Origin of the sequence: Pseudarthrobacter sp. NPDC058119, assembly GCF_042884655.1 — a bacterium.
Classification (GTDB): Bacteria; Actinomycetota; Actinomycetes; order Actinomycetales; family Micrococcaceae; genus Arthrobacter.
This window is the reverse complement of the sequence record NZ_JBHVTN010000006.1, coordinates 1-55,763: the sequence shown is the minus strand read 5'-3', so window position 1 is coordinate 55,763 and position 55,763 is coordinate 1. Positions and strand designations below refer to the sequence as shown.

The following is a 55,763-nucleotide window of genomic DNA, read 5'->3' as shown; positions in this document are numbered from 1 at the left end:
CGTAACCGGGCCAACAGGGCAGCCGGTGCAGGCCCCCATTGCGTTCGACGGCGTGACAGCCGTGGTCGAAGTGGCCAACACCTGCGGAATCTCACGCCTGCCGGCGGGCACCCTTGATGCGGTCAACTCCTCCAGCCGCGGCTTCGGCGAGGCCATCCGCTTCGCACTCAACCTGGCCCCGGCCCGGATCGTGCTGGCGCTGGGCGGCAGCGCCAGCACCGACGCAGGGATGGGGATGCTGTCCGCCCTGGGCTACGCCTTCCTCGACCATGACGGCCGCGAACTGGACGGGACAGGCGGCGCCCTCCACAGGATCCACGCCGTTCAGGGCACCCCCATCCCCGGCCTGGCAGGCACGGAACTCATCGTTGCCAGCGATGTCGCCAATCCACTGGCCGGTCCCGCTGGGGCGGCGGCAGTCTTCGGGCCGCAAAAAGGTGCCAGCCCCGCGGATGTTGCCACCCTCGACGCGGGCCTGGGGCACTTCGTGGACAAGATGCGGGAAGCCGGATTTGCCGCCGCACACAGGCTGGCCCGCCATGAGGGAGCCGGCAGCGCAGGCGGGATCGGCTATGCCTGCCTGCTGCTTGGCGCCCGGCAGGTCTCAGGGGCGGATTTCTTCCTGGACCTGCTGGACTTCGACGCGCGCAGGGACGGCTGCGACGTCGTGATCACGGGTGAGGGAAGCATCGACCTGCAGACCCTGGCCGGCAAACTGCCGGCCGCCGTCGCCCGGCGTTCCGGCCCCCGGCCCATCATCGCCGTCGCCGGACGCTCCCTGCTGCCCCGCGAGCGCTGGGCAGACCTGTCCCTGTCCCGGGTCTACGCCCTGGCCGACTACACCAGCCGGGATTCCGCCACGAACCCGCAACTGTCCACGGTACTTCTCCAGCAGATTGGCGCTGAGATCGCACAAAGCATCCTCTAGCCGGGCCACGTTGTCCCTTCCGCCGGCTCCGCCGGGCAGTAGCATCGGGAGAGGGAACACCGAATACTCCCTGGCCGCCTGGGTACCTGACCTTGGGCAGGGGGTCTTGGAGCATCCATGCCAGCACGGAAACGAGCAATGGAAAGAGGAGCTTATGCGGGAGCCGGGCACCAGCGAGCGTACTTCGGAAGCGGACGAGGCCGCGCAGGCCAGCGTGGAAGTGGAAGAGGACGCGGCGGAGCCGTCACCGGACCTTGAGGTCACGTTCGACGAGCAGTTCTTCGCGGCCCGCCCCAAGGCACTGCGTCCCATCGCGCGCCGCCGGCAGTTCGTGGGCAGCCGGCCGTCCTTCGAATTCGACGGGCGCAACGCGGCATACGTGGAGTGGCTGCGGAACCAGGCCATGCTCGGGGACGCGAACACGCTGGCACGCCAGCTGTCCGGCCAGGCCAGCATGTGGCAGAACTCGTACGCGCACCCCAACCCGCGGGCCGCCGTCGAACGTGCCTCCGTATGGTTCACCGCCTACCCGCTGTCTTTCATCACCCGGACCGGCCAGTCATTCCTGTCCGCCCTGGGCGACCCCGAAATGTGGAAGGCGTTCCGCGAAATCGGTATCCGCGGGATCCATACCGGGCCCGTGAAGCTCGCCGGCGGCATCAGCGGCTGGTCCCACACGCCCAGCGTGGACGGGCACTTTGACCGCATCAGCATGGCGATCGACCCCGTCTTCGGCACCGAAGAAGAGTTCCGCAGCATGTGCGAGGTGGCCGCCGAGCACGACGGCACCGTGATTGACGACATCGTCCCCGGCCACACCGGCAAGGGCGCGGACTTCCGCCTGGCCGAGATGAACTTCCGCGACTACCCGGGGATCTACCACATGGTGGACATTCCGGAAGAGGACTGGAACCTGCTCCCGGACGTCCCGGAAGGCGCAGACTCGGTCAACCTCAGCCCCGACTCGGAGCAGGCGCTGCAGAAGGCCGGCTACATTATCGGCCGGCTGCAACGCGTCATCTTCTACGAGCCCGGCGTCAAGGAAACCAACTGGAGTGCCACCCGGCCCATCGTTGACACCACCGGCAAGACCCGCCGCTGGGTGTACCTGCACTACTTCAAGGCCGGCCAGCCTTCCATCAACTGGCTTGACCCCACTTTCGCCGGGATGCGCCTGGTGGTGGGCGATGCCCTGCACTCACTGGTGGACCTGGGCACCGGCGCCCTCCGCCTCGACGCCAACGGCTTCCTGGGCGTGGAGAAGAGCGCGGAAGAGCAGCCCGGCTGGTCCGAGGGCCACCCGCTGTCCGAGGCCGCCAACCAGCTCATCGGCTCCATGATCCGCAAGGTGGGCGGGTTCTCCTTCCAGGAGCTGAACCTGACCATTGACGACATCAAGGCGACCTCGGAGTCCGGCCCCGACCTCTCCTACGACTTCATCACCCGGCCGGCGTACCACTACTCCCTGGTCACCGCCGACACCGAGTTCCTGCGGCTGACCCTCCGCCTGTCCATGGAAATCGGGGTGGACCAGGCCTCCCTGGTGCACGCTTTGCAGAACCATGACGAACTCACCTACGAGCTGCTGCACTTCGCCGCGGGCCACCGGGACGAGATTTTCGAGCTCAACGGGGAGGAACTCACCGGCGCCCAGCTGGCCGAGAACGTCCAGCAGACCCTGCGGGAGCGGCTTACCGGCGAAAACGGCCCCTACAACGCCGTGTTCACCACCAACGGCATTGCCTGCACCACGGTCAGCTTCATTATGGCTGCCCTGGGAATCAAGGACCCGGCGGCCGTCACCCCGGAGCAGGAGGCGCAGATCCGGGACGTGCACCTGCTCCTGGCCATGTACAACGCCCTGCAGCCCGGCGTCTTTGCCCTGTCCGGCTGGGACCTTACAGGAATCATGGCACTGGACCGCAGCAGCGTCGGCGAGCTCACCTCACAGGGTGATACGCGCTGGATCAACCGCGGCGCCCACGACCTCATGGGGACAAGCCCGGACGCCACCAACTCATCGGCCGGAATGCCGCGCGCCCGCAGCCTGTACGGTTCCCTGCCGGACCAGCTGCAGGACCAAGACTCCTTCGCACGGCGGCTGCAGCGGATCCTCGCCGTGCGCGAGGACAACGGGATCGCCACCGGCACCCTCCTGGACGTGCCCGAGGTCTCCAACCGCTCCGCCCTGGTGCTGGTCAACCGGCTGAAGGGCGGGGCCCTGCAGGTCACTGCCCTGAACTTCTCCGGGCAGGACATCACCGGCAGCATCCAGTCCAACGAACTGCCCTCCGGCGCCAACGTCCAGGACCTGTTCAGTGGGGAGACCGTGGGGCAGGTGGACGACCTGCACAGCTTCTTCCTGGAGCTGCCCGCCTACGGCGGAACCGCCCTGCTGTTGACCGAGGCGCCGGAACCGGAAGCGGAGGCTTAATAAACAGCCGGGCAGCGCCGGGGCACCGGCCCCGCGCTACCCGGCGATGGCGCCTGACAACGTGGCTTCAATGACGGCCGGCGAGAGAACGTACTGGGTGACCAGCTGGCTTGCCCCGAGCACGCCGGCCTGGTCTCCCGCGCGGGATACATTGATGCGCAGGTGCGAGGTGGCCAGGGGCGGCGAGCGCCGGTACACCACCTCGCGGATGCCGGCCACCACATGTTCTCCGGTCTCACCAAAGCTGCCGCCCACCACGATGACGGACGGATTGAGCAGGTTGACCACGGTGGCCAGTACCTCGCCGATATCCCGGCCTGCCTGGCGCAGGGCCTGGATGGCCTGCAGGTTGCCGTCTGCGGCCAGCCGGATTACGTCGGCGCCCCTGGCCACGTCCAGCCCCTGCTTCCGCAGGGAACGCGCGACGGCGGGACCTGACGCGAGTGCCTCCAGGCAACCGTAGTTTCCACAGGCGCAGAGGACATCCGCGCCCCGCGCCACCTGGACGTGCCCCAGGTCCCCCGCCGTGCCGTTGGCGCCGCGCTGGAGTTCCCCGCTGCTGATGATGCCGGAGCCGATGCCCGTGGCCACCTTTACGAAGAAGAAGTTGTTGTACTCGGGCCAATGGGCGGACTGCTCCCCCAGGGCCATGATGTTCACGTCGTTGTCCACCAACACGTGGACCGGCAGGGACCGCTGGACGTAACTGACCACGTCGAATCCATCCCAGCCTGGCATAATGGGTGGTTTTACCGGCTTGCCGGTGTCATGTTCCACGGGGCCGGGCAGCCCAATGCCGATTCCGGCAAGTTCCGCAGTGCTCCGGCCGGCCGAGGCCAACAGCTCCTTGCCCTGCGCCACAACCTGGTCCAGCACGGCCTCCGGGCCGTCGGCCACCTGCTGCTCCAGCCGGTGCTCGGCGAGGATCTTCCCGCCGAGGTCGGTGACGGCGACAATGACGTGCGTGGCCCCCACATCCACGGCCAGTACCAGGCGGGCGGCGGGGTTGAACGCAAAGCGCGACGGCGGCCTGCCGCCGCTGGAGAGCGCTTCCCCGGCCGGGCCCACGAGGCCGGACAGCATGAGCGCATCGATCCGGGAGGCCACCGTGGAGCGGGCCAGCCCCGTGCTCAGGGCCAGCTCCGCCCGGGTGCGGGCCCTGCCGTCGCGGAGCAGCTGGAACAGGTCCCCGGCACGCGACAGGCTGCCGACGTCGGAGTCTTTTCCGGCCTGCCTGCCCGTCGTTGAAGTCATGTCTAAGTCATAACACTGTTACTTAGCGCTGTCACCACAGCAGAAGAATGACACGAAACAAACAACTTTTGCTTGACGCGCGTCAAAAGTAGTTCTACGTTGTGATTCAGGGCACATCCGCGGTTCCGATGGCAACCATCCGCCGCGCTGATCCCTCCGGTATTCCAGAGTCCGCCTTACAAAGAGGTAATAGAACTTGTCCCATAACGAAGCGCCAGCAGAACGGCCCCTGGGCGTCGGCATCCTCGGCGCCGGGCCCGTTACCCAGGCCATCCACCTTCCGGCACTGGCCAGGCTCCGGGACATCCTGGAAGTACGGCACATCATGGACGTGGACCCGGCGGTCGCCTCGTCGGTGGCGGCGCGCGTCGGTGCCACCTCCAGCACCGGCATGGATGCCCTGCTGGGAGACCCCGGCGTGGACATCGTCGCCATTTGCAGCCCCCACCAGTTCCACGCGGACCAGGTCATCGCAGCCTGCCGGGCCGGCAAGAAGGCGGTCCTCTGCGAGAAGCCCTTCGCCATGAACGGTGAGGAGGCAGCCAGGATTGCGGACGTCAGCGCCGAAACGGGCGTGCCGATCGTGGTGGGAGCCATGCACACCTTCGATCCCGGCTGGCTGGCGGCGGAACAGAACTGGGGTGACCTTCCGGAGCGCGTGCACACCATTCGTTCCTCGATCGTCCTGCCGCCGAACGCCCGCTTCGAGGACTTTGCCACCGAAATCATCACCCGCCCCGCCGCCGGCAGCCCCGATTACTCGGACATCGAGGTCATCAAGGCCATGATGCAGGGCGGGATCATGGGCCTGGCCATCCACGACCTGCCCCTGGTGCGCCGCTTCACGCCGGACTTCGGCGACATCGAGGTGCTCCAGGCCCGTCACGTCCGGCCCTTCGGCTACGCGGTTTCGCTCCGGACCCCCACCCGCGTCATCGAACTGCGCGCAGTCATGAACAGCACCTGGAAGCCGGAATGGACCTTCGAAGCCATCAGCGACGACGCTGCCCTCCACATCGACTTCACGCCGTCCTACGTCCAGGCCGGCTCCGCGATGGCCACCTTCTCCCGAGGCGGCCAGGCCACCAGCTACGGCCCCTACGGCCATAACGGCTACGAAGGCGAGTGGCGCCACCTGGCCGAACTGGCCAGGGGGACCCGCCAGGCGCCCTCCGCCCAAAATTTGATTGATGACCTCACGTTTGCCCTGGCCATCTCGGACGCCACCGTGCAGAACGTTGCCGCCGCGGAAAAGGCAGGAGCCAACGCATGAGCGCCTACACAGTGGCAGCAACGCCCCAGGCCAGGGAAGCAGGGGCCGTAGCTTCAGCGGTCGCGTCCCTGCCGGAAACCTTCGGCCCCGCGACGCAGGACCGGGAGGCTGACGTTGCGGTGATCACCGGCGAAGCAGGCTGGACCACGGAAGCCGTCCGGGCCATCGAATCCGGCTCACGCGGCATCATGGTGGTGGATCCCGTCCCGGAGGAGACCACGCAGCTGGCTGACGCTGCCCGGGCCGCCGGTGCCGCCGTCGTCCTTGATCTCCACTGGGCCTCCAACCCTGCGCTGGTCGGCGAAAGCGGCAATCCCGATGCCCGTGACGCCGTACGCGGCGGCCTGGGCACGGCATCCCTGATGGACAGCGTGGCGACGGCGGCCCCCGGCACGGACGTCCGGCGCCTCCTGGCGCGGCACCTTGCCGCCGTGCTGGCCGTCAGCGGACCGCTGAACGGCGCCGAAGTCCTGCGCAGCAGCGCCACCGGCTACACCGTCAGCGCACACCTGGCCAACGGCGCGCCGTTCACCGCCCAGGGCCTCCTCACCGCCGCCCGCCCGGCCGGCGTCGACATCCACCTCTACACCGCCGACGGCGGAGTGGCCGTCCGGGTGCCGGAACCGGACGCCGCGTGGCCCGCCGACGTCAGGGCCACCGGGGCCCACGGCGAACTATTGCTTCCAACCCTGTACGAATCCGCCCACCGTGCGGCGTGGCGGCGGCTGAAGAACCATCTCAGCGCCGGCACCCTCCCGGCCGACCTGGCCGGCTTCGCCCGGCTGACCGACCTCTACGCAACCCTCGCTGCCACGTAACCAGCCCACCGATACGCAACCGAACAGCAGTCCAGTCCCACCTCCACTCTCAACGATGAGCAGGACCGCACCAACGGCGCACAGCGCAAGACGGTCCCGAAAGGACACACATCATGAACGCAACTCCCGAACAGCGCCGCTCCTTCTCACGGCGCGGTTTCCTGGGCCTGACGGCTGCCGCAGCCTCCGTACCCCTGCTCGCTGCCTGCGGCGGCGGCTCGGCATCGCAGGGAGGCGGCGGGGGCGGGGCCGGCAGCACCGTGAAGTTCTGGGACATGCCCTGGGCAACACCGGCCTACAACGACGCTGCCAAGGGCATCGCCGAAGGCTTCAGCGGAGCGAACGGCAGCAAGGCGTCCTACCAGATCATCCAGTGGGCCAACTTCTACCAGACCTTCTCCTCCGCCATTGCGTCCAAGACGGGCCCGGCAGTGTCCACGGGCGGCGGCTTCCAGGCATTCCAGTTCGAGCAGCAGGGCCAGATCGCCTACGCGGACAAGGTGATCGAGAAGCTGAAGGCCAATGGCCAGTTCGACGACTTCCTGCCCGGCGTGCTGGACCCGTTCAAGTCCAGCAAGGGCTACGTGGCGGTCCCGTGGCAGCTGGACATGCGCGTCTTCTGGTACCGCAAGTCGCTGTTCGAGAAGGCGAACGTCGCCCTGCCCACCGACTGGCCCTCCCTGCTGGAGGCCGGCAAGGCACTGAAGAAGATAGGCGCCTTCGGCTTCACCACCGGCGCCGGCACGGGCAACAACTACGCCAACCACTCCATGATCATGATGATGGTCAACAACGGCGGCGGCGTCTGGAACAAGGACGGCGAGCTGGACCTGCTAAACGACCGCAACGTCGAGGCCATGGAGTTCGTCCTCGAGCTGGTGTCCAACGGCATCGTCGATCCCGCCGCCGTCAGCTACACCACGGACAACATGTCCGCCCAGTGGAAGGACGGCAAGGCAGGGTACGGCCTGTTCCAGGTGAACGTCCCGCAGCGTGTCGGCGACACCTCCGGCGACCTGCTGGTGGCCGACCCCATTAAGGGCCCGCACGGGGACAAGGCCACCATCGTGTTCCCCAACAACATCATGATGTACACCAACACCCCCTCGCAGGACGCCTCGGAAGAGTTCCTGGTGTACTACCTGGGCCAGCTCAAGCAGCTGTGGCAGAAGAAGCTCATGTCCGCCCTCCCGGTCTTCAAGTCCATCACCGAGATCCCGGAGTTCGCCAACGACCCCAACAACGTCAAGATCGTCAAGGACTGGCAGCCCATCGCCAAGACCTTCGCCGCCCAGGGAAGCACCCTGAACGCCAACCTGGCCGCCCTGGACGGCGGGCAGGCACTGAACCAGTTCAGCCAGACCATCATCACCGGGAAGTCGGACGCCAAGACCGCCCTGCAGGCCTTCCAGTCCGGCCTCGAATCCGTCCTGAAGAAGTAGGACAGGGTCCCCATGTCCAGCACCACCGCACAGTCCGGCCTGTCACGGGCCCGCCGGGGACTCGCCCCCGGCGGGTCCGGGGCCGCCCCCGGAAAACGCAGGAGCAAGCTCTCCGCGCAGGCCACCAAAACGTTCTTTTGGCTCCTGCTTCCCTCCGTAGTCCTGCTTGTCCTGATCCACGGCTACCCTCTGATCTACGCGGCCGTCCAGGCCACGCATGACGGAAACCTGCTCCAGACCGGCAACTTCGTGGGCGTTGAAAACTTCGCCACCGTCCTCAGCTCGCCCGCGTTCTGGAAAGCCGCCCAGTTCACCCTGTGGTTCACCATCGTGGGCGTCTTCGGATCCTGGCTTGTAGGCCTGGGCCTCGCCCTGCTCCTGCGTACCAAGATCCCGGCCGGCAACACCTTCAAGGTGCTGCTCCTGCTGCCCTGGGTGGTGCCCATCGTGGTGTCCTCCACCGCCTGGAACTGGCTGGTGGCTACCCCGGACAGCCTGATCCCCTCCCTGTTCCGGAACCTGGGCATGGGCACACCGCTCTTCCTGGCGGACCCCACCCTGGCCTCCGTCACGGTGATGGTGTTCAAGGTCTGGGTCAGCTTCCCCTTCATGATGATGATGATCTCCGCCGCCCTGGCCTCCGTGGACAGCACCGTCTACGAAGCGGCCAGCATGGACGGGGCCAGCCGGTGGCAGCAGTTCAGCCAGATCACCCTGCCGCTGATTGCCCGCTCCACGTACATCAGCTGGATCCTGATGACCATCTTCTGCGTCAATGACTTCCCCACCATCTACCTGCTCACCGGCGGCGGCCCCGTCAGCGCCACCACCTCCCTGGTGGTCCTGGCCTACCGGACCGTGTTCCAGGACTTCGCCACCGGCCCCGGCGTGGCCATCGCCTTCCTCATGACCATGACCCTGGTGGTCATCTCGGTCATCCTGTACCGCCAGATCCGAAAGTCGAGCGTCGAATAATGAGCGCAGTCCTTCACGCCCATGCAGATTCCGGCCCCGCCCTCGGCGTCGACGCCGGCAAGCGCCGCAAGGTCCTCTCCGAAACGGGCCAGCGGGGCCGCTGGTGGCGCTTCACCGCGATCCTCATCATCACCGCGATTGTCCTGGTGCCCATCATGGTCACCGTGGTGCTCGCCTTCACGCCGGGACCCAACAGCACCGCCACCGGGCTAACGTTCGAGAACCTCAGCGGCGTCTTCTCCAAGACCCTGGCCGCCACCTGGCTGAAGAACAGCCTGGTCACCACCCTCTCCACCGTGGTGGTCTCCGTGGCCGTGGCAGCCCCGGCCGGCTATGTCCTCTCCCGCGGCCGCAGCAAGGCCGTCTCCGGGTACTCTCTGCTGCTGTTCGTCATGCAGTCCCTGCCCATCATCACCTCCGTGGTGCCGCTGTTCATCCTGTTCGCCGGCATGGGCCTGGTGGACAACCTCCTGGGCCTGACCATCATCTACGTCGGCTCCACCATGACCGTGGCCACCTGGATGATGGCCGCCTACTTCGACTCCATCCCCATCAGCCTCGAGGAAGCATCCTGGATCGACGGGTGCTCCGTGTTCGGCTCGTTCACCAAGGTAGTCCTCCGGAACTCCCTTCCCGGCGTTCTCTCCACCGCGATCTTCGCCTTCCTCCTGGCCTGGAACGACTACCTGGTAGCCATCGTGTTCCTGCGTTCGAACGAAATCTTCACCCTTCCCATGGGCGTGCAGTCTTTCTTCCAGCAGAACGCCACGGACTGGACATCCGTCATGGCCCTGGCCGTGGTCATGATGCTCCCGCCCGTCATCGTCTTCGCCACGCTGAACAAATACTTCAGCGTCGGCGGCATCGGCGGCTCGCTCGCCGGCCGTTGACCCCAGTCCACTTCGATTCACAACAGAACGCTAAGGAAACCCATGTCCTACTCACTTCAGCTCTACACCCTGCGCAACGCGATCGCGGAGGACCTGCCCGGCACCATCAAAAAGGTTGCCGAAATCGGCTACACGCAGGTTGAGCCCTACAACTTCGTGGCCACTGCCAAGGAACTCGGCGCCGCCCTGAAGGAAAACGGCCTCACCGCGCCGTCCGGCCACGCGCCCCTGATGAGCCAGGACCAGGACGAAATCTTCGCCGCCGCAAAGGAACTGGGTATCAGCACGGTGATTGACCCGTTCCTTCCGGCCGAGCACTGGCAGAAGGCCGAAGATATCCAGGCCACCGCGGAGAAACTCAATGCCGCCGCAAAGAAGGGCGCGGAGTACGGCATCCGGGTTGGCTACCACAACCACGCCTGGGAGCTGGAGTCCACCATCGAGGGACGCACCGCCCTGGAGTACTTCGAGTCCCTGCTGGATCCGGAACTGGTCCTTGAAGTGGACACGTACTGGGTGGCCGTCGGCGGCCAGGACCCGATCGATATCCTCGCCAAGCTTGGTGACCGGGTGAAGTTCATCCACATCAAGGACGGCCCCCTGAACAGGGACAACAAGGCGCAGCAGCCGGCGGGACAGGGCAAGGTCCCGGTCCTTGACGTCATCGCCGCCGCCAAGTCCCTGGAGGTGGGCGTCGTGGAGTTTGACGACTACTCCGGCGACATCTTCGACGGCATCGCCCAGAGCCTGGCCTTCCTAAACAGCAACACCGCAGCCGAAGGAGCCAACGCGTGAGCACCCCCGCAAGCACCCCGGCCCGCAGCGGCCCGGTGGGAGTCGGCGTCATCGGCGCCGGCGTCATTAGCAAGCAGTACCTGGACAACCTCACCGCGTTCCCGGACCTGAAGGTCCACGTCATCGCCGACCTCTTCGAGGATGCCGCGGAGGCCCGCGCCAAGGAGTACGGCATCGAAGAGTGGGGCGGTGTCGACAAGGCCCTGAACCACCCAGACGTCGAAATCATCGTCAACCTGACCATCCCGGCCGCGCACGTGGAGGTGGCCACCGCGGCCGTCAATGCGGGCAAGCACGTCTGGACCGAAAAGCCGTTCTCACTGGACCGCGAATCCGGGCTGGGGCTGCTCAAGACCGCCGACGCCGCCGGCATCCGCCTGGGCTGCGCGCCGGACACCTTCCTCGGTGCCGGCATCCAGACCGCCCTGCGCCTGATCCAGCGCGGCGACATCGGCACTCCCCTGACTGCCATGACCACGTTCCAGACCCCCGGCCCGGAGTCCTGGCACCCCAATCCCGCGTTCCTCTTCCAGCACGGCGCCGGCCCCCTGTTCGACATGGGCCCGTACTACCTCACCACCCTGGTCCAGGCCTTCGGCTCCATCCGCAAGGTGGCCGCCGTCGGCTCCAAGGCCAAGGACGTGCGCGTGATCGGTTCCGGACCCAAGGCCGGCGAGGAGTTCACCGTCGAGGTGCCCACCCACGTCTCGGCCATGGCGCAGTTCGAATCCGGCGCCTCCTCGCACAGCGTCTTCTCCTTCGAATCCCCCCGCACCCGGATGGGGTTCGTGGAGATCACCGGGACCGAAGCCACCCTCTCGCTGCCGGACCCCAACTACTTCACCGGCGACATCAAGCTGTGGCGTGCCGGCGATGAGGACTGGACCACCATTCCCGCCACCGGGCCGGCCAACGGCCGCGGCATGGGCGTCCTGGACATGGCCCGTTCCCTCCGCGCCGGTGTGAAGCACCGGGCCACGGGCGAGCTGGCTTACCACGTGCTGGACACGATGGTCTCCATCAGCGAGTCCGTGGATTCGGGCACGTTTGTCGACGTCGAAAGCTCAGCCCCGGCATCCGCCGCCCTCCCCGAGGACTGGGCACCGGAAACCGCAACCCTCTAATCCGGCAAGACCAGCCCCGCAAGCAGGAAGCACGCAGGAACGCATCATGACCGCACCTGAACACCCGTCCGCACCCCCGGCCGCCCGTCCGGTTTCCCGCCCATTGGGTGTGGCAGCCATCGGTTACGCCTTCATGGGCAAGGCCCATTCCAACGCGTGGCGGAACGTGGCCAGCTTCTTCGACGTCCCGGCCTTCGAGCAGAAAGTCCTGGTGGGCCGGGACGCCGGGGCCGTCGCCGAGGCTGCCGCGAAGTACGGCTGGGCCGAGTCTGCCACGGACTGGCGCACCGTGATCGAACGGGACGACATCGACATCGTGGACATCTGCGCCCCCGGCTGGATGCACGCAGAAATCGCGGTCGCCGCCCTGGCAGCGGGCAAGCACGTGCTGGTGGAAAAACCGCTGGCCAACACCCTGGCCGAGGCCGAACTCATGACCGCCGCAGCGGCCAAGGCCAGGGCCCGGGGCGTGCAGTCGATGATCGGGTTCAACTACCGCCGGGTCCCGGCCCTGGCCCTGGCGAGGGAGCTGATCGCAGAAGGCCGGCTGGGCACCGTCCGGCACGTCCGCGCGGCGTACCTGCAGGACTGGCTCGCCGACGCCGAGGCGCCCATGACCTGGCGGCTGCGGAAGGAAACCGCCGGGTCAGGCGCGCTCGGGGACATCGCCTCCCACGCCATCGACCAGGTCCTGTTCCTCCTCGGCGGCGAGGTCAACGAAGTCACCGGCAGGCTCAACACCTTCGTCAACCAGCGCCCCGGCGAGAACGGCCTGGAGGACGTCACGGTCGACGACGCCGCCTGGGCCACGCTGTCCCTCGCCTCGGGCGCCATCGCCTCAGTCGAGGTTTCCCGGGTGGCCACCGGCAGGAAGAACAGCCTCCAGATCGAGGTCTACGGAGACAAGGGCAGCCTGCTCTTCGACCTCGAAAACCTCAACGAACTGGGCTTCCTGGACGCCACCCTCCCCATCCGCGAGCAGGGCTTCCGCCGCATCCTGGTCAACGAGCCCGAACACCCCTACCTCGAAGCCTGGTGGCCGCAGGGCCACATCATCGGCTGGGAACACACCTTCACCCACCAGGCCCGCGACTTCCTCCTGGCCATCAAGGACGGAACCGCACCCTCGCCGTCGTTCGAAGAAGGACTGAACGTCCAGCACATCCTCAATGCCGTGGAGGAATCCGCAGCCAACAAAAGCACCCTCACCGTCGTCCGCCACTAAGCCATCACCGCGCCAGCCCGCCACCAGCCAAGGAGATCCATGTCCCGCCCGTTCACCCTGTTCACCGGCCAGTGGGCCGACCTGCCCTTCGAGGAAGTCGCGAAACTGGCCGCCGGCTGGGGCTACGACGGCCTCGAAATCGCCGTCTCCGGCGACCACCTGGACGCCTGGCGCTGGGACGAACCCGGCTACGTCGACTCCAAACTCGAAATCCTGGACAAGTACAACCTCAAGGTCTGGGCCATCTCCAACCACCTCAAAGGCCAGGCCGTCTGCGATGACCCCATCGACTTCCGCCACCAGGCCATCGTCGGGTCCAAGGTCTGGGGCGACGGGGACCCCGAAGGCGTCCGCCAGCGCGCCGCCGAGGAAATGAAACACACCGCCCGGCTCGCCAAAGCCCTCGGCGTGGACACCGTCGTCGGGTTCACCGGCTCCTCCATCTGGCAGTACGTCGCCATGTTCCCGCCGGTCCCGGAAAAAGTCATCGATGCCGGGTACCAGGACTTCGCCAACCGCTGGAACCCCATCCTGGACGTCTTCGACGAAAACGGCATCCGGTTCGCCCACGAAGTCCACCCGTCCGAGATCGCCTACGACTACTGGACCACCGTGCGCACCCTCGAAGCCATCGGCCACCGCGAAGCGTTCGGCCTGAACTGGGACCCGTCCCATATGATGTGGCAGGGCATCGACCCCGTCTCCTTCATTTGGGATTTCAAGGACCGGATCTACCACGTGGACTGCAAGGACACCAAGATCCGCCAGACCGGTCGCAACACCGTCATGGGCTCCCACCTGCCCTGGGGAGACCCCCGGCGGGGCTGGGACTTCGTCTCCGCCGGCCGCGGCGACGTCCCCTGGGAAGCCTCCTTCCGGGCGCTGTCCGCGATCGGCTACGACGGCCCCATCAGCATCGAATGGGAAGACGCCGGCATGGACCGCCTCCACGGCGCCCCCGAAGCCCTCGCCGCCCTCAAGAAATACGACTTCCCCGCCTCCCAAACCAGCTTCGACGCCGCTTTCAGCAGCAAGGACTGAACGGGTGCGCAGGCTGCGGCCGGGCCAGCGCTGCGAGGTGTGGACGGCCTCCGCCGCGGGAGTGCTGGACCTTGCATACGCCAGCTGGAATATGCTCCTCGAGGCACCCAATTGGACGCTGAACGGCCGGGAGCTCATCCTCAATGGGGACGGAAAGTTGTGGCGCCTGGCCTTGGCGGACGGGTCCCTCGCCGAGGTTCCGCTGACCGGCGTTCCTGCCCTGAACAACGACCATGTCCTGGCCCCGGACGGAGGAAGCATCTACGTGTCCGGGGATGACGGGCACATCTACCGTGCACCCCTGGCGGGCGGCCCGGCTGCCAGGGTGACGGCCGACGACGGGTCCTTCCACTTCCTGCACGGCGTCAGCCCGGACGGCAGCGAGCTCGCCTATGTCGGGATCGGGGAAGGGGATTTCTCGCGTCCGGGCCGCCTCATGACCATGGCGTCCCGCGGCGGCGCAAGCGCGGCCGTCGATGTGGGGCCGGGCCACTGCGACGGGCCGGAATACTCGCCCGACGGGAAATGGCTGTACCTGAACACGGAATCCTTCAGCACGGCTCCCGGCCACGCCCAGCTTGCCCGCGTCCGGCCGGACGGCAGCCAGTTCGAGCAGCTCCTGGCGAGCGGGACCGTGGACTGGTTCCCGCATCTTTCCCCGGACGGCAGCCTGGCCAGCTATGTCCGCTTCCCCGCCGGAACGGAAGGCCACCCCGCGGACGTGGCGGTCGACGTCGTCCTGGTGTCCACGGGCGACTGGGCCGCGCCGCTGCACACCTGGCCGGTGTTCGGCGGCCAAGGGACCCTCAACGTCAACAGCTGGTCGCCCGACTCCGGCCGCTTCGCCTTCGTGGCTTACCCACTGGGTGCCGGGGACTAAGGCTGCCGTCCCTTAGTGGTGAAACCCACGGACGTGGCCGCCCGCTAAGGCGCCTGGGCGGACTCCCGGTCAAGGACAACGTCGTACGCTTCCACCTGGCGGTCCGTGACCGTCGTGGGCGATTCCAGGTGCACTGCGCCAGAGGGCAGGATGCCCGCGCCGCCATACCGCTCCATCACCTGCCATTGCGCCACGACGTCCTCGCCCGCGTGCCCAGGAGGGAGACTGCTCCAGAATCGGAACCCGCCGGCGTCGACCAGCAGCTGCCTGCGGTACAGAACGCAGCCACCCAGCCACGCCACGTGGTACGGCACCCACTCGCCCGGCTCCAGGGACAGGTCGGCGCCGAGGTGGCTGAGGTTCGCAGCGTTGTGCAGCGGCCATCGGTCGAATCCAGGGCCGTCGGGGCGAATCCTCTCGGGAGTCACCGGCCCGTCCCATGCTTCGAAAGGCGCCGTCTGATCGGGCCTGCGGTCAGCCAGGAAGGACAGTCCCTGCGGCGCCATGCCTACAAAACCGCAGCCAAGCTCGTCCAGGGCCTGGCTCAGCAGGGCCAGGGCGCCCTGCTCCAGCCAGACGTCGTCGTCCAGGAAGAGGCACTGGCCGGCGGTGGACTGCTCCAGCAGGTACTGCCGGTGTTCGGCGAGCCCACGGCGCGGAAGATGGCGCAGCAGCGTGACGGGCCGGCCCTGCGCCTCGAGTACCCGCACCATGGCTGCGGCGGCCGGGTGTTCCCAGGCGGGTTGGCCCGCTGACTGGTCGCTCACCACGACGGCGAACGCCGGGTCGTCCTGCCCGGCCAGTCCGGCGAGGGTCACGGCCAGCTCGGCCGGCCGGTTGCAGGTAGGCACCAGGACATCCACTGCCGCCTCATCCTGCTGGTCCGTGGGCCGCGCCCACTGACCTGGAGATCTCCTGCCCACGTTCCACCTTCCTGGCCTCGACATCGGTTCCGGCGTCCGGCACGGTGTCCCCGCTGCCTGCCGGCGTGGTTTCCCATGTCCCGTACCCAGCCGGACCCGAACGTATGCGGACACGGAAAGGCCCCGATTCCGGCTGCCGGCGGGGCAGCAGGAGCCGGGGCCCGCGGGGAAAGCCGACTTATCCGGCGTCGAAGCTCTCGTCATCGTCATTGGGCGATTCCTCCTGCGGAAGGTCGTTTCCGCTGCCGTCCGGGATGCCCGTGGCTTCCTGTCCGGGCTCCGAGGAGTTCGGTGCCGACCCCTGGGAATCGTCATTGGACTCATCGATCTCCGCGGCGCTGGACGGGAGGTCCATGTCGTGCGGGACCGGGTCCTGGCCCGCCCCGGACTGCGGTTCGTTGGTGTCCGCGCCCGCCGGCGAAGCGCCGCCGGACTGCTGGCCGCCGCTGTTGGACTGCTGGCCGCCCTGCGTGCCCGCAGCTTCCTGCTCGGCGGTGGGGGTGCCGTAGCCGCCCGGGGCCGACTCGGGTTCAGCCTGCTGGTTTTCCTGCGTCATGCTTCCTCCTGTTGTGCGTTGCCGATGGTGCACGGTAATAATCAGTAAACTTATCAAATGTGGGGGCAGGCGCAACGGGCAGCCCACTTTCTGGGTACGGGAGGAGCAGAAAGAAGACGTGGACCCCCGCCGGAGAGAAAGGAGCGCCGATGTCCGATGTTGAGGACTACACCGGCCGCACGGGCCGGAACGAGACCCGCGAGGAGCAGCTGGACCGAAACTGGGCCGAACTCCTCCAGGAGTTGCGCGTACTCCAGACCGGCGTACAGATCCTCGCCGGCTTCCTGCTGACGCTGCCGTTCCAGCAGCGGTTCGAAAAGCTTGACGACTGGGAAGTTGGCCTCTATCTAGCCAATGTGGTGGTTGCCGCCCTGACCACTGCCTTCATCCTCCTCCCCGTCAGCGTGCACCGGCGGCTCTTTCGGAAGCGGCTTAAGGAGACACTGGTTTCCAGTGCCGACACGATCACCAAGATCGCCCTCGGCGGCATCGCCCTGCTGAGCGCCGGGACCGCCGCACTGGTCTTCGACGTCGCCGCAGGAAGATCTGCCGGCGTCACGGCCGGCGGGGCACTGCTGGGCGTCATGGTGGTGATGCTGGTGTTCGTTCCCCTGCGCCTCAACAAGCGCGCCACCGGGAGGATCCTTCCGACGGCAGGAAGCAAGGAGTGATGCATGCGCAAATGGGCTAAAGAGCATGGACTGCTGGTGGCCAACCTTGGCCTGTTCCTCGTGTTTTTCGTGGGAATGGTCCTCTCCGGCGCGGCGTCCTACAGCGAAGACCAGCAGGCCCACGGCGAACCCGCCGTGTCCGTGCTCCAGTTCCTGGGCACCGGCGCGTTCGTGGAGGCCACCTTCGAGAACTGGGAATCGGAGTTCCTGCAGATGGCCATGTACGTGGTCCTCACGGTGTTCCTGTTCCAGAAGGGCTCATCCGAGTCCAAGCCAATGGGCAAAGGGGCACCCCAGGACCAGGAACCGCGGGATGCGAAGGCCACCAATGCCACGCCGTGGCCCGTCCGGCGCGGCGGGGTGGCGCTCAAGCTGTATGAGCACTCCTTGTCGATCCTGTTCTTCGTCCTGTTCCTTGCCTCATTCCTCGTGCATGCCGCCGGCGGCGTGGACGAGTACAACCAGGACCAGCAAAGCCACGGGAAGCCCGCCATCACCTTCCTGCAGTACCTGGGAACCAGCCGGTTCTGGTTCGAATCCTTCCAGAACTGGCAAAGCGAGTTCCTGGCTGTCGGGGTCCTGGTAGGGGCGTCGGTGTATCTGCGGGAAAAGGGATCCCCGGAATCAAAGCCGGTTGCCGAACCGAATTACGAAACCGGCGCCTGAGGCGCTCCTGGCCGCCCGCCGGTCAGGCGCCCTCGAGTACCTGGCTCGTGGCCCAGGCCAGGTACTTGCCGGCGTTGGCCACGGCGTCCTCGGGGCTGGATGCGACGTCCAGCAGCTGCGCCGCGGCGACCACTCCGTGCCCGGCCAGGTCCTCGAACGTCACCAGGATCCTGCCGGCCACCACAATGACGGGAATGCCACGCTCGAGGGCCGCGTCCGCGAGCGCGATCGGCGCCTTGCCGGTCAGCGACTGGGAGTCCATGGAGCCCTCGCCGGTAATCACCAGGTCCGCCTGGTCCAGCTGGCCGGCCAGTCCGGTCAGCCCGGCCACCAGCGCAAAGCCGCCTTCCAGCGAGGCGTCCGTGAAGGCAAGGAACGACGCCGGGAAGCCTCCGGCGGCGCCCGCGCCGGGGACGTTCACGTCCCGGCCCGTTGCTTCCCGCAGCACTGACGCCCAGTTGCGCAGCCCGGCGTCGAGCATTTCCACGGCGTCCTGGTCCGCGCCCTTTTGCGGGGCGAAGACGTGGGCAGCGCCGGAGGGTCCGTACAACGGATTGCGGACGTCCACGGCAATGCGGAAGGTGGTGGCGGCCAGGCGCGGGTCCAGTCCCGACGTGTCCAGCGTTGCAACGTCACCGAGCGAGCCGCCGCCCAGGGGCACCACGTTCCCGGCCGCGTCCAGGGGTTTCAGGCCCAGGGCGCGGAGGGCGCCGCTGCCGCCGTCCGTCATGGCTGAGCCGCCCAGGCCCAGGACGACCTCGGTGGCACCGGCGTCGAGGGCCGCTGCGATGAGTTGGCCGCAACCGTAGCTGTGGGCGCGCAAGGCGTTCGCCGGGGTTGGTTCCATGTTCGCCAGGCCCGAGGCCTGGGCAGTCTCGATCACGGCGGTGACCTTGCCGTCGCCGCCCTTGTGGATGGCCCAGGCAGCCCCGAGCGGAGCGAGGATGGGGCCCACCACGGCGTTCAGCCGTTCTTCGTAGCCAGCCGCCACCGCGGCCTCCAGGGTGCCCTCGCCGCCGTCGGCAATGGGAAACTGGGTGGCGACGGCGTCCGGGTAGACCCGGAGCGCCCCCTCGGCGATGGACGCGGCCGCCTCGGCTGCCGTCAGGGACCCCTTGAACTTGTCCGGAGCAATCAGAATGCGCATGCGCTCCATCATGCCAGCAAGCCTTGGGAAAGCGCTTGCCGGATCCGGGATGCGGACCTCCCAAGGGCCGGGGCTGCTACCCCTTGCCCCAATCGTTGCCGGTGAGATGCGAGCCCGCCTGCGGGCCCATCTGCAGCATCCCGCCATCGACCACCCAGGCAGCACCCGTTACATAGCTTGAGGCCGGCGAGGCGAGGAAGGCGATGACGTCGGCGATCTCCCGGGCATGGCCCGGCCTGCCAAGCGGCACGCCGGGGCGCTCCATCGTCGTCGGATCCTGGTCCTCCTGCCCCGTCATGGGCGTGGCGATCTCGCCGGGGGCCACCGTGTTGGCGGTGATGCCATACTGCCCCAGCTCCAGGGCCAGGGTCTTCATGAGGCCGCCCAGGCCATGCTTGGACGCACCGTAGGCAGAGGAGCCAACGCGGGGCTGGAACTCGTGGACGCTGGACACGGCCACCAGCCGCCCTCCCTTTCCTGCCTTGACCATGTGGCGTGCCGCGGCCTGCAGGCAGACGAATGCCCCATTGAGGTTCGTGTCCAGGATCCGCATCCAGTCGTCGATCCCCATGTCCAGGAACCTCGTGTTGGCACCTGTCCCCGCGTTGTTGACAAAGACGTCCAGCCCGCCCAGTTCCCCGGCAAGATCGTCAACGACGGCCGCCGCGGCACGGAGTTCGGTTGTGTCCAGCCGGCGGACCACGGCCTTGCGGCCCAGGCCGCGCACCTCTTCGGCGGTTTCCTCGGCACCCGCCTTGTCCGTATGCCAGGTGATGCCCACGTCCATCCCGGCGCGGGCCAGCGCCACGGCCGTGGCCTTGCCGATGCCCGAGTCGGAGCCGGTGACGATTGCAGCGGTGGGTGCGAAGTTGCTGGTGTCCGGCATGGCGGGGCCTTTCGATGGGTCAGGCAGGGCGGCGGAGGTCGGGCTGGTAGGACTCGTCGTCACCGCCGGCGGAGGCTTCGGCCTCCCGGGGTGCCGGCGCCAGGTCCGGGCGTTCTTCCCGTACGGCCATGAGGGGCACCGCAAAGGTCACCACGGGCCGGCTGTCGGCGTCGTCAGCCGCCCTGATGGTCAGGCTCCTGGTGCCGGGCGGCACCGAGGGGGCGAAAACCTGCAGGTTGCGCGTGCCGACGGTGGCGGAGTCCTGCAGCGTGTATTCGGTGCCGAAGTGGTCCTGGAGCATCAGCCGGGGCTCCGGGGAGTCCCCTGACGGAAGGTGGATGTTTACCACCAGGCCCGAGGCCCAGACTTCCACGGACAGGACGGTGAATGCGGTGGCCGGCGTGACGTGCCGCCCGTAGGTGGGGGGCAGCAGCATCCGGCGAAGATCGCCGGAAGGGATGAGATTGCTCATGGTGGTTCCTGTGGGTCTTGCGCCCGCGGACGGCCGGCCGCCGGCGGGTTGTCCGGCGCCGCCCGAACGCTGGGGCGCGGTTGCGGCTCGGGCGCTTTTCCGGACTGGGGTCTTCCAGCCTGGAAAGAGTCGGAGGGGCGCCGTTGCTGCGCTGTTCCTGGTCGATGATGTTCAGTTCCGGGAGGCGAAGGTGTCCAACCATTCCTCCCAGCCGTCGTGGCGATCCTTTCCCCTGAAGTAACTAGTAAGTCTACTTACTATGGAGCCTCCGGATCGGGTCCCTGTCAAGGGGAGGGGCGGGACCTTTGCGGGCAGCGTGCGGGCATTGCGGCATTTCCATGCCCGCCGGCCGGGGGGCGTGGGTGGCCAGGCTACCGGCGGGGGCGGACCACTGCGTAGTACCCGGGCACCCGGTCCTGGCCGGGCACGCCGGTCACAGGGTTGGTTTCGATGGCCGTATGGCCGTCTTCAAGGAGTTCCCAGGCCGACGCCGGGAACGCACGTTCACGCTCTTCGGGACCGAAGTGCCCCGGCATTGGCAGTCCCCGGATGGCCAGTTCCAGCGGCGCCGGAATGCCGCGGGTGGTGGCCCCGAGGTGGGACACGTACTCCACCGGATTCCCCTGGAAATTGGTCTCCGCCATGAAGACGGTGCCGCGGCGGCCCGCCAGGAGCCGGAGGTTCTCGACGAGCGCCACCTGGTGGGCTGGAGCCAGGACGTGCAGGACGCCGCGGATGAAGGCGTTGGCGCCGTCACCGCCGGCGTTGATGGACTCCGCCAGGGCCGCCCCGGCGCCCTCCGCCGTCATATCGCGCGCTTCAAAGGCCGTGTTGCCATGCCCAGCGGACTCCGCCCGGGCCTTGGCAACGGCGTGCGGGGAGACGTCCACCCCCACCACGCGCGGAAAGACGTCCGCGAGCGCACGGGTGAAGCTGCCGTGGCCGCAGCCGGTGTCCACGACGGGAAGGGCGGGGTCCAGGTACTGCAGGAGACTGTCCTTGTAGCCCAGGAACTCATGGTCGTTCCCCGAATCCCACAGGACTTCGCCGCCCGCGCCGGTGGCCGTTATGCCTGCCCAGTATGCGTCCCACGCCTTGTGCCGGTCCTTCGGCGCGCTCCTGGACAACCTGACCAGTTTGGGGATCATCAGGTACTTCTGCAGGATGGACCGCGGCGACTTCGTTGGTGAGGACACGGCTCAAATATATGTTCCCTGCCTGGGAGCCGGCGCTGGTTCGGCCACATTACGGCGCGCCTTCTCCGCTACGGCAGGCATGCGGGGTGCAACGCCGGGGCCCCGCGATCTGGACCGGCGCGGGCCGCGTCCCCCTAGAATGTACTCAACTGGGAGGAAGGGAACACTGTGACGGCTGTGCCGAGTGGCGTGCACCTGGCCCGTACCGCCGTCGTCGCTGATCCCGACGCCGGCCGGCTGGCCCGCAATGCCCAGGCACTGCGGAATGCCGGGTACGGCGTCCTGGAGGCCTCGGACGCTGCCGGCCTGGCCTCCCTGCTGGACGCAGGCCAGCCCTCCATCGTCGTGGCAGACGCACTCCTGGCTTCGGTCCAGTCCGCGGCGCCCGTCCTGGTCATGGTGGACCTGGACAATCCCCAGGAGATCGCCGCGGCCAGCCCGCCCGGGGTCCACGACTGCATCACGAAACCGCCGGAACCCAAAGAGCTGGTCCACCGCGCGTCCGTCCTCATCGAGCAGGTTTCCCGCAGGCGTTCCTCCCGGCAGGTGGCCGAGGGGCTCCGCGAGCAGCTGCGCGAGGTCTCTGCCGCCGTGCGCGCCACCAACGATCCGCAGGAGATCGCCAACCACGTGGTCTCCGGCTTCGGCCGGACCTTCAAGGCCGACCATGTGGTCCTTTCCACCTTCGAAGACCACCGCGTCCCCGTCATCACTGCCAGGTGGCACCGGCAGGGACTGGCGGAGCTGCCCCAGGGCGCACTTCCCGGCGAGGATGAGGCACGTGCCACGGCGGATGCCCTGTGGGCAGGGACAGAGACACTCTCCGCGGACGGAACCGAAACCGAGGCGCGTGCCGAGGAGAAGCCGGCCCGGGCCATCGCAGGGGCAGCCTCCACTCTGGCGGTGCCCATCGGCGAAGGCAACTCTTCCCTGGGCATCATCTGGATCGCCATGATGGACCGGCCGCGGACCTGGTCCAGTGCCGAGCTGGGGTTGATCCAGCACGTGGCCGGCAACGCCGCCTACGGGCTCATCCAAAGCCACCTGATCAGCAGCCAGCAGCAGGTGGTGAAGCAGCTGCGGGAGCTCGACAAGGCGAAGACGGATTTCCTGGCCACGGTGAACCACGAGCTGCGCACCCCGCTGACCTCGATCATGGCGTACCTGGACATGATCCAGGAGAGCACCGAGCACCCGGTGTCCAGGGAAGTCCACCAGATGCTGGACATCGTGGTCCGCAATACCGAGCGGCTCCGGTCACTCATCGAGGACATGCTCAGCGTCTCCCGCGGCGGCCTGGACACCACCGAAATGCAGCTGGCGCCGGTCCGCCTGGGGCGCACCCTGGACCTGGTGGCCGCGGCACTCCGGCCGCTGGCGACACTGCAGAACGTCACCATCGACGTGGACCCGGTTCCGGAGGATCCGGAAATCCTGGCCGACGAGGTGCAGCTGCAGCAGGTCTTCACCAACCTCGTGTCCAATGCCATCAAATTCACGCCCAGCGGCGGCCGGATCGAGGTGGGCAGCGAATCCCACGCCGCGGCGGACGGCTCCAAGTGGGCCACCGTGCGGATCGCCGATACCGGCATCGGCATCTCGGGCGACGAAATCGACCATGTGTTCACCAGGTTCTACCGGGCCTCGAACGCGATGAACGGCGCCATCCCGGGAACAGGGCTGGGCCTTGCCATTTCCAAGGACATCGTGGACCGCCACGGCGGCCGGATCGACGTCGCCTCCACCCTTGGCACCGGGACCACCGTCACCGTCAGCCTCCCCCTCGGCACTGACCGCGCCCAGGCCAATTAGGCGCCGAAGGAGGACTGGCCATGTTTGCCGATGACGACCCCCGGCTCTCCCAGCTGCTGGAAGGCATCGTCAAGCTTGCCTCGGGCGACCTCACGTCCCGGATAGAGGTCTCACCGGCGCGGGACGAGCTCGATGCGATCATCATGGGCACCAACCTGCTGGCCGAGGACCTGCAGGTCATCTATGAGGAACTCGAGCAGCGGGTCCAGGTCAGGACCCAGCTCCTGCACGAGGCCCACCTCGAGATGCAGAAAATGGCCATGCAGGACCCACTGACCGGGCTGGCCAACAGGTCGGCCCTCCTTGAGGCCCTCCGCACGGCACTGGAAGCCCGGGCCACTGCGGACGCCGAACGGGTGCAGGAAGGTCCTGCCATCCTCCTCATGGACCTGGACGCCTTCAAGTCCATCAACGACAGCCTGGGGCACACCGCCGGCGACCAGGTCCTGGTGACCGTGGGCGAAAGGCTCCGGACCGCGGTGCGGGCATCCGACGTCGTCGCCCGCCTGGGCGGTGACGAGTTCGCCATTGTCATGCCGTCGGCATCGGCAGACCAGGCAACCATCGTGGCGCACCGCATCCTGGCGTCCCTCAATGAACCCATTGAGCTCCCCGGCCGGAGCGTGCGCTGCGGTGCCAGCATCGGGCTCAGCGTGGGCAGCGAGGGGCGGAGCCCGGAGGACATGCTGATGGAGGCGGACGTCGCCATGTACGCCTCCAAGGCCGAAGGCCAGAACAAGCTGCACCGGTTCGAGCCGGCGCTGCTGCTGATGCGCCGGCTCCGCAGCCAGCTGGTGGATGACCTGCGGGCAGCCATCAAGAACGATGCCCTGACGCTCTACTACCAGCCGGTGGTGGAGCTTGGCACCGGACGGATCGAGGGCGTGGAGGCGCTGGTCCGGTGGAACCACCCCACCCGCGGCTTCATCATGCCGGACGAATTCATCCCCCTCGCCGAGGAGGCGGGGCTGATCTCGGAACTGGGCCTCTGGGTCCTCAGGACCGCCGTCAAGCAGCTGCGGGCCTGGATTGACGCCTCCCTGGTGGACAGCAGGTTCTCCGTGCGCATCAACATCTCCGCCACCGACCTGCAGAGCCTGCAGTTCATCGAGGACGTGCGCAACACGCTCCAGGAAACCGGCGTCCGGCCCGAACAGGTTGTCCTGGAGCTGACGGAAGTGGCAATCGTCAAGGGCAATGAGCTGGACCGGTATTCGCTGGGCGGACTCCGCGGCCTGGGCGTCGGCATCGAAATCGACGACTTCGGGACCGGCTACTCCTCCATCAGCTACCTTCGCCGCCTGCCGGTGGACCGGGTCAAGGTGGACCGGTCGCTGATCACCGGGCTGGAGAGCGACCCCAACCAGCCCGCCCTGGTGGCGGCGGTCCTGCAATTGGTGCGGGCATGCGGGCTCGAAGCGGTGTGGGAGGGCGTGGAAACGGCGGAGCAGGCCGACATACTGCGCGGCCTGGGTTGCCGGAGCGCCCAGGGCTACTATTTCAGCCGCCCCGTTCCCCCGGAACAGATTCCGGAACTCTTGGCTGACCAGCAGGAAAGCGCTAACCAGTAACGCAAAAACTACTGCGCTTTTCCGGCCGCCGTTATACGATCAGCGTGCGGTGTCTGCTTTTCGCCGCCTCGGAAATCAGGTTGGCAGCACCGTTCTTTTATAAGGCGTTTGGACATTTGAACATTTTTGGGCCATCGGGTCATTACTTCGTCAACTGGGGGCGTTGCTAATGTCGGTTCGGGTACAGGCATGGGGAATTATCGCTGCCGTGCTGGCGGATACGGATCCTGCGGGAGCCGCCGTCCGGCAGCGGCTGAGCAACAGCCTCGACGAGAATCCCGGAGTGCCCGAGCGGGCCCTCCTGGAGTATCTCCTCGAGACCCGGCGCAGCGACGCCAACATGGTGGAAACCCTGGAGGATGCCCGGGAGATGCGCCTGACGCCGCCGGCGCTTCCGCCGCAGTTCGCGGAGCAGCTGGACGCGATCCGCAGCACCTCCCGGATCAGCGCCCTGCTCGCGAACCAGATGCTGATGACCGCCTTCCAGCCGATCTATGGGCTGCAAGGGAAATCGGTGGTGGGCGCCGAAGCGCTCTCCCGCTTCGTCAGCGATGACGGCGCGGCCGCCGAGCTCTGGTTTGCCGAGGCCGCCGCCGTGGGCCTGGGTGCCAACCTGGAGTTCTCGGCGCTGGGATCCGCGGCTGCGGCCGCCCGGGACCTGCCCGGGAACCTGTATGTGTCCCTCAACATTTCGCCCACGTCCTGCATGGATCCGAGGCTGCCGGAACTGTTCGAGCACATTGACCTTCCCATCCACCGAGTGGTGCTGGAGCTGACTGAGGACATTCCGGAAGAGGAGTACCTGCAGTTCCTGTCCGCCGTCAATCCGCTGCGGGAAAATGGGCTGCGCATTGCGGTCGATGATACCCACACGGGCGCCGGCGCGCTGAGCCGCATGATCCACCTCCGGCCCGACTTCCTCAAGGTGGGCCGGAACGTGATCGGCGACGTCGACAAGGACGGCCTGCAGCGGGCGCTGGCTGCCTGCCTGGTGGACTTCACTGACCAGATCGGCATCACCCTGGTGGCCGAGGGCATCGAAACCGTGGGTGAGCTTAAGGTCCTCACCGAGCTGGGGATCAGCGCCGGACAGGGGTACCTGCTGGGCCGGCCGTCGGTGCGGCCCAAGGACTGGGCCAGCTGGAACACGCGCCTGGACGTGGACGGACTGGAGCGCCAGCTGGCGGGCCAGCCGGAACCGCGGGCCGTCCGGCGCGCGGAATCTTCCTGACCAGGCCAGGCCAGCGGCGGGGCGGCGGGCGTCCTGCGCACCGCCCCGCCTGCCGTCCCGGCGTTATTCGGAGTGGCCCTGGTCCCTGCTCATCTGCCCCTCCGCCGGGGGCGTCTCTCCCGGCGGGACTCCCCCGCCGGGTTCCAGGCCGGTGACATTGCCCTCCAGCGGATCCGGATTCGGTGAGCCGGCGGATTCCCCGCTGCGCTGTTCCGCCGGGCGTGGCTCGGCGGCACCCACCTGGTCCTTCCCCGGACGGTCGGGGTTGGCGGGGTCATTTTCCGGATGGTAAGTGCTCATTGCTTTCCTTCCTCTCCGGCTGCGGTCCGTTCCCCAGCACTGGACTAATTGTAAGCATGCTGATAATTCTGGAGGAGTAGGGCCGGAACGCCGCTGGGCGGCCGGCACGCAATGTCGGAAGGAGCAGTCACATGGGAATCGGCGACAGCATCGGCAAGGCAACAGAAAACGCCATGGAGGACCTGGCCGGGACATCCAAACCGACAGAGAAGACGGATGTGCCGGACCCGGCAGACCCGAACGATGACGTGGAAGTCCACTCATCCCTGAGCGAAGGCTCAAATGCGATGGAGGCAGAGAAGCAGAAGGCGCCCGGACTCAAGACGGGAGCCTCCCCGGACCCGGTCTCCAACAGCCCGCTGGGCGGGGATGCCGACGAAACAGGCGGCAGTGCTGCGGGCAGTGGCCGGGACCAGGACAGGGCCGCGGACGACGAAGGCCTGGCCGGGGACGCCACGGCACCCACCGAAGGGGACCGGGCCTAGCAGGCGGCCGCCGGGGGCCGATCGCCCCCGGGGCCGGCGGGCCACTGGCCGCGGGTGCGCAGTACGTCGCGGAGCAGGTCCGCCCGGTCCGTGACGATGCCGTCCACACCCAACTGGAGCAGGCGGTGCATTTCGCCGGCATCATTGATGGTCCACACGTGCACCACCAGGCCCAGATCATGCGCGCGCCGGATGAAGCCCGGGGTGACAACGGGAACCCGCCCGTAGCGGACGGGCACCTGCAGGGCGTGCACGTCCCGGAGCACCCTGCGCATCAGCCGGTGGAAGACCGGCCGTGGAAGCATGGGGCCCAGCAGCGTGAACAGGGCATTCGAGGCCACCCCCGCGGAGGAGGCCACCGGGCGGCTGAGCAGCTTGAGTACAGCCCGCCGCCGCCGGTCCGAGAAACTGGTGACCAGTACCCGGTGATGGACCTGGTGCCGCTCGATCGCGGCAGCAGTGCTCTGGACCGAGCGCCAGTCCTTCACGTCCAGGTTCAGATGCGCGTCGGGAAGCTGGGAAACCAGTTCGTCGAACGTGGGGATGGGTTCCCGGCCATTGATCCGGGCCTTTGCCACATCCGCAGCGGGCAGTTCAGCCACCTTGCCCCTGCCGTCCGTGACGCGGTCCAGGGTTTCATCATGGAACAGCAGCAGCACGCCGTCCGCGGTGGTATGCACGTCCGTTTCGAGGTACCGGAAACCGAGTTCGACGCCGGCGCGGAACGCGGCCATCGAGTTTTCCAGGCCCTCAGCCGAGAATCCCCGGTGCGCCATCCCGATGGGAAGCTGCCGCCCGGCGTCGTCAGGGTGGTCAAAGAAAGGCAGGCTCACACTGCGAGCCTACCGCCGGCGTCCGCGGGAGGAACCCGACGTCAGTCCAGGCAGCCGGTCTCGCCGCAGGGAACGATGTCCACGCCATCGCCGCAGTGCAGCAGGGTCCGGCCGCCACCAGCGTCCAGGTGGACCCAGACCGCGGTGTGGTCCGCCGTAATGGTGTCCACCACGCCGCCCGCCTCAAACCCGGGCGCGAACTGGACCCGGACCCGGTCCCCCTGGCGCAACTGCTTCCAGTGCGGAGCGGGCGTTGCTTTGCGCAGCGGCGCGTCGGCTGCGTGCTGCCTGACGTTTCTTGCCATGGTTGCCCCCTTATTGAGCCCGGCGGGAGGGTGCCTGCTCTCCACGCTTTACGGTACGGCGGGAAGGTAAACGCCAGGTGAGCGCAAGCTGTGAAGTTGGGGGCGCCGGACCCGCACGGCAGGGTCAGGAGAACTGGACGCCCAGGGCGGCGAGCCGCTCCTCCAGGACCTGGGCCACGCCGTCGTCGTCAAAATGCGGCGCCTGCTGCCCCGCCGCGCGGATGGCCTCCGGATGGCCGCTGGCCATCGCGTAGCCGTGGCCGGCCCAGCGGAGCATCTCGATGTCGTTGGGCATGTCGCCGAAGGCCACGACGTCGGCGGCGTCGATGCCCAGTGCGCCCGCGTATTCAGCGAGGGTGACGGCCTTATTCACGCCCGGCAGGGACAGTTCCAGCATGGCAACGCCCGGTGAGGAGTGGGTGGTGGCGGCCAGGTGTTCGACGGCGGGTGCCACCTCGGCGAGGAATTCGTCCGGGGTACCCTCGCGGACGATGGCAAGGAATTTGACCACCGCATCCTGGTCGGTGAGTGTGTCCCGCAGCGGTGCGGGGGTGAACTCGGCGAGGAGTTCGCTGGATTCGTTCTCGATGAAGCCCGGCTCCAGATGGAAGCCGGTGAGCGTCTCCGCGGCAAACAGGGCGGCCGGGCGGAGCGCCTTGATAATGCGCCGGACTTCCAGGACGGTGTCGATGGCCAGGGTGCGCGCGGAGACCAGGCGGTCCGCCTCGAGGTCCCAGACCACGGCACCGTTGGAGCAGATCACGCGGCCAGTGTGGCCCAGCTGCTCTTCCAGGGGGTGCAGCCAGCGGGGCGGGCGGCCGGTGACAAACACCAGTTCGACGCCGGCGTCACGGCAGGCGTGGAGAGCCCGGATGGTGCGATCGCTGATTTTTCCGTCGTGTCCGAGGATCGTTCCGTCAATATCGCTTGCCACCAACCGCATCCTGCAAGTCTACGTGGGGGTTCGGCCGGCGTCGCCCGCACCGCGGCCTCCGGACTGGATGCGCCCCTCCCTGATGCGCACGCCTCGGCCCAGTGCCCGATGTCGGTCGCGGGGACTACACTGAATCTATCGAACATATTTTCGAATAAAGGTGTGTTGTGGGCGTTATTGTCGGTCCCCGCGTGGTAGATGCGGGTGCCTCGTTGTTCTCGGTGCTGATCTCGCCAGTGGCGGTCGCAGCAGGCTTCCCGTCGCCCGCACAGGACTATTTCGACGGGCGGATCGACCTGAATGCGCACCTGATCAAGGACATCACCAGCACTTTCGTGGTCCGCGTGACCGGGGATTCCATGGAAGGAGCAGGGATCAGCGACGGCGACGAGTTGATCGTCAACCGTGCCCTTGAACCCAAGGACGGGTCCGTGGTGATCGCGGTGCTGGACGGGGAACTGACCGTTAAACGCCTGCGCATCACCGGCACCGGCGTGGTGCTGCAGGCGGAGAACCCGAAGTACCCGGACATCCGCGTACCGGCATTGTCCGAGCTGACCATCTGGGGCGTGGCCACCAGGTGCCTGCATCATGTCTAGGGAGTGGCGTGCCTAAGCCCGCCCTCATGCGGCGGATGCCGCAGATAGCGCACGTGGACGTCAACTGCTTCTACGCCTCCGCCGAGCGCGCCTTCGACCCCTCGCTGGAAGGCCGCCCGCTGGTGGTGCTGTCCAACAACGACGGCTGTGCGGTGACCCGCTCCCCCGAAGCGAAAGCCCTTGGCATCGCCACCGGCGAACCGTGGTTCAAGCTTGCGCCGAGGGCCAAGGAGTGGGGCCTGATAGCCAAGTCCAGCAACTATGAGCTGTACGGGGACATCAGCTCACGGGTCATGGAACTGCTGGGCAGGTACTCGGCATGGCTGGAGGTGTACAGCATCGACGAGGCCTTCCTGGGCGTGAAGGGCGGCCCGGAAGACCTCCTGGCCTTGGGCCGCCAAATGAAAGAGGCGGTCCGGCGGCATGTCGGGGTGCCGGTCTGCGTAGGCATCGCCCCCACCAAGACCCTGGCCAAGCTCTGCAACAAGTGGGCCAAGAACAATCCCGCTTTCGGCGGCGTCTGCCTCTGGGAGGCGGTACCGGCTGACGTCCGGGAACTCCTGACGACCCGGTTGCCTGTGGATGAGATCTGGGGCATTGCCGGCCGGCTCACCAAGCGGCTCAATGTGCTGGGAATCTTCACGGTGCAGGACCTTGTCAGGGCGGATCCGGTCATGATCCGGGACAAGTTCTCCGTAGTGCTGATGCGCACCGTTTTGGAACTGCGGGGCACGCCCTGCATCCCCATGGAGGAAGAACGCGTCGGCCGGGACCAGCTGATTTTCTCCCGTTCCTTTGCCACGCCGGTCACAACAGCCGCCGGGCTCCGGGAGGTGTTCAGCGTTTACGGGCAGCAGGCCAGCGCCAGGCTCTCCAAGCATGGACTGCAGGCAAAGGTCCTGACAGCCTTCGCTGCCACCTCGCCGTTCCGGGACCACGAGCAGGCCTATCCGTCGGTGTGCGTCCCGCTGCCCATGCCCACGGCGGACCCGCTGCTGCTCGCCCGGGCGGCGCACGCGCTGCTGCCAAACATCAAGGAAGGGCTGAAGTACGCCAAGGCGGGCCTGATGCTCACCGACCTTCGGCCCACGGGCAACCAGCCACCGCTGGAGCCGTTCGAGAACCGGCACGAGGAACGCGGCATCGGACCCCTGCTGGAGAACGTGAGCCATCGCTTCGGGCGCGGCTCGATCGGGCTGGGACACGCCGGAATCAAGTCCGGCCTGGACTGGACCATGAAACGGGATATGCGCTCACCCCGGTACACCACGCATTGGGACGAACTCCCCGTGGTCAAGGCGGCCTGACGCCCGCGGGTTCCGCCGCCGGCCGGAGGACAGGCGGCGGAACCCCTGTTCGGGCGCTAGGCCCGGGACCTGTTTTGGAGGAAGTGGAAGATCAGCACCACCACGGCCACCACCAACAGAATGTGAATGAGGCCGCCGCCGATGTTTGCGAGCAGTCCGAGGAGCCAGAGAACGGCGATGATAATAGCGATCCAAAGCAACATGAGAATCTCCTACATTGTTTTCGTTCGAATTGCTGATTGTTCAAGCCGGCGCTGCACAAAAAGCCGGCCGTAAGGAATCCACCCCTGCCTCTCGCTCCAGGCCCCCATGCCGCACGTATCCTCCACACCCACGTGGCGTGGTGGTAATCACCATATTTCAGGAATTGCCAACTGGAAACGGCATACCGACAGGAAATAGGAACGTGTCTTATGACCTGTCGTCCGCGGGGCCGCGGATAAGACGTTCCGGGACGTTTTTTGACCCCCGGCGACGCTGTATTGCGTGTCCGGGTCGCCCCGTGAACGCCCGCTACGGGATTGATTGTGGGGCCGCCGGGCCATCCGTAACCTCGTCTCAGCATCCGCCCCAGCAGAGGAGTTTCCATGGCCAACCCGCAGGACAAGAATCCGCAGAACCAGCAAGGTTCAACCCGAATCGTTGCCGGCCAGCCGGCCAAACCCAAGCGACCGGTTGGCGTGAAAATCGGGATCGCGGCTGCCGTCCTGGCCCTCATCGGCGGGGGCGCCGCCGTCGCGTCCTCAGTCAACGCCGGGGCCCCTGCGGCCACGCAGGAGGGCGCCCCCGCCGGCAACCCCGCGACCGAACTGAAACTTGGCTACTTTGGGAACGTCACCCACGCGCCCGCACTCGTCGGTGTCAGCAAGGGCTTCATCAAGGATGAACTCGGCAGCACCAAGCTCAGCACCCAGGTGTTCAACGCCGGCCCCGCCGCCATCGAGGCCCTGAATGCAGGGGCCATCGATGCCACCTATATCGGACCCAACCCGGCGATCAATTCCTTCGTGAAGAGCCAGGGCCAGTCGGTCAACATCATCGCCGGCGCCGCCGCGGGTGGCGCGCAACTGGTGGTCAAGCCGGAAATCACCTCCGCCGCGGATCTCAAGGGCAAGACCCTCGCTTCCCCGCAGCTTGGCGGAACCCAGGACGTGGCCCTGCGCGCGTGGCTTTCATCCCAGGGATACAAGACGAACGTGGACGGCAGCGGTGACGTGGCCATCAACCCCACGGAAAACGCGCAGACCCTCAAGCTGTTCCAGGACGGAAAGCTCGACGGCGCGTGGCTGCCTGAGCCATGGGCGTCACGGCTGGTGCTGAACGCCGGGGCGAAGGTGCTGGTGGATGAGAAGGACCTGTGGGACGGTTCGCTGTCCGGTAAGCCGGGCGAATTCCCCACCACCATCCTGATCGTGAACCGGAAGTTCGCTGCCGACCACCCGGACACCGTGAAGGCACTGCTGAAGGGCCACGCGAAATCGGTCGAATGGCTGAACAGCGCGTCCGCCGCTGACAAGGCGACCGTCATCAATGCAGCCCTCAAGGAAGCCGCCGGTGCCGAACTGTCGGCGGACGTCATTGACCGCTCGCTGAAGAACATCGTCTTCACCGTGGACCCGCTGGCCGGCACCTACCAGAAGCTCCTGGCCGACGGCGTGACCGCAGGCACCACCAAGCAGGCCGACATCAACGGGATCTTCGACCTGCGGGCCCTCAACAGTGTCTCCAACGTAAAGACCTCCGCCGCCGGCCTCGGGCAGGAGTAACAGCTCATCGATTGCTCCGTAAACGCCCTTTTCACCCCCGTAACGGCATCTACGGAGCAATCGATGTAACCCTCGGGACCGCTCCGTGCCCGGGACCGGCAAAGGATCCGGCGCCGCAGTCTTTCTTGCTTGAATCCTGCGCCTTTCCCGCGGTAAGGCAACGCAGCCCGCCTTTAGGCTGGGAGGGTTGGCCGGCCGGGGGGCGGCCGGGACCAGGGGGATGCCGGTGCACGGTTACGGGAATGGCAGTGATTCGCAACAGGACAGGCCGGGCGGCTACGCCCCGCCAAACGTCCGGCGTTCCCCCAGCGGACGCATCCCGCAATGGGCCATCGATGAGGCCTTCGGTAAGACGGAGGCCGCTTCGCCCTGGCGGGCGCCCGAGCCCTCTCACCGGGGCCGGAAGAAGTTCCGGGGAGGGCCCGGCCCGCGGAGCTGGTCCAAGCGGACCGTCCGGTTCCGGACGGTCCTGGGGATCGTGCTGCTTGCCGGCCTGTACTTTTCGCCGGCGCTCTTCGACCGCCTGGTCCTGCCCGCCGTCGCCCCCTACCTGCCGGGGGCGAAAATGCCGCCGCCGGGGTACGAAGCCGCCTCCGCACCGTTGGGCACGCCGCCGGCAGGCACAGGCTCCACGGCCTTCGTGCTGCAGGAGTCGCCGAGGGCGAGCCAGCCGGTCATTGCCTACGACCCGTGCCGACCGGTCCATTACGTTGTCCGTCCGGACAACGCGGTTCCAGGTGGCGACGCCCTGATCCGGGAGGCCGTGGCAGCAGTTTCCCAGGCCTCCGGGCTGCAGTTCGTCGACGACGGAGCGACAACGGAAGCGCCGTCAGATGACCGTTCGGCGTTCCAGCCGGACCGCTACGGAAAGCGGTGGGTGCCGCTGCTCATCGCCTGGTCGACGCCTGTTGAGACCCCCGGCCTCGCAGGGAATGTCGCCGGCCTCGGCGGGAGCGCCTACGTGGACGTCGCCGGCCAGCCGCTGGTCCTGGAAGCAGGGCAGGTGCGCCTTGATGCCCCCGACCTTGCCGGCATCATCACCGGCAGGCCGGACGGGGCGGCCGAGGTGCGCGCCATCATCATGCACGAGCTCGGACACGTGCTGGGCCTGGACCACGTCAATGATCCGACCCAACTGATGTACGCAGAAAACATGGGCGTCAGGGACTTCGCTGCCGGCGACCGCGCCGGCCTGGCCCTGCTGGGCAGCGGACCGTGCGTCCCGCAGCTTTAGCGACGGGCTATGCCTCTTTTTCTGCCCCGTGCATCTCCTCGCGGGTGGGCGGGTTGGCGCCCGGGCGGGACACCGTGACGGCAGCGGCGCGGGCTGCATGTTCCAGGAGTGCGGAGAGTTCCTCGACGGGAAGGCCGCGCAGGTCCTGCCGGTTCTGGGCGCCGTCCAGCTCACGGTCCACCAGGCCGGACAGCAGGGCGGCCATGAACGAGTCGCCGGCGCCCACGGTGTCCGCCACCTCCACCCGGGGCGCAGGAATGGCAGCCTCGCCGGCGCGGCACACACCCCACGGGCCTTCCGCGCCGCGGGTCACCACCACCATTGCGGGCCCCTCTTCGCCGCCCAGGGCCAGCCACTTGCGGGCCGAATCCAGCACGTCCTGTCCAGGGTAAAGCCAGGCCAGGTCCTCGTCGGATGCCTTCACCACGTCGGACAACGTCACGAACTTCTCCGCCTGCCCCCGTGCATAGTCCACGTCCGTGATGATGCTGGGCCGGCAGTTGGGATCGAAACTGATGGTGGCAGACGGGTGGGCATATTCGACGGCGGCCAGCACCTCGGTGGCACCGGGCGCCAGCATCGTGGCAATGGAGCCGGTGTGCAACAGGGTGGTTCCCTGCAGCATGAAGCCCAGCCGGTCTGCCACGTGCGGCAGCTCCCAGGCGAGGTCGAACGTGTAGGTGGCGGCGCCGTCGTCGCCAATCAGTGCGGTGGCCACGCTGGTGGGCAGCTCATCCGGGGGCATGGGCAGCATGACGGAGCTGGCGCGCAGGTGCGCCGCCACCGAGTCGCCGTAGGCGTCCCTGCCGTAACGGCCGATGAACTGCACCGGGTGGTCCAGCCGGGCCAGGCCCACCGCGACATTCAGGGGGCTACCGCCCACGTGGGCCTCGATTCCGGAAGCGCGCTGGACAACGTCAACAAGGCCTTCGCCGATCACTGTGAGCATGGTCATACTCTGCCAGATAGAGTTGTGCGTCAGCAGTTCGTGTCAGCCGAGCAGCGTTCCAACCAGTTCGCGGCACGTCACATAAGCGTCCGCGGCGGGATCGATGAGTGCGAAGTGGTCCCCGGGCACCGTGACCAGTTGCGCCGGGACGGGCCCGGAGCGGCTGGCGTCCACGTATGTCGTGGACATGCTCGGCGGCACATCGGTGTCTTCCGTCGCGTGGACGGCGTAGACCGGAACGTCCAGGGGCAGCGCTGCCATGGGGTCGGCCATGCGGTGGCGCCCGGGGAAGGCCGCGGGGGGTCCGCCCAGCAGGTTGCCCACGGCGCCGTTGCTGAGGCCCAGCTTTTCGGCTTCGGCCAGGTTCAGTACGCCGGACTGGCTGACCACCCCGGTGAGGCGGACGCCGTCGTTCATGTTCTGCAGGCCGCCCTCCGCCCCCAGGCCGCCCAGCCGGTCCCTGCCCGCCGCCCACACCGCCAGGTGGCCGCCGGCGGAATGGCCCAGCGCCACCACTTTGCCCAGGTCCAGCGAGTGCGGCCCTGCGAGAGTGGCAAGCTTATCGATGCCCGCGAGGATGTCCTGGAAGGTTGCCGGCCAGCCCCCGCCGTTTCCGGCACGGCGGTACTCCAGGTTCCAGGCGGCCATGCCGTGTTCCGCGAGGTCCATCGCCAGTGGCTCCCCCAGTTCGGCGCCGTACGTGGACCGCCAGTAGCCGCCGTGGATCACCACCACCACGCCCCGGTGTATCCCGCCGGCCGGAAGTTCCGGAAGGAAAAGCTCGCCCCACTGGCTGGGGTCCTGGCCGTACTGGTATTTATGCCGCTCCACCTTGCCGACACTACAGTCGCCTGCCGGTGGCCTCGTGTCACACTGGCCCACTTTTGGGACGGCACCGGCGGAAACTCCACGGGTTTCGGCGGCCCCGGCCGTGATAACTGGGCCAGTCCGACTGTACTGCCGGGAGCCCGTTTAGCCGGTGGCCCTTGTGGGCACGGTTCCAGGCATGGAGAAGGCTGAAGCAACGACCCAGGAATCCACTGTCGAGGAATGGACACGCGCGCTGGCGGAGTCGACGGGTTCACCGGGCGGCGGCGCCGGGACCGGCCTGATGCTGGCGGTGGCAGCATCACTCACCTCAATGGTCGCGGGCTACAGCGAGGACGACGGCGGGCAGCCGGCGGAGATACGGACCCGCGCGCAGACGCTGCGCCGGGAAGCCCTGCAGCTGGCCGATGACGATGCGTCCGCCTCCAAAGCCTTCGGTGCTGCCTTCCGGCTGGACCCGGGGCCGGAACGGGACGAGGCAATCCGCCGCGCGTCGGTGGACGCCGCCAAAGCGTCCGCTGTCCTCGGCGAGCGGGCCATCCAGGCCATCGACGACCTCGCCTGGCTGGCCACCCACGGCAACCGGGCACTGGTCGCGGACGTCGTTGTTGCGTTCGGCGCCCTCCGGGCCGCCGTGGCAGGCGCCCGCACTAATGTCAGCTTCGACCTTGGCTCCCTCCGCTCCACCGGGGACAGCCTGGACACGGTGCGTCAACAGCAGCCGGACCTGTGGGCCGCGGTCCAGAAACTCAATGGAGCCATGGACCGCATCGACGCCCTCACCGCAGGCATCGACCACCGCGCCGCCCCAACAGACGCAGCCTGAGTGGTTGGACTCTGCCGCAGGGCTGTGCTTATGGTGGGCAGCATTGTTTGCAGGTAAGGCCGGGGGGAGGCGTAGGACATGGAGCAAAGGCTTGCGGCGTGGGCCTTCCTCCGCCCCCTTTTGCTCGCCGTGGCCGCGGCAGCGGCATGGATCGCCCTGTCCGCTGCGGGCGCCTCTGCTGATTCCGGCGCTCCCGGCGACACGCTCCCGCTTGCCGCCCCTCCCGCCGTGGAAACGGTCACCAACGCAGCCCCAGCCCCTGCGGCAGTGCCGTCCCTCCAATCGGCGGCCAAGGACGCTACCGCCCTGGCTGACCACGTTGCGGAGACTGTCCCGGTGGTCAACACCGTCGTCCCGGAAGGAACGGTAGCCGCAGCAGTGGATCCGGCCCTGGGCACGGTGGACCGTGTTGTTGGCGGGACCGTGGTTCCGGTGGCCGGCGCGGTCCTCGAACCACTAGCCAAACCACTGACCCCGGTCCTTAACCCTGTTCTCAGCGCCGTCCCCCTGCCTGCGACCGTGGCGGCCGGAGAACAGCCGGCCGCAGCGCCCCTCCCGCCGGTTGCCGGTGCGCCGCAGGCCGGAGAGGGCGCACCCGCGGGGCCAGCCGAATCGGTGGCTGCGCCCACGGGCATTGCGCCGGGTTCAGCCCTGGCCGGGCCGCCGCACACCCTGCAGCCCCTGCACGCCGCCGGCGCGCCCCAACTGCCGGGGGCGGATCCGCACAACACGCCGATGCACGAGCCCTTTGATGCCCTGCCCGGCACCGCTGCCGGCGGAAGCGGTTCATCCAGCGGCAATGTTTGGGGCATGCCCGCATGGCTCGAGGCCCATAACCTGCGGATCCCCGGGACCGGCCCCTCCAGAATCCAAGGCAGTTCGCCCAAGGCAACGCCACCGGTGTCCTTCGACCCCGGATCATCTCCTGACTAGTGAGGGCCCTCCGCGTATCCCAGCGCGAATGAGCCAGTCACGGGCTAAGCAGTAGGCCCGATCCAACGTTCAGGAGAACCCCAAATGATGCACCGCACTATCCGTGGATGCCTGCTCAGCGCCGTCATCGCAGGCGGCCTGATGGGCGCCAATGGCGCAGCCGCCAACGCCTCCGCCACCCCGCCATCGGCACCGCTCACAATCTCAACTGGCCACACCCCAACCCCGCCCGTCAGCGTGCACCTCGGGGAGGCGCCTGCCAAGGCAGTACCCGCCGCCCCGGAACCAGGGACCACGCCGGCCACCGGCGTTAATTCCGGGCTGTTGGGCGTGGGCGTGCTGCTTGTGGTCTTCGGCGGCGTGCTGGCCCTGCTCCTGGGCCGGAAGCGCGGCTGACCGGCGCTGGTCGCCGGCGTCGAAATTGAACACCAGGGACGACGACGGCGCGCCGGGCCTGCCTCTTCCGGTCACCCTTGCGCTGCTTCGGGCGTGCCCTCCAGGCGTCCCAGGAAAGTCACCTCAGCGGCACTGAGGTGCCTCCCTGCGCTGGCCCGGACGCGGGGAGGTTCGCTGCGCCCGTCATCGATGGGTTGACACCCTCCCACTTATGTCTAATGCTTAAACGAAAGTTTGTGCAGTGGCGCACACTCGATCGGAGCATTCAATGAACGACCCGAAAATCCATCCCCACCGACGGCCCGTTTCCCGCAGAAGCCTCCTTTTGGCCGGGCTGGGAACGGCCATGTCGGCCCCCTTCCTCGCATCCTGTGCAGGTTTCGATACCAGTGGCGCAGCAGCCGGCCAGGGAACCGTCGGCTTCCTCTCCACCCAGTTCACGCCCGTGGAGGAAAAGCAGCGGTACGAGGCCGTACTCAAGAAATTTGCGAAGGTCCCCACCGCGTACAACTCCGTGGATCCCGGTGTCTTCGCCTCCACGGTGACCTCCCAGGCGAGCGCCGGCAACGTGAAGACGTCGCTCCTGGGCGGACTCCATGGGGAGCTCGCTCCGCTGGCCGATTCGCTGGAGGATGTCGATGGCCTCCTCAGGGATTTGTCCGGCCGCGGCTTCACCAAGGAGATGCTGGAGCTGACCAAGGTGGGCGGCTCAACCTCGCGGTACGTCCCCTGGATGCAGGCAACCTACGTGGTGGCGGTGAACAAGAAGGCCCTGGAGTGGCTGCCCCCGGGCGTGGACGTCAACGACCTTACCTACGAGGGCTACCTCGCCTGGGCCAAAGCGGCCAAACAAGGAGCCGGACGCCCCGTCTTCGGCATGCCCGCCGGTCCGAAAGGCCTGCACCACCGCTTCTACCAGGGATTCCTGCTGCCCAGCTTCACCGGCGGGCAAATCACCACGTTCCGGAACCAGGATGCCGTTGCCGGGTGGGACTACATGCAGGAACTGTGGTCCGCCATGGCGCCCGCCTCCACCAACTATGACTACATGCAGGAACCCCTGGCGCGGGGCGAAGTCCTGGTGGCCTGGGACCATGTGGCCCGCCTGGTCAATGCCCCTGCCGACAAGCCGGACGACTGGCTGATGGTCCCCGCACCCCGTGGCCCCAAGGGACGCGGGTACATGCTGATCATCGCCGGGATGGCCCTGCCCAAGAACGGCAAGGACCGCGACCTCGCGGAGAAGGCCATCCGCGCCCTGACCGAACCGGCGTCCCAGATCGAAACCCTCCGAAGCAACGCCTTCTTCCCCGTGGTCCAAACGGAGCTTCCCTCCGACTTGACCGGCGCCATCGCCCTGGAAGCTGCCGCAGTCCGCCGGCAGCAACGGTCAGCCGGCGCCCTCCTCGCCCTTCCCCCGGTGGGCCTCGGCGCCAAAGAGGGCGAAGTGTCACAGATCTTCAAAAACTGCTTCCAGCAGATTTGCCTGGAGACCCGGCCCATCCAGCAGGTCCTCGATACGCAGGCGACGCAGTTGAACACCATCCTGAAGGGCTTGAATGTTCCCTGCTGGGCGCCCGATCCAATTTCCACCAAGTGCGAGGTAGCGTAATGGCTGTACAGGCACCCCCCACCCCCGCGGCAACCGCCGCACCGCCACGTCCGCGCCGAATACCGCCCGCCGTCCTGCTGATAGCCCCCTCGGTGGTATTCATGGCGCTCCTGCTGGGGTGGCCCGTCATCCAGGGCGTCCTGCAGGCCTTCCGAAGCGACCAGGGTTTCACCCTGGAATTCGTGAACCGCATGGTGCAGGACCCGTACTTCTGGCCCGCGGTGCGTAACACGCTGCTGCTGATCGTGGTGATGATTCCGCTGCAATTCGCCCTCGCCATTGCCATGGCTTTGATGCTGCGGAGCAATCCCCGGCTTCACAAGGTCCACTTCTTCGTCTGGGCCATACCGCTGGCGCTCAGCGACCTGGCGGCCGGCCTGGTCTGGCTCGCGATCTTCAACGACCGCGGGTACCTGAACTCGGTCCTTTCCTGGTTCGGGCTGCAGGGCACCTCCTGGCTGGCCTACGACAACCAAGCCAGCATGTTCATCTGCGTCCTCATCGCAGAACTTTGGCGCGCAACCGCCCTGGTGCTGATCATCGTGGTGGCAGGGCTGCAGGGCATCCCCAAGGACTACGACGAGGCCGCGCAGGTATTCGGCGCCACGTTCTGGCAGCGCCTCCGGCACGTCACACTGCCGCTGTTGAAGCCGAGCCTGCAGGTGGCGCTGATCCTGCGGACCATCCTCGCGTTCCAGACCTTCGCGGTGGCCCAGGCGTTGACGGGACAGAACTTCCCCTTGGTGGTCGGCGAAACGTACCGCTGGTACACCGGGCTGCAGAACCCCAATGTCGCGGCGGCGCTGGCACTGGTCATCCTCGTTGTATCGATGCTGACCTCGATCTTCTACCTGCGGGCGCTCCGCGCAAAGAACCAGGGAGGGCTCCGATGAGCACCACTGTGGACACCACACCCATCGCCCGGCGGAAGCGGAACCGGATTCTGCTGCAAACCGCCTGCGTCACCGTCTCGCTCTTCATGCTGGTCCCGATCTACCTCATTTCGCTGGCGGCGCTTTCCACCCGTGAATCGCTCAATGAGTTCCCGTTGTCACTCCTGCCAACGAACCTTTCGGCGGACACGCTGCAGGCATTCCTCGGCTCCACAGGCATCTTCGGCGCCTTGGGAAACTCCCTGATTGTCGGCGCGGGAACGCTCCTGCTGTCAGCACTGATCGGAGTTCCGGCAGGATATGCGCTGGCCAGGTTCACTTTCCCCGGCAAGGACCCCTACCAGCTGTTCCTGCTGTTCACGCGGGCCCTCCCGATCGTGGTGCTGTCTGTACCGTTGGCCAGGCTCTTCCTCACGGTGGACATCTACGACACCACTTACGCCGTCATCCTGCTCCACACGGCGTTGGCGCTGCCCACCACCATCCTGATCTCGGCCAGCGTATTCCTGAGCGTCCCCGTTGACGTTGAGGAAGCTGCCCGGCTGTTCGGCTGCTCGCCGCTGGGGGCGTTTGCCCGGGTGGTGCTGCCGATGGCGCTGCCGGGCCTTGCCGCGGCCTCGATCTTCACGTTCGTCATGTCCTGGAACGAAGTGCTGGGCGCTTCCATCCTCACCCTCGACCACCGCACCCTGCCCGCGCAGGTCCTCGGCTCGCTGTCGGACTCACCCCTGGCCTACAGGTTCGCGGGCGGCTTCGCCCTGGTCATCCCCTCCATCATTTTCATCGCCTTGATGCGCCGGTACCTCACCAACATGTGGGGCTCGACCATCCGCTAGGCCCCCCGCTTACCCCATTTTAAGAAGGAGCCGATAGTGGCTGACATCCAGATCTCCAACCTCGTCAAGACTTATCCGGGCGGATCCGAACGCGCAACGGATGACGTGTCCCTGTCCATCCGGGATGGTGAATTCACCGTCCTCCTTGGCCCTTCCGGCTGCGGAAAAACCACCCTGCTACGGATGATCGCCGGACTCGAACTGCCGGACTCCGGCTCCATCTCCATCGGCGGCCGTGACGTCACCTACCTGCCGCCCAACAAGCGCAACCTGTCCATGGTGTTCCAGTCCTACGCCGTGTTCCCGCACCGGAAGGTCCGGTACAACATCGGGTTCGGGCTGCGGATGGCGAAGGTTCCGGCCGACGAAATCGAACGCAAGGTCCAGTGGGCTGCGGATCTCCTCCAGCTTGGCCCCTACCTGGACCGCCTGCCCGCCAACCTGTCAGGGGGCCAGCGGCAGAGGGTGGCCGTGGCCCGGGCTATCGTCATGGATGCCGATGTGCTGCTGATGGATGAGCCGTTGTCCAACCTTGACGCCCTGCTGCGCCTGACCTTTCGGTCCGAGCTCAAGAAGATCGTCCAGGACCTCGGGACCACCACGGTCTACGTCACGCACGACCAAAGCGAAGCACTTTCCCTCGGCGACCAGGTGGCGGTCATGCGTAAGGGCCGGATTGCGCAGCTGGGCGACCCGCTGGACGTCTACGACGCGCCCGCCGACCGGTTCGTGGGCGGCTTCATCGGTTCCCCGCCGATGAACTTCCTGGACGCAGCAGTCAGCCACGACGGCGGCACCCTGGTCCTGGGCGAACAGCAGCTCATGGCACCGTCCATCCTGCGGTCCTTCGCTGGCAAGGACGTCCTCCTTGGGGTCCGCGCCGAAAACGTCACGGTCAACAGCAGCCGGTCTTCCGCCGACGTGGCCGCCACGGTCCTGGTGGTGGAACCAATGGGATCCACCATCCTGCTCACCGTTGAGGTGGACGGGCACACCCTCAAGGTGCAGGCACCGCCCACCTTCAGGGCGGCACCCCGCCAGACCATCTGGCTGGGCTTCGCCCCCAACACCATGCGCGTCTATGACCGCGAAACGTCAATGGCACTGGAGGCCTCATGAACCCGACCCGTTCCCTGTCCATGGAAGAACTGCGCTCAGCGGCTGTCGAGGTCCTCAGGGTCAACGACCTGGGCACCATGACCAGCGCCGCCCCCAACCTGTACCCCCATATGTGGAGCTGGGACGCGGCCTTCGTTGCCATCGGACTGGCCCGCACCAGCGTTCCCCGGGCTGTCACGGAGCTGCGAAGCCTCCTCAAGGCGCAGTGGTCCACGGGGATGATTCCGCACATCGTCTTCAGCGACAACGACACCGGATACTTCCCCGGCTTCGACCGCTGGGGAACCGAAGGCGCGGCGGCCCGGCCGGAAGGCATCAAGAGCAGCGGCATCTGCCAGCCGCCCGTCCACGCCATCGCCCTGCGCCACATCGTGGACCGCGGACGGGAGAACGGCGGCGCGGACCAGGAGGTGGCCGAGGCGTTCCTGGCCGAATCCTTTGACGGCTGGTTGGCGTGGCACCGCTGGCTGGCGACGGTCCGCGACCCCGACGGCGTCGGCCTCGTGGAAATCCACCACGGGTGGGAATCGGGTTTCGACAACTCGCCCCGCTGGGACGGCCCCTACTCGCGGATCGTGCCGGGAACCGTACCGCCGTTCACGCGGCGGGACACCCTGCACGTGGCGGACGCCAGCGAACGGCCGGATGACACCGAATACACCAAGTACCTGTGGCTGGTGCAGCAAATGGCCGGGGTTGGATTTGATGACGCCGCCGTGCAGGATGCCGTGGACTTCCGTGTCCGCGACGTCTTCTTTTCCGCCATCCTGGCGGCCTCCAGCGATGTCCTCGCCGGACTTGCCGATGAGCTCGGCCGGGACCACGAGGCCGGCGAGCTGCGGGACATGGCCGCCCGGTTCCGGGAGGGCGTGGCCTCAACGGTGGACCCGGCCACCGGGTTGGCCCGCGATTACGACGTACTGGCCCGGGAGTGGATCGGCACCGAGACTGTCTCGGGATTCGCTCCCCTCGTCGCCGGCGGCGACCCTGCCCTTCTCACAGCCCAGCGGGAACTCCTGCGCGGCCCCCGGTGGATGGGGTTCCCGGGCCTCCGCTTCCCGCTGCCGCCTTCCACCTCCCCGGCCAGTGAGGCCTTCCGGCCGCGGACGTACTGGCGGGGACCCGTGTGGCCTTTCCTCAACCTGCTCCTTGGCTGGGCCTGCGCCCGCGACCGCGAGTCCGGGCTGTTCGAAACGCTGCGGTCAGCGTCCCTTGAACAGCTTTCCGACCTCCAGTTCGGCGAGTACTACGAGCCGTTCACCGCCGAGCCCCTCGGGAGCCTCTCCCAGGCATGGACCGCGGCCGCGGCGCTGGAGTGGATGGGATCGGAGCAGGGGGCCAACCAGGGGAAGTAGGCTGGGGAACCGTGAAAGGGGGCCGGAGTGACGGTTGAAAGAGTGCCGGCTGGACTGGTGGGGGCGACGTCGCATGGGCACCTGCTGGAACTCATCCGCGCCGCGGACGGCCTGTCCCGGCAGCAGCTCCTGTCCACAACCGGCATGTCGCGGGCCACCCTCTATGAACGGCTGGACACGCTCACCCGGGGTGGCTACATCTACGAGGCGGAGCCCCTGGGCTCCACCGGCGGGCGTCCTTCACGGAAAATCCGGTTCGAAGACAGGGGCAGGGTGGTTGTGGCCATCACCCTCGGCCAGACCCACGGAACGGTGAGCATCGCCGATACCGCAGGGCGGCAGCTGCGCTCCTTCACCACGGCCCTCGATGTCAGCGACCCCGCCGAGTCCGTGCTGCGGCCGTTGATCCTTGAGGGCCAGGCCCTGCTCGCCCAGGGAAAGAATGAGACATTGCTCGGCATCGGTGTCAGCCTTCCGGCTCCCGTGGAGGCTGGCACCGGGCACGTCCGGCACCCCACCACCCTCCCCGGCTGGGCGGACGACTCCGTGGTGCAGGCCGTCCACGCGTGCTGGGACCTGCCCCTCGTCGTCGAGAATGACGCCCGGGCGGCCGGGCTGGGCGAGCGCAGGAGCGATACCGAAACCGTGGTCTACGTCAAAGTGGGCACCGGCATTGGCTGCGGCATCGTGGTGGAAGGGTCCATTCTCCGGGGTGCCCACGGCGCCGCCGGGGACATCGGGCATATCCGCATGACCCCCGACGGCCCGCTGTGCCGGTGCGGGCGCCGCGGCTGCCTGGCTGCCTATAGTTCGGGCAGGGCGCTCGGTGAAAAGCTGGGCGGCCGGGGCTTCAGGAACATGGACGACATCCGCGCAGCCGCCGCGGCCGGCGACCGGGACGTGCTCGGCGCCGTTGAGTCGGCGGCCGACGTGCTGGGCAGTGCGCTGGCTGCCACGGTCACAACGCTCAATCCCGACCGGCTGGTCCTGGGAGGAGACCTGGGTTCCCTGGACCTTTTCGCGGAGCGGGTGGGAGAGCGCGTCCTGGGGGATGTGGTGGACCGGATCGGCGAGGGCCTGGTGGTGGAAACCGGGCATCCGGAAGACCAGGCGGCCTGTTCGGGGCTCGCGACCCTGGTCATGCGGAAGATCTTCGCCCCGGCCGCTGTGGACCAGGTATTTTCGCAGGAAGCTGTCCGCTTAGCATCCGGCAGCAGCGGACGCCAGGAATCCCACCACTAACCCACGGAGGCCCCGCATGGTACGCGTCTTCATCACCGGCTCCACCGATGGGCTTGGCCTGGCAACGGCGGACACGCTGCTGCGGGACGGCCACGAAGTGATCGTCCATGCGCGGTCCCCGCAGCGCGTCCCCGCGGTACAGCACCTGCTGGACCGCGGGGCCCAGTGCATTGTTGGGGACCTCGCGGCCCAGGCCCAGGTCCGGCAGATCGCGGCAGATGCCAACGGAATCGGCCTTCTGGACGCCGTCATCCACAACGCCGGCGTCCTCAGCGGCGCGGCGCTGCTGCCGGTGAACGTTGTGGCCCCGTATCTCCTGACCGCGCTGATCCCCGGACCCAGCCGGCTCATCTACCTGAGCAGCGGGATGCACCGCGGCGGCGACACAGGCCTGGACGGCCTGGACTGGGCAGGACGCACGACGACGGCCTCCTACTCCACCACCAAGCTGCACGTCACTGCGCTGTCGGCAGCCGTGGCCAGGCTGGTGCCGGGCGTCGCCAGCAACGCGGTGGATCCCGGCTGGGTGCCCACCCGGATGGGCGGCCGGTCGGCACCGGACAGCCTGGAACTGGGCCACCGCACCCAGGAATGGCTGGCCACCAGCGATGACCCTGCGGCGCTGGCCAGCGGCGGCTACTGGTACCACCAGCGCCGCCAGGCCCCGCATCCGGCTGCCGCGGATCCCCGGTTCCAGGACCGCCTGCTGGCCCGGCTTGCCGAACACACAGGCGTCACGCTGGAGGGCAGGTGAGTTCGACGGAGAATGGCGCGGAGGCATCCGCGCGGGAACCGGAGGCCTCACCGAAAGTGCCGGGGCGGCTTCAGCCCGTGACCCTTCGCGAGGTGGCGGAAGCGGCCGGCGTTTCCACGGCCACGGTCTCGCTGGTGGTCAATAGGAAGAAAGATGCCCGGATCGCGGCGGAAACCCGCAAGCGCGTCACGGACGCCATCCGCACCCTGGGCTACCGGCCCAACGCGATGGCACAGACCTTGGTCAGCGGGGCGTCCAGGTTCATTGGGCTGGTGGCGGACGGTGTTGCCAGCACCCCGTTCGCAGGCCAGATCATTCACGGCGCCCAGGACGAGGCCTGGAAGCACGGCTATGCGCTCCTGATCGCCAACACGGAGGGCAACAGCGCGCTGGAGCAGGACGCCATCGCCATGATGCTGCAGTACAAGGTGCGCGGCATCCTGTATTCCAGATGGTTCCACCGCCAGGCGGACATTCCGTCGCCGCTGCGGGAAACGGACTTCGTCCTGGTGAACTGCTTCTCCGACGAAGAGGGCGCCCGGGCCGTGGTTCCGGACGAGATCCAGGGCGGCCGCTCTGCGACGGAACTCCTGCTGGCGCACGGCCACCGGCGGATCGCGTTCATCAACGCCGCCATCCCGGGCCCCGCCACGGACGGGCGGCTGGCCGGTTACCGGCAGGCCCTGGAGGACGCCGGCATTTCGTTCGATCCGGACCTGGTGATGAAGGCCTGCCCGGACCAGGAGGGCGGCTATCTGGCCACGGCCGCGCTGCTTATGCGGGGCGCCCCAGCCGTGTTCTGCTACAACGACCGGATGGCGATGGGCCTCTACGACGGCCTGCGCGAACAAGGGCTGTCCATCCCTGGGGACATCGCCGTAGTGGGCTTCGACAACCAGGAAGCCATCGCCGCGCACCTCCGGCCACCGCTGTCCACTGTGGCCCTGCCGCACTATGAACTCGGCGCCGCCGGGGTGCGGATGCTGCTGGGAATCGACCCCGCTCCCGGCGGCCCGGCAAAGATCCACTGCCCTGCCGTGGAACGCGCCTCGGTGCAGGTCCAGGCCAACGCCTAGCCCATCGATTGCTCCGTAAACGCCGTTTTGACGCACGAAAAGGGCGTTTACGGAGCAATCGATGGGTTTGAAGGGGTTAGGCCGTTGGGAGGCGGCGTTCGACGTCGGCCGCTTCCGGATACGCCGCCTGCGTCCCCTTGCGGGTGGTCGCCAAAGCCGCCGCAACCGAGGCGAACGCGGCGGCATCGGCGAGCCTATCGCCAGCGGCCAGCCGGACCGCCACGGCACCGGTGAAAGCGTCGCCGGCGCCGGTGGTGTCCACGGCGGCCACCGTGGTGGGCCGGATCCGGACCACCCGGGCGCCGGGCGCAGCGAGTGAATCCAGCACCACGGACCCCTGCGAGCCCAGTGTCACCAGCACCTGTTGGATCCCGTGCCCGGCAAACCGTTCCCGCACCGAGTCCCACTCGGCGGCAGCAGAATCGGCCTCGGGAACCGAAGAGCCCAGGAACAGCGCGGCCTCATGCGCGTTGACCAGCAGGACATCTGCCAAGCCCGCCAGGGCTGACGGGATCTCCCCGTACGGCGAGAGGTTCAGCAAGACCTGCGCGCCGGCGTCGTGCCCTGCCTGTGCCGCGGCCAGTACCGTGTCCATGCCGACCTCCAGGCAGAGGCTCACCACGGCCGCCCCCTCCAGGGCATCGGCCGCGCCGGCCACGTCGGCCGGAGACAGCGTTCCGTTGGCGCCGGCCGAGATGATGATGTTGTTCTCGCCGCGGGCGTCCACGGCAATGACGGCGACACCGGTGGGCTCGCTGGACGTGCGCACGTGGCTGACGTCCACCCCTGCCCCGGCCACCGAAGCCTCGAGCATGTTGCCGTTGGCGTCCTCTCCCACGGCGCCCACCAGGCTGACATGGCCGCCCAGTCGGGCCGCTGCCACGGCCTGGTTGGCGCTCTTGCCGCCCGGATTCACGGCGAACCCGTTGCCCTGGACGGTTTCGCCAGGCTGCGGAAGCCGTTCGCAGTAGATGGTGAGGTCGGCGTTCAGGGACCCGACGACGACGATCCGGCCAGCGCTGGAAGTCGCGGCACTCATGCGGCTACCTCGGCTTCAACCGGCTTGGGAATCAGCAGCGACGCAGCGAATGCGGCCACGGTCAGGGCCAGGCCGACCACCACGACGGTCAGGTACGACGCCGTCGCATCGCCCAGTGCCGACGTCGCTACCAGCACGGCCGGCAGGATCAGGAAGCTCAGGCCCGCGCCCAGGTTGAAGGCGCCGGCGTTCATGCCGGGGAGGAAGCCGGGGTTGCCAGCGGGCGAGAGGACAACGCCGAGTCCGTTGAGCATGATGTTGACCGTACCGGCGTACATGATGCCCAGCAAGACCGTGCCGGCGATCATCATCGGCAGGCTGTGCAGGCCCAGGAACGCGATGACGGCGAGGGCGGCGATGCTTCCCAGGAGCCCGATCCGCAGCACCTTGGTGTAGCCGAGCACAGGCGCGAGGCGTCCGCTGAGCGGGCCCACCAGCCAGCCGAGCAGGGCGTACGGGGTGAGGATCATCAGCGACATTTCGGTGGGTCCCACGCCAAAACCGGGGTCGGCGGCCTGGACGTAGGCGGGGACGATGCCATTGATCACGGCGAAGATACCGGTCATGGTCAAGGTGGTGGTGAGCAGCGGGGCCCAGGTGGCGCGCTGGCGCAGGTGCACGGTTTCCACCATGGGCTGGGCGGCGCGCTGTTCGGTGCGCCAGAAGGCGAAGAAGGCGGCGGCGGAGACCAGCACCAGCGCCAGGCTCAGCATCAGCGTGCCGGAGTCGAAGCCGGCCACCAGCTTGGCGGCCTCGTTGAGCGCGGTGAGCAGGGCGCCCACGGCCACCACGATGAAGAACACGCCGCGCCAGTCCATCCGGGTGCCGGCGCCGGGCTTGCTCTCGGTGGCGAGGAACATGATGAGAGCGGTGGCCGCGAGGGCCAGGACCACCATCAGCCAGAAGATGCTGCGGAAGCCGAAGTGCTCGGCGAAGTAGCCGCCCACGAAGGAGTCCACGCCGGCCACGCCGCCGTTGACGGCAGTGATGAGGCCCATGAGGGTGCCGTACTTGCGGGGTTTGCTGACGGCGGAGCGCAGCATGATCAGGCACAGCGGCACGGTGGGTCCGCTGACGCCCTGGATGATCCGGCCCACGAAGAGCCAGGTGATGTCCGGAGCCAGCGCGGCGATGACCGAGCCCACGGCCATGAGCACCATCATGCCCACCAGAACCTTCTTGCGGCCGATGATGTCGCTGAGCCGCGGCAGGAACAGCGAGAACAGGGCGGCGGCGGTGAAGAACCAGGTCTGCGAGAGCCCGATCAGGGCCTGGTCCGCCTTGAGTTCCTGGCCCATGGTCACCAGGGCGGGGCTGAGCATGGAGGCGTTGAGCTGGAACGCCACGCAGGCGGCCAGCAGGGCGGTCATGAGGGCGGCGATGTTGCCGCGGCCGGTCTTGGCTTCAGTCATGGTTGCGGCGGCCATCTACTTGACCCCTCCGGCGGTGAGCTGGGCGCCTTCCGGGCGTACGACGTCGGCCGCGTTGCCTGGGGTGCGCCCGGCACCTTGGTGGCTGCCGGCGTCGTCCGTTGTGAGGTTGGTGCCGGGCTCGCCGATGCGGACCAGCGCGTCGGTGACGAGGTCCCAGAACCGTGCGTGGTCCAGGTCCACGGCCACGCTGGTGTGGCAGTCGGCGGGGGCCGGGGCGCGGAAGTCCGCCACGGTCATGCCCAGGGTGAGGGTGCCCTGGAGTTCGATGTTGACGGGGACTTTGCGGGTGCTGACGATGCTGGGGTCGATCACGTATGCGACGGCGCAGGGATCGTGGACGGGCGGGTAGTCGAAGCCCTGGGCGTCCTTGTAGGTGTGCGCGAAGAAGTCCATGAGCTCGGTGACGAAATTTGCAGGCTTCGTGCCGATGGCGGCGATCTTTTCCACCACGTCCGGGGTGGCCAGCGCCTGGTGGGTGAGGTCCAGGCCCACCATGACCACCGGCCACTTCTCGTTGAAGACGATGTGCGCGGCCTCGGGGTCGATGATGATGTTGAACTCGGCCACGGCGCTCCAGTTGCCCACGTGGTAGCCGCCACCCATGAGGACCACTTCCTTGACGCGTTCCACGATGCGCGGTTCCTTGCGGGCGGCCAGGGCGATGTTGGTCAGCCCGGCGGTGGGGACCAAGGTGACGGTGCCGGGCTCGTGTGCCATGACGGTGTCGATGATGAGGTCGACGGCGTGGCGCGGGTCGAGCTTGATGGTGGACTCAGGGAGTGCGGGGCCGTCCATGCCGGACTCGCCGTGGATGTCCGGTGCGGTTTCGATGCTGCGGACCAGCGGGCGGGGGCAGCCGGCGGCGAAGGGGACGCCGGTGATGCCGGCGATGGTGCCGACAGCCAGGGCGTTGCGGGTGACTTTTTCGAGGGTCTGGTTGCCCACCACCGTGGTGACGGCCAGCAGTTCGATGTTGGGGTTGCCGTGTGCCAGCAGCAGGGCCACGGCGTCATCGTGGCCGGGGTCGCAGTCCAGGATGATCTTCCGGGGTTCTGTTGAACCCGTCCGGTGCTGGCTCGCTTGGTGATTTGGTTCCACGATGGTGCTCCACGTCATTGGGGCCTGCCTTGCGGCAGGGGTCTTGAGTATTCCGGAGTGATCATGACAGGGTTTTGCCCGGCACGTCAAGCGCTTAACGTGCGTTGCGGCATTGCCGCACGTCAAACGCTTGATGCCTTGTGGGGCAAGGGACTCTACCGGCGCTGGAGTGGAGGCTTGATTGGCCCGCAATCCGCGTGCGCCGTGGCCTACTACGATCAAAGTATGGATTCCGGGGAACAGGTGCAGCAGCAACGGCCCAGGCCGCGGCGGGTGACGGCGGCGATGGTCGCTGCGCGGGCGGGTGTTTCGGTGGCCACGGTGTCGCTGGTGGCCAATGGCAAGACGGCCGGCCGCGTTTCCGGGGACAACATCACCCGGGTGCGCGATGCCATCGCCGAGCTCGGCTACGTGGTGGACGGGATCGGCAGTTCCCTGGCCAAGGGTGTCAGCTCGATCGTGATCCTGGTGGCGCCGGACATCTCCAACCCGTTCTTCGCCAAGGTGATAGCCGGGGTGCGGGAATCGCTGGGTCCGCAGTACCAGCTGCTGCTGTCCGTCACGGAAGCCGGCGAGTTTCCGGCGGCCGACGACGTCCGGCGCCTGATGTCCCTGCGGCCGGCGGGGCTGCTGGTGGACGCACCCAACGCGGGGTTCCTCGAGGACTTGGCGTCGCCGTCGCCCCTTGTCCTGCTTGATGCGCCGGGGCTGGAGTCCTACGCGCCCTCCGTGAACCTGGATGTGGCCAGCGGGGCACGCCAGTTGGCGGCGCACCTGGCCGACGCCGGGCACAGGGAGGCTGCCTATGTGGACAGCGTGACCGGCACCGAAACGTTCGCAGTCCGGCGCGCGGCGTTCCTGGAGGAGGCCGCTTCGCGCGGTATCACCCTCAGCCCGGAACGGATCATCAGCACCACCATCGACGTCGGCGCGGCTGCGGGCGCGTTCGCCGGAGCGTGGCCGGACTGGCAGCGTGCGGGGGTGACCGCCGTCGCCTGCGCCACTGACACGCACGCGTACGGGGTGCTGCAGGAGGCGCGGGTGGCGGGGATCCGGATCCCCGGAGAGCTGGCCGTGGCCGGGTTCGACGACCTGCCTTATTCGGCCACGAGCAATCCGGGCCTGACCAGCGTGCACCTGCCAGCAACGGCCCTGGGCCAGAAGGCCGGGGAGCAGCTGCGCGGGCTGATGGAGGGCAAACCACTGGGGCCCGGCGGCGTCACCCTGGAGACCTCGCTGGTGGTGCGCGGGTCCACTACGGCATCGCCGGCCGCAACGTAGGCTTCCTGTCATACCCCGGCCGTAAGCTGGGACCATGCCGAGTAACTGGGAAAGTCTGGACGCACCGCTGCGTGAGTCGGTGCAGCACAACGTGGAGATCTATGAGCGCGTCCGGCCTGCCCTGAAGCTGGTTACCCGTGATGTCCTGCTGGTCTTGCGGGACATGCTGAAGGACAGCGAGGTTACGCCGCTGTTCGTTACCGGCCGCACCAAGACCGTGGAGTCCTTCAAGGAGAAGATCTCGCGCACTGAGGAGCCGCTGGAGCCGGGTGGGCGGAGGCTCCTGAAGTTTCCGGACCCGTTCCGCACGCTCAATGACATGGTGGGCATCCGGGTGATCACCAAGCTGCCGGCGGAGAATGCCGCGGTGGCCAACATCATCAAGCGCCAGCGGCAGCTGTTCGACTGCCGCGGCGACCGGGAAAAGGACATTGGTTCGATCGAGTCCGGCACCTATGGGTATTCGAGCCGGCACCTGATCCTGCGCACCATCCAGAATGAGGCCGTCAAGGAGTACCAGCAGGTTTTCAACCCGGACCTGCAGCCCAACGGCAGCTACTTTTTTGAGTGCCAGATCCGCACCATCTTCGCGCACGCGTGGAGCGAGATTGAGCACGATATCCGGTTCAAGGCCGAGGATCCGCGCGCCTGGACGCCGCACTTCGACCGGCAGTTCACTGCCACCGCGGCCATGCTGGAAACCGTGGAGACGGCGTTCTCCGACCTTCACGAAAGTTACGAGGAGGTCCGCGGCTATTGGGACATGGACGGTGAGGGCGCGGCTCCGCTGACGCCCAACCGTATTCGGGACGTCTGGCGGACCCTGCTCCCGCACGTGGACCGCAAGGTGGACGACGACTGGGGCTGGGCGGCCGAGCTCCTCGCAGCGCACGGGCTAAACCAGACCATGCAGCTGGCGGGGCTGCTCAGCGCCAACCAGATCACGGAGGTCCGCAAGGCCCTGGACCACCGCTACTCCCCCGGCCCGGACCGGCTCCTGGATGACCTTCTCCTTTGGCAGTACGGCACCAGGCATATCGACCTCACCGCGGAAAATCCCGACGCCGTCCCGCACCCGCGGCGCGACAGCCTCCTGCGGCGGTTGCGCCAGATTGAGCGGTACAGGATGACGAAGAAGTAGGGCCGGCTGGTGGAGCCGGTGCGGCTGGTTCTGTCGGGTTTTGGTGCCGTGGGGCAGGCCTTTGTGGATGCCGTTTCCCGGGACGGTTCCGGGCTGCGGATCGCCGCCATCCGGGGCCACCGGACGGAGGCCTTCCTTGCGCACGGTTCCGCTGTGCCTGAACGTTCTTCCTGGGAGCCGCTCCGGCCTCTTGGGCAGGCGCTGGACCGCGTCCGTCCCGCCATCCTGGTCCAGGCCCTGCCATCCTCGCCGGACGCTCACGCGCGCTCCCTGGAGGAGGCGGTTACTGCCCTCCGGAGCGGGGTGGATGTGGTGACAGCAACCAAGAGCCACGTCCTCAGCCACTGGCGCGAGCTTGAGCAGGCCGCCGTCGATGGCGGTAGCCGGATCCGGATTTCGGGGGCAACGGGGGCGGCGCTGCCCACGGCCGATATGGCCCGGGTTGCGCTTCGGGGTATGGGCTGCACTGCGGTGCGGGCGTGCCCTAACGGCACGTCCACGTTCGTTTTGGATCAGCTATCTGCGGGTGTTGGGCTGGATTCCGCGGTCCTGGAGGCGCAGCGGCGGGGTATCGCAGAGGCCGCCCCTTCCGCAGACCTGTCCGGGAACGATGCGGCCACGAAGGTGCGGCTCATCGCTGGGCTTCTGTGGGATTGGGATGTTGCCCAGGTTTCAGTGCAGACGGAACCTATCGATGCACGGGCGCCGGCCCTGGCTTTGGCCGCCGCCCGGCAGGGACTCCGCCTCCGCGCCGTGGCGAGCGCGTCCTTGGAGCGGCCGATGGCAGTTACCGTTCGCTTGGAAGCCGTGGCGCCCACGGACCCGCTCTTCCACATCGCCGGCCCGGAGAAGGCAATGGTCTTCAGCTGCCCGGACGCCGGGGACATCACCGTCCAGGGCGGTCGCTCCAGCCCTGCCGGGGCCGCGCTGGCAATGCTGAAAGATGCACTTAACCTGCTTGGGTTAAGTGGCGTCGGGTTTCAGTGAAGGGCAGCCGTTGGAAGGGGACGACATGAACGAGATGCCTGCCCTTGACCAGGTGCCGGCGGAGAGCCGCGCCGGGCTCGACCTCATTCACGCTGCCAAGCGTGGACAGCGCTGTGGATATCCGGCCGAGCCATAGCTTTACGAAATCTTCATTATCGGCTCCTGGGTGGGACGGGTAGAAGACCGGTTTTTGTTGCTCGGGGCTGTCCCCGCTCAGCATCCACGTTTCGATTCCGCAGGTTACGGCGGGATACGGATTTACGAATCGTATCGGCCTGTGGCAACTAGTTAGACACCAGCAGCCCGCCTACCTTGATTCTGGGCTTCCGGCAGCGCTTGTGCAGGTTCAACGGGAGTTCCGGGCACAGTCCCAGGTCGTCGGCCTCGGCTTACATTCTGTGCTGACGGACTACGAATCGTTTTTGCCCCGCCTCCGGCAGTAGGGTATCCGGGGTGCAGGGGCGCGCCGATAAGGCGCGCAACGGGCCCAGATGGATAAGGACTGGGATTTGGACGGAGTTTTAAAGGGCTTCTTTGTCGTGGGCACGGTATTGCTCGTAGGTTACATCTTGGGCAGGACAAGCGCATTGGGACCCCACGGAACCAAGGTCCTCTCCACGCTGACATTCCTCGTGGGCCTTCCAAGCCTAATGTTTTCAATGATCGCCACCCGGCACATCAGCGACGTCTTGAGCCAGACCGGACTGATCTCGGTGGTCACGGCTGTGGCAGTCATGGCGCTGTTCGCGGTCATCGGCGCCCTCGCCAGGTGGGGCATCCGCCGCATCACCATTGGCGCGCTCTCCACCGGCATCGTGAACTCCACCAACCTCGGGGTGCCACTGTCTCTGTACGTGCTGGGTAGCGCCACCTACGTCACGCCCATCATGCTTTTTCAGCTCTCGGTCATCACCCCGATCGCCCTGACAATCCTGGACCTGACCGACCCGGACGGCGGGAAGCCGTCCATCAAACGCATTCTGACCACGCCGTTCCGCAACCCGGTCACCGTGGCGGCGCTGCTCGGGATACTGGTCAGCGCTCTCGACCTCCACATTCCCACCCTGGTCTTGGACCCACTCTCACTGATCGCGCAGGTTACGGTCCCGCTCATGCTGATCATCTTCGGCATGTCCCTGCATGGCCTCTCACCGCGGGGCGGGAGCGGGGACGGTGCGCCTACGCTCGTTGCGGTCATCCTCAAGTCCGCGGTCCAACCCGTCCTGGCCTGGCTGATAGCCGTGTTCGTGTTCCATCTGGACACCTTCAGCACATTCGTGGTCACCGCCTGCGCCATCCTGCCCACCGGGCAGAACGTGGTCCTTTACGCCGTGCGCTACCGGGTGGGGCAAAGCTTGGCACAGACGACAGCGGTAGTCACCTCGGCGCTTGCCGTTCCGTTGTTGCTGGGTGCCGCATCAGTGATGAACTAATGCCAGCAGAAGTAGCATGGCGCCCCGTGGTGCAACACCGCTGGACCACGGGCACAACTCAACGGGGCACGCATCCGCCACGGCAACGACACGCGGCTCTGGGTAATCTTTTGAACGATCCGATTGCACATCAGCCAGTCGACCGGTGCAGCATTGAGACGATGCCCCATTACCAGGAAACCCGGCGGCCCTAGCTGTACTGCCCAGGGAGGTTGGTTAAGCGGCTGATGGGCGGGTGGCCTCCGATTGCGGTGTGGGGCCTGTGGTGATTGTAGTGGTGCAGCCATGCCGGGAGGGCGTTTCTGCGGGCTGATTCCGTGGCGTAGAAGCGCTTGAATGCCCACCCGTCGGCAAGGGTTCTGTGGAAACGTTCGATCTTTCCATTGGTTTGTGGTCGGTAGGGCCGGGTCTTCTTTGCCCTGATGTCCAGCTCCCGGCAGGTGTCACGCCAGAGATGGGATTTATAGGCCGCTCCGTTGTCGGAGAGGACCCGCTCCACGGTGACGCCACGGGCGGCGAACCAGGACACTGCACGCCTGAGCACTCCCACTGCAGTAAC

The 55,763-nt window shown here is 67.4% G+C and carries 55 protein-coding genes (1 of these 55 running past the window's edge); 37 read left to right on the top strand and 18 right to left on the bottom strand.

The genetic code is table 11. The features are described 5' to 3' along the window. Together ACFVTD_RS13645 and treS are read left to right on the top strand one after the other, a co-directional pair. Positions 1 to 928, top strand: the 3' portion of a protein-coding gene (locus ACFVTD_RS13645; protein ID WP_387563761.1) for a glycerate kinase. 218 nt of this gene lie to the left of the window's left edge; 928 of the gene's 1,146 nt are visible here — the last part of the coding sequence; the start codon falls outside the window, past its left edge; its stop codon occupies positions 926 to 928. A 154-nt stretch (positions 929 to 1,082) separates the two neighbouring features. After that, complete coding sequence (gene treS / locus ACFVTD_RS13640) at positions 1,083 to 3,362, top strand: maltose alpha-D-glucosyltransferase (protein WP_387563758.1); 2,280 nt, start codon at positions 1,083 to 1,085, stop codon at positions 3,360 to 3,362. A gap of 36 nt (positions 3,363 to 3,398) precedes the next feature. On the opposite strand, the gene ACFVTD_RS13635 is transcribed toward treS, so the two are convergent. Beyond that, complete coding sequence (locus tag ACFVTD_RS13635) at positions 3,399 to 4,616, bottom strand: ROK family transcriptional regulator (RefSeq protein ID WP_387563755.1); 1,218 nt, start codon at positions 4,614 to 4,616, stop codon at positions 3,399 to 3,401. 196 nt (positions 4,617 to 4,812) lie between these two features. Here ACFVTD_RS13635 and ACFVTD_RS13630 point away from each other — a divergent pair, with 196 nt between their 5' ends. The 10 genes from ACFVTD_RS13630 (at position 4,813) to ACFVTD_RS13585 (ending at position 15,079) form a co-directional block, all read left to right on the top strand. Then, positions 4,813 to 5,889 (top strand): Gfo/Idh/MocA family protein, encoded by a 1,077-nt coding sequence (locus ACFVTD_RS13630; protein ID WP_387563752.1) that lies wholly within the window; start codon positions 4,813 to 4,815, stop codon positions 5,887 to 5,889. Beyond that, positions 5,886 to 6,707: a hypothetical protein gene (locus ACFVTD_RS13625; protein WP_387563749.1), complete on the top strand. Its 822-nt coding sequence runs from the start codon at positions 5,886 to 5,888 to the stop codon at positions 6,705 to 6,707. The genes ACFVTD_RS13630 and ACFVTD_RS13625 overlap by 4 nt, the downstream gene beginning before the upstream one ends. 113 nt (positions 6,708 to 6,820) lie before the next feature. Further along, positions 6,821 to 8,149: an ABC transporter substrate-binding protein gene (locus ACFVTD_RS13620; RefSeq protein ID WP_387563746.1), complete on the top strand. Its 1,329-nt coding sequence runs from the start codon at positions 6,821 to 6,823 to the stop codon at positions 8,147 to 8,149. A gap of 12 nt (positions 8,150 to 8,161) precedes the next feature. Next, the gene (locus ACFVTD_RS13615) at positions 8,162 to 9,124 is read left to right on the top strand and encodes a carbohydrate ABC transporter permease (RefSeq protein WP_387563743.1); all 963 of its coding nucleotides are present in this window, start codon (positions 8,162 to 8,164) and stop codon (positions 9,122 to 9,124) included. Then, positions 9,124 to 10,014 carry a carbohydrate ABC transporter permease gene (locus ACFVTD_RS13610; protein WP_387563740.1) on the top strand — a complete coding sequence of 297 codons (891 nt, stop codon included), beginning with the start codon at positions 9,124 to 9,126 and terminating at the stop codon, positions 10,012 to 10,014. The genes ACFVTD_RS13615 and ACFVTD_RS13610 overlap by 1 nt, the downstream gene beginning before the upstream one ends. 42 nt (positions 10,015 to 10,056) lie before the next feature. Further along, entirely contained in the window at positions 10,057 to 10,809 is a 753-nt protein-coding gene (locus ACFVTD_RS13605) for a sugar phosphate isomerase/epimerase family protein (RefSeq protein WP_387563737.1), read from the top strand. Next, a complete protein-coding gene (locus tag ACFVTD_RS13600) occupies positions 10,806 to 11,933 on the top strand; it encodes a Gfo/Idh/MocA family protein (protein WP_387563735.1) in 1,128 nt (375 codons plus the stop codon). The genes ACFVTD_RS13605 and ACFVTD_RS13600 overlap by 4 nt, the downstream gene beginning before the upstream one ends. A 46-nt stretch (positions 11,934 to 11,979) precedes the next feature. Further along, a complete protein-coding gene (locus ACFVTD_RS13595; protein WP_387563732.1) occupies positions 11,980 to 13,158 on the top strand; it encodes a Gfo/Idh/MocA family protein in 1,179 nt (392 codons plus the stop codon). Between the two features lie 39 nt (positions 13,159 to 13,197). Next, the gene (locus tag ACFVTD_RS13590) at positions 13,198 to 14,199 is read left to right on the top strand and encodes a sugar phosphate isomerase/epimerase family protein (protein WP_387563729.1); all 1,002 of its coding nucleotides are present in this window, start codon (positions 13,198 to 13,200) and stop codon (positions 14,197 to 14,199) included. 4 nt (positions 14,200 to 14,203) lie between these two features. Beyond that, positions 14,204 to 15,079, top strand: a complete 876-nt coding sequence (locus tag ACFVTD_RS13585; RefSeq protein ID WP_387563726.1) for a TolB family protein — start codon at positions 14,204 to 14,206, stop codon at positions 15,077 to 15,079. Between the two features lie 44 nt (positions 15,080 to 15,123). Here the strand turns inward: ACFVTD_RS13585 and ACFVTD_RS13580 are convergent, their stop codons facing one another. Both ACFVTD_RS13580 and ACFVTD_RS13575 read right to left on the bottom strand, forming a co-directional pair. Beyond that, positions 15,124 to 16,002, bottom strand: a complete 879-nt coding sequence (locus tag ACFVTD_RS13580; protein ID WP_387563723.1) for a glycosyltransferase — start codon at positions 16,000 to 16,002, stop codon at positions 15,124 to 15,126. A 178-nt stretch (positions 16,003 to 16,180) separates the two neighbouring features. Then, positions 16,181 to 16,558 (bottom strand): hypothetical protein, encoded by a 378-nt coding sequence (locus ACFVTD_RS13575; protein ID WP_387563720.1) that lies wholly within the window; start codon positions 16,556 to 16,558, stop codon positions 16,181 to 16,183. A gap of 149 nt (positions 16,559 to 16,707) precedes the next feature. On the opposite strand from ACFVTD_RS13575, the gene ACFVTD_RS13570 reads away from it, so the two are divergent. Both ACFVTD_RS13570 and ACFVTD_RS13565 read left to right on the top strand, forming a co-directional pair. Then, entirely contained in the window at positions 16,708 to 17,229 is a 522-nt protein-coding gene (locus tag ACFVTD_RS13570) for a DUF6328 family protein (RefSeq protein WP_387563718.1), read from the top strand. 3 nt (positions 17,230 to 17,232) lie between these two features. Continuing rightward, entirely contained in the window at positions 17,233 to 17,895 is a 663-nt protein-coding gene (locus ACFVTD_RS13565; RefSeq protein ID WP_387563715.1) for a DUF6766 family protein, read from the top strand. Positions 17,896 to 17,917: 22 nt separating this feature from the next. Here the strand turns inward: ACFVTD_RS13565 and ACFVTD_RS13560 are convergent, their stop codons facing one another. From ACFVTD_RS13560 to ACFVTD_RS13545, 4 genes are all read right to left on the bottom strand, one after another. After that, on the bottom strand, positions 17,918 to 19,042 hold the full coding sequence (locus ACFVTD_RS13560) for a glycerate kinase (RefSeq protein WP_387563712.1): 1,125 nt from the start codon (positions 19,040 to 19,042) through the stop codon (positions 17,918 to 17,920). A gap of 76 nt (positions 19,043 to 19,118) precedes the next feature. Continuing rightward, entirely contained in the window at positions 19,119 to 19,928 is an 810-nt protein-coding gene (locus ACFVTD_RS13555; RefSeq protein WP_387563709.1) for an SDR family oxidoreductase, read from the bottom strand. 19 nt (positions 19,929 to 19,947) lie between these two features. Then, complete coding sequence (locus tag ACFVTD_RS13550) at positions 19,948 to 20,400, bottom strand: hypothetical protein (protein ID WP_387563706.1); 453 nt, start codon at positions 20,398 to 20,400, stop codon at positions 19,948 to 19,950. A 371-nt stretch (positions 20,401 to 20,771) separates the two neighbouring features. After that, entirely contained in the window at positions 20,772 to 21,548 is a 777-nt protein-coding gene (locus ACFVTD_RS13545) for a class I SAM-dependent methyltransferase (protein WP_387564389.1), read from the bottom strand. Positions 21,549 to 21,764: 216 nt separating this feature from the next. On the opposite strand from ACFVTD_RS13545, the gene ACFVTD_RS13540 reads away from it, so the two are divergent. The 3 genes from ACFVTD_RS13540 to ACFVTD_RS13530 all read left to right on the top strand — a co-directional run bounded on the left by ACFVTD_RS13540 (position 21,765) and on the right by ACFVTD_RS13530 (position 26,210). Then, positions 21,765 to 23,408 (top strand): ATP-binding protein, encoded by a 1,644-nt coding sequence (locus ACFVTD_RS13540; RefSeq protein WP_387563703.1) that lies wholly within the window; start codon positions 21,765 to 21,767, stop codon positions 23,406 to 23,408. Between the two features lie 20 nt (positions 23,409 to 23,428). Continuing rightward, positions 23,429 to 24,979: a putative bifunctional diguanylate cyclase/phosphodiesterase gene (locus ACFVTD_RS13535; protein WP_387563700.1), complete on the top strand. Its 1,551-nt coding sequence runs from the start codon at positions 23,429 to 23,431 to the stop codon at positions 24,977 to 24,979. Positions 24,980 to 25,148: 169 nt separating this feature from the next. After that, a complete protein-coding gene (locus ACFVTD_RS13530; RefSeq protein ID WP_387563697.1) occupies positions 25,149 to 26,210 on the top strand; it encodes an EAL domain-containing protein in 1,062 nt (353 codons plus the stop codon). Positions 26,211 to 26,273: 63 nt separating this feature from the next. Here ACFVTD_RS13530 and ACFVTD_RS13525 read toward each other — a convergent pair whose 3' ends face one another. Beyond that, positions 26,274 to 26,510, bottom strand: a complete 237-nt coding sequence (locus ACFVTD_RS13525) for a DUF6480 family protein (protein WP_387563694.1) — start codon at positions 26,508 to 26,510, stop codon at positions 26,274 to 26,276. A gap of 131 nt (positions 26,511 to 26,641) precedes the next feature. On the opposite strand from ACFVTD_RS13525, the gene ACFVTD_RS13520 reads away from it, so the two are divergent. Beyond that, on the top strand, positions 26,642 to 26,995 hold the full coding sequence (locus tag ACFVTD_RS13520) for a hypothetical protein (RefSeq protein ID WP_387563691.1): 354 nt from the start codon (positions 26,642 to 26,644) through the stop codon (positions 26,993 to 26,995). On the opposite strand, the gene ACFVTD_RS13515 is transcribed toward ACFVTD_RS13520, so the two are convergent. The 3 genes from ACFVTD_RS13515 to ACFVTD_RS13505 all read right to left on the bottom strand — a co-directional run bounded on the left by ACFVTD_RS13515 (position 26,992) and on the right by ACFVTD_RS13505 (position 29,076). Further along, positions 26,992 to 27,828: a glycerophosphodiester phosphodiesterase gene (locus ACFVTD_RS13515; protein ID WP_387563688.1), complete on the bottom strand. Its 837-nt coding sequence runs from the start codon at positions 27,826 to 27,828 to the stop codon at positions 26,992 to 26,994. The two genes, ACFVTD_RS13520 and ACFVTD_RS13515, sit on opposite strands and share 4 nt — an antisense overlap. A gap of 41 nt (positions 27,829 to 27,869) precedes the next feature. Next, positions 27,870 to 28,133 (bottom strand): hypothetical protein, encoded by a 264-nt coding sequence (locus ACFVTD_RS13510; protein WP_387563685.1) that lies wholly within the window; start codon positions 28,131 to 28,133, stop codon positions 27,870 to 27,872. Between the two features lie 124 nt (positions 28,134 to 28,257). Continuing rightward, positions 28,258 to 29,076 carry an HAD family hydrolase gene (locus ACFVTD_RS13505; protein WP_387563682.1) on the bottom strand — a complete coding sequence of 273 codons (819 nt, stop codon included), beginning with the start codon at positions 29,074 to 29,076 and terminating at the stop codon, positions 28,258 to 28,260. 158 nt (positions 29,077 to 29,234) lie between these two features. Between ACFVTD_RS13505 and ACFVTD_RS13500 the strand changes: the two genes are divergently transcribed. Together ACFVTD_RS13500 and ACFVTD_RS13495 are read left to right on the top strand one after the other, a co-directional pair. Beyond that, positions 29,235 to 29,666 carry a LexA family transcriptional regulator gene (locus ACFVTD_RS13500; RefSeq protein ID WP_141158651.1) on the top strand — a complete coding sequence of 144 codons (432 nt, stop codon included), beginning with the start codon at positions 29,235 to 29,237 and terminating at the stop codon, positions 29,664 to 29,666. Between the two features lie 26 nt (positions 29,667 to 29,692). Then, entirely contained in the window at positions 29,693 to 30,973 is a 1,281-nt protein-coding gene (locus tag ACFVTD_RS13495) for a Y-family DNA polymerase (RefSeq protein ID WP_387564387.1), read from the top strand. 56 nt (positions 30,974 to 31,029) lie between these two features. On the opposite strand, the gene ACFVTD_RS13490 is transcribed toward ACFVTD_RS13495, so the two are convergent. Then, entirely contained in the window at positions 31,030 to 31,176 is a 147-nt protein-coding gene (locus tag ACFVTD_RS13490) for a lmo0937 family membrane protein (protein ID WP_387563679.1), read from the bottom strand. Between the two features lie 384 nt (positions 31,177 to 31,560). On the opposite strand from ACFVTD_RS13490, the gene ACFVTD_RS13485 reads away from it, so the two are divergent. Both ACFVTD_RS13485 and ACFVTD_RS13480 read left to right on the top strand, forming a co-directional pair. Then, positions 31,561 to 32,739, top strand: coding sequence for an ABC transporter substrate-binding protein (locus tag ACFVTD_RS13485; RefSeq protein ID WP_387563676.1), 1,179 nt, complete (start codon positions 31,561 to 31,563; stop codon positions 32,737 to 32,739). Positions 32,740 to 32,959: 220 nt separating this feature from the next. Further along, positions 32,960 to 33,973: a matrixin family metalloprotease gene (locus tag ACFVTD_RS13480; RefSeq protein ID WP_387563673.1), complete on the top strand. Its 1,014-nt coding sequence runs from the start codon at positions 32,960 to 32,962 to the stop codon at positions 33,971 to 33,973. 7 nt (positions 33,974 to 33,980) lie between these two features. Here ACFVTD_RS13480 and ACFVTD_RS13475 read toward each other — a convergent pair whose 3' ends face one another. Next, positions 33,981 to 34,922 (bottom strand): carbohydrate kinase, encoded by a 942-nt coding sequence (locus tag ACFVTD_RS13475; protein ID WP_387563670.1) that lies wholly within the window; start codon positions 34,920 to 34,922, stop codon positions 33,981 to 33,983. A gap of 42 nt (positions 34,923 to 34,964) precedes the next feature. After that, entirely contained in the window at positions 34,965 to 35,753 is a 789-nt protein-coding gene (locus ACFVTD_RS13470; protein WP_387563667.1) for an alpha/beta hydrolase, read from the bottom strand. A 175-nt stretch (positions 35,754 to 35,928) separates the two neighbouring features. Here ACFVTD_RS13470 and ACFVTD_RS13465 point away from each other — a divergent pair, with 175 nt between their 5' ends. The 11 genes from ACFVTD_RS13465 to ACFVTD_RS13415 all read left to right on the top strand — a co-directional run bounded on the left by ACFVTD_RS13465 (position 35,929) and on the right by ACFVTD_RS13415 (position 46,792). Beyond that, a complete protein-coding gene (locus ACFVTD_RS13465; protein ID WP_387563664.1) occupies positions 35,929 to 36,576 on the top strand; it encodes a cyclodeaminase/cyclohydrolase family protein in 648 nt (215 codons plus the stop codon). Between the two features lie 78 nt (positions 36,577 to 36,654). After that, the gene (locus ACFVTD_RS13460; RefSeq protein ID WP_387563661.1) at positions 36,655 to 37,509 is read left to right on the top strand and encodes a hypothetical protein; all 855 of its coding nucleotides are present in this window, start codon (positions 36,655 to 36,657) and stop codon (positions 37,507 to 37,509) included. Positions 37,510 to 37,593: 84 nt separating this feature from the next. After that, positions 37,594 to 37,905, top strand: coding sequence for a hypothetical protein (locus tag ACFVTD_RS13455; protein ID WP_387563658.1), 312 nt, complete (start codon positions 37,594 to 37,596; stop codon positions 37,903 to 37,905). Positions 37,906 to 38,251: 346 nt separating this feature from the next. Continuing rightward, positions 38,252 to 39,517: an ABC transporter substrate-binding protein gene (locus ACFVTD_RS13450; protein ID WP_387563655.1), complete on the top strand. Its 1,266-nt coding sequence runs from the start codon at positions 38,252 to 38,254 to the stop codon at positions 39,515 to 39,517. After that, entirely contained in the window at positions 39,517 to 40,410 is an 894-nt protein-coding gene (locus ACFVTD_RS13445) for a carbohydrate ABC transporter permease (RefSeq protein WP_387563652.1), read from the top strand. Before ACFVTD_RS13450 ends, ACFVTD_RS13445 begins: the two co-directional genes overlap by 1 nt. Further along, positions 40,407 to 41,246: a carbohydrate ABC transporter permease gene (locus tag ACFVTD_RS13440; RefSeq protein ID WP_387563649.1), complete on the top strand. Its 840-nt coding sequence runs from the start codon at positions 40,407 to 40,409 to the stop codon at positions 41,244 to 41,246. The genes ACFVTD_RS13445 and ACFVTD_RS13440 overlap by 4 nt, the downstream gene beginning before the upstream one ends. Before the next feature lie 36 nt (positions 41,247 to 41,282). Then, positions 41,283 to 42,365: an ABC transporter ATP-binding protein gene (locus ACFVTD_RS13435; RefSeq protein ID WP_387563646.1), complete on the top strand. Its 1,083-nt coding sequence runs from the start codon at positions 41,283 to 41,285 to the stop codon at positions 42,363 to 42,365. Further along, entirely contained in the window at positions 42,362 to 43,720 is a 1,359-nt protein-coding gene (locus tag ACFVTD_RS13430) for a glycogen debranching protein (protein WP_387563643.1), read from the top strand. The genes ACFVTD_RS13435 and ACFVTD_RS13430 overlap by 4 nt, the downstream gene beginning before the upstream one ends. A gap of 27 nt (positions 43,721 to 43,747) precedes the next feature. Further along, entirely contained in the window at positions 43,748 to 44,962 is a 1,215-nt protein-coding gene (locus ACFVTD_RS13425; protein ID WP_387563640.1) for an ROK family protein, read from the top strand. A gap of 16 nt (positions 44,963 to 44,978) precedes the next feature. Further along, on the top strand, positions 44,979 to 45,716 hold the full coding sequence (locus ACFVTD_RS13420) for an SDR family NAD(P)-dependent oxidoreductase (RefSeq protein WP_387563637.1): 738 nt from the start codon (positions 44,979 to 44,981) through the stop codon (positions 45,714 to 45,716). Continuing rightward, entirely contained in the window at positions 45,713 to 46,792 is a 1,080-nt protein-coding gene (locus ACFVTD_RS13415; protein ID WP_387563634.1) for a LacI family DNA-binding transcriptional regulator, read from the top strand. The genes ACFVTD_RS13420 and ACFVTD_RS13415 overlap by 4 nt, the downstream gene beginning before the upstream one ends. Positions 46,793 to 46,868: 76 nt before the next feature. Here the strand turns inward: ACFVTD_RS13415 and ACFVTD_RS13410 are convergent, their stop codons facing one another. The 3 genes from ACFVTD_RS13410 to ACFVTD_RS13400 are packed head-to-tail and all read right to left on the bottom strand — an operon-like array spanning position 46,869 to position 50,380. Next, entirely contained in the window at positions 46,869 to 47,831 is a 963-nt protein-coding gene (locus ACFVTD_RS13410; RefSeq protein WP_387563631.1) for a ribokinase, read from the bottom strand. After that, the gene (locus tag ACFVTD_RS13405) at positions 47,828 to 49,258 is read right to left on the bottom strand and encodes an MFS transporter (protein ID WP_387563628.1); all 1,431 of its coding nucleotides are present in this window, start codon (positions 49,256 to 49,258) and stop codon (positions 47,828 to 47,830) included. Before ACFVTD_RS13405 ends, ACFVTD_RS13410 begins: the two co-directional genes overlap by 4 nt. Beyond that, the gene (locus tag ACFVTD_RS13400; protein WP_387563625.1) at positions 49,259 to 50,380 is read right to left on the bottom strand and encodes a nucleoside hydrolase; all 1,122 of its coding nucleotides are present in this window, start codon (positions 50,378 to 50,380) and stop codon (positions 49,259 to 49,261) included. It abuts the gene before it with no gap. 267 nt (positions 50,381 to 50,647) lie between these two features. Here ACFVTD_RS13400 and ACFVTD_RS13395 point away from each other — a divergent pair, with 267 nt between their 5' ends. From ACFVTD_RS13395 to ACFVTD_RS13380, 4 genes are all read left to right on the top strand, one after another. Then, positions 50,648 to 51,643, top strand: a complete 996-nt coding sequence (locus ACFVTD_RS13395; RefSeq protein WP_387564385.1) for a LacI family DNA-binding transcriptional regulator — start codon at positions 50,648 to 50,650, stop codon at positions 51,641 to 51,643. Between the two features lie 34 nt (positions 51,644 to 51,677). Continuing rightward, positions 51,678 to 52,784, top strand: coding sequence for a GTP pyrophosphokinase family protein (locus ACFVTD_RS13390; protein ID WP_387563622.1), 1,107 nt, complete (start codon positions 51,678 to 51,680; stop codon positions 52,782 to 52,784). An 18-nt stretch (positions 52,785 to 52,802) separates the two neighbouring features. Next, entirely contained in the window at positions 52,803 to 53,771 is a 969-nt protein-coding gene (locus ACFVTD_RS13385; protein WP_387563619.1) for a hypothetical protein, read from the top strand. A 491-nt stretch (positions 53,772 to 54,262) separates the two neighbouring features. Then, positions 54,263 to 55,204 carry an AEC family transporter gene (locus tag ACFVTD_RS13380; RefSeq protein WP_387563616.1) on the top strand — a complete coding sequence of 314 codons (942 nt, stop codon included), beginning with the start codon at positions 54,263 to 54,265 and terminating at the stop codon, positions 55,202 to 55,204. Between the two features lie 190 nt (positions 55,205 to 55,394). Here ACFVTD_RS13380 and ACFVTD_RS13375 read toward each other — a convergent pair. Continuing rightward, on the bottom strand, positions 55,395 to 55,763 hold a 369-nt coding region (locus ACFVTD_RS13375), incomplete at its 5' end, for an integrase core domain-containing protein (protein WP_387563613.1).

Excerpts from the sequence above, each read along its gene's own strand:
- treS (WP_387563758.1), top strand. The coding sequence starts at position 1,083 with ATGCGGGAGCCGGGCACCAGCGAGCGTACTTCGGAAGCGGACGAGGCC.
- ACFVTD_RS13635 (WP_387563755.1), bottom strand. The coding sequence starts at position 4,616 with ATGACTTCAACGACGGGCAGGCAGGCCGGAAAAGACTCCGACGTCGGC.
- ACFVTD_RS13625 (WP_387563749.1), top strand. The coding sequence starts at position 5,886 with ATGAGCGCCTACACAGTGGCAGCAACGCCCCAGGCCAGGGAAGCAGGG.
- ACFVTD_RS13620 (WP_387563746.1), top strand. The coding sequence starts at position 6,821 with ATGAACGCAACTCCCGAACAGCGCCGCTCCTTCTCACGGCGCGGTTTC.
- ACFVTD_RS13615 (WP_387563743.1), top strand. The coding sequence starts at position 8,162 with ATGTCCAGCACCACCGCACAGTCCGGCCTGTCACGGGCCCGCCGGGGA.
- ACFVTD_RS13610 (WP_387563740.1), top strand. The coding sequence starts at position 9,124 with ATGAGCGCAGTCCTTCACGCCCATGCAGATTCCGGCCCCGCCCTCGGC.
- ACFVTD_RS13605 (WP_387563737.1), top strand. The coding sequence starts at position 10,057 with ATGTCCTACTCACTTCAGCTCTACACCCTGCGCAACGCGATCGCGGAG.
- ACFVTD_RS13595 (WP_387563732.1), top strand. The coding sequence starts at position 11,980 with ATGACCGCACCTGAACACCCGTCCGCACCCCCGGCCGCCCGTCCGGTT.
- ACFVTD_RS13590 (WP_387563729.1), top strand. The coding sequence starts at position 13,198 with ATGTCCCGCCCGTTCACCCTGTTCACCGGCCAGTGGGCCGACCTGCCC.
- ACFVTD_RS13575 (WP_387563720.1), bottom strand. The coding sequence starts at position 16,558 with ATGACGCAGGAAAACCAGCAGGCTGAACCCGAGTCGGCCCCGGGCGGC.
- ACFVTD_RS13570 (WP_387563718.1), top strand. The coding sequence starts at position 16,708 with ATGTCCGATGTTGAGGACTACACCGGCCGCACGGGCCGGAACGAGACC.
- ACFVTD_RS13565 (WP_387563715.1), top strand. The coding sequence starts at position 17,233 with ATGCGCAAATGGGCTAAAGAGCATGGACTGCTGGTGGCCAACCTTGGC.
- ACFVTD_RS13560 (WP_387563712.1), bottom strand. The coding sequence starts at position 19,042 with ATGCGCATTCTGATTGCTCCGGACAAGTTCAAGGGGTCCCTGACGGCA.
- ACFVTD_RS13555 (WP_387563709.1), bottom strand. The coding sequence starts at position 19,928 with ATGCCGGACACCAGCAACTTCGCACCCACCGCTGCAATCGTCACCGGC.
- ACFVTD_RS13550 (WP_387563706.1), bottom strand. The coding sequence starts at position 20,400 with ATGAGCAATCTCATCCCTTCCGGCGATCTTCGCCGGATGCTGCTGCCC.
- ACFVTD_RS13545 (WP_387564389.1), bottom strand. The coding sequence starts at position 21,548 with ATGATCCCCAAACTGGTCAGGTTGTCCAGGAGCGCGCCGAAGGACCGG.
- ACFVTD_RS13535 (WP_387563700.1), top strand. The coding sequence starts at position 23,429 with ATGTTTGCCGATGACGACCCCCGGCTCTCCCAGCTGCTGGAAGGCATC.
- ACFVTD_RS13530 (WP_387563697.1), top strand. The coding sequence starts at position 25,149 with ATGTCGGTTCGGGTACAGGCATGGGGAATTATCGCTGCCGTGCTGGCG.
- ACFVTD_RS13525 (WP_387563694.1), bottom strand. The coding sequence starts at position 26,510 with ATGAGCACTTACCATCCGGAAAATGACCCCGCCAACCCCGACCGTCCG.
- ACFVTD_RS13520 (WP_387563691.1), top strand. The coding sequence starts at position 26,642 with ATGGGAATCGGCGACAGCATCGGCAAGGCAACAGAAAACGCCATGGAG.
- ACFVTD_RS13510 (WP_387563685.1), bottom strand. The coding sequence starts at position 28,133 with ATGGCAAGAAACGTCAGGCAGCACGCAGCCGACGCGCCGCTGCGCAAA.
- ACFVTD_RS13505 (WP_387563682.1), bottom strand. The coding sequence starts at position 29,076 with ATGCGGTTGGTGGCAAGCGATATTGACGGAACGATCCTCGGACACGAC.
- ACFVTD_RS13495 (WP_387564387.1), top strand. The coding sequence starts at position 29,693 with ATGCGGCGGATGCCGCAGATAGCGCACGTGGACGTCAACTGCTTCTAC.
- ACFVTD_RS13490 (WP_387563679.1), bottom strand. The coding sequence starts at position 31,176 with ATGTTGCTTTGGATCGCTATTATCATCGCCGTTCTCTGGCTCCTCGGA.
- ACFVTD_RS13485 (WP_387563676.1), top strand. The coding sequence starts at position 31,561 with ATGGCCAACCCGCAGGACAAGAATCCGCAGAACCAGCAAGGTTCAACC.
- ACFVTD_RS13480 (WP_387563673.1), top strand. The coding sequence starts at position 32,960 with ATGCCGGTGCACGGTTACGGGAATGGCAGTGATTCGCAACAGGACAGG.
- ACFVTD_RS13475 (WP_387563670.1), bottom strand. The coding sequence starts at position 34,922 with ATGCTCACAGTGATCGGCGAAGGCCTTGTTGACGTTGTCCAGCGCGCT.
- ACFVTD_RS13465 (WP_387563664.1), top strand. The coding sequence starts at position 35,929 with ATGGAGAAGGCTGAAGCAACGACCCAGGAATCCACTGTCGAGGAATGG.
- ACFVTD_RS13460 (WP_387563661.1), top strand. The coding sequence starts at position 36,655 with ATGGAGCAAAGGCTTGCGGCGTGGGCCTTCCTCCGCCCCCTTTTGCTC.
- ACFVTD_RS13455 (WP_387563658.1), top strand. The coding sequence starts at position 37,594 with ATGATGCACCGCACTATCCGTGGATGCCTGCTCAGCGCCGTCATCGCA.
- ACFVTD_RS13450 (WP_387563655.1), top strand. The coding sequence starts at position 38,252 with ATGTCGGCCCCCTTCCTCGCATCCTGTGCAGGTTTCGATACCAGTGGC.
- ACFVTD_RS13445 (WP_387563652.1), top strand. The coding sequence starts at position 39,517 with ATGGCTGTACAGGCACCCCCCACCCCCGCGGCAACCGCCGCACCGCCA.
- ACFVTD_RS13440 (WP_387563649.1), top strand. The coding sequence starts at position 40,407 with ATGAGCACCACTGTGGACACCACACCCATCGCCCGGCGGAAGCGGAAC.
- ACFVTD_RS13430 (WP_387563643.1), top strand. The coding sequence starts at position 42,362 with ATGAACCCGACCCGTTCCCTGTCCATGGAAGAACTGCGCTCAGCGGCT.
- ACFVTD_RS13420 (WP_387563637.1), top strand. The coding sequence starts at position 44,979 with ATGGTACGCGTCTTCATCACCGGCTCCACCGATGGGCTTGGCCTGGCA.
- ACFVTD_RS13410 (WP_387563631.1), bottom strand. The coding sequence starts at position 47,831 with ATGAGTGCCGCGACTTCCAGCGCTGGCCGGATCGTCGTCGTCGGGTCC.
- ACFVTD_RS13405 (WP_387563628.1), bottom strand. The coding sequence starts at position 49,258 with ATGGCCGCCGCAACCATGACTGAAGCCAAGACCGGCCGCGGCAACATC.
- ACFVTD_RS13400 (WP_387563625.1), bottom strand. The coding sequence starts at position 50,380 with ATGACGTGGAGCACCATCGTGGAACCAAATCACCAAGCGAGCCAGCAC.
- ACFVTD_RS13395 (WP_387564385.1), top strand. The coding sequence starts at position 50,648 with ATGGTCGCTGCGCGGGCGGGTGTTTCGGTGGCCACGGTGTCGCTGGTG.
- ACFVTD_RS13390 (WP_387563622.1), top strand. The coding sequence starts at position 51,678 with ATGCCGAGTAACTGGGAAAGTCTGGACGCACCGCTGCGTGAGTCGGTG.
- ACFVTD_RS13380 (WP_387563616.1), top strand. The coding sequence starts at position 54,263 with ATGGATAAGGACTGGGATTTGGACGGAGTTTTAAAGGGCTTCTTTGTC.